This window comes from Idiomarina sp. 29L (genome assembly GCF_004123135.1).
In the GTDB taxonomy this organism is placed as follows: Bacteria; Pseudomonadota; Gammaproteobacteria; order Enterobacterales; family Alteromonadaceae; genus Idiomarina.
In genome coordinates, this window is record NZ_SDJS01000004.1 from 171,616 (window position 1) to 229,286 (window position 57,671).

Annotated in this window: 55 protein-coding genes, 3 tRNA genes and 1 other annotated feature (2 of these 59 only partly in view); of the genes, 25 read left to right on the top strand and 33 right to left on the bottom strand. The window is 47.0% G+C overall.

Going from position 1 to position 57,671, the window contains the following annotated elements; genetic code table 11:
- Positions 1-108, bottom strand: the start of a protein-coding gene (locus tag EST55_RS09825) for a fumarate hydratase (protein ID WP_129497335.1). Its footprint begins 1,416 nt before the window's first position; the window shows 108 of its 1,524 coding nt (coding positions 1-108); it begins with the start codon at positions 106-108; its stop codon lies off the left edge, out of view.
- A gap of 179 nt (positions 109-287) precedes the next feature.
- On the opposite strand from EST55_RS09825, the gene pabB reads away from it, so the two are divergent.
- The 3 genes from pabB to EST55_RS09840 all read left to right on the top strand — a co-directional run bounded on the left by pabB (position 288) and on the right by EST55_RS09840 (position 3,748).
- On the top strand, positions 288-1,670 hold the full coding sequence (gene pabB, locus EST55_RS09830; protein WP_129497336.1) for an aminodeoxychorismate synthase component I: 1,383 nt from the start codon (positions 288-290) through the stop codon (positions 1,668-1,670).
- Positions 1,667-2,281 (top strand): CoA pyrophosphatase, encoded by a 615-nt coding sequence (locus EST55_RS09835; RefSeq protein WP_129497337.1) that lies wholly within the window; start codon positions 1,667-1,669, stop codon positions 2,279-2,281. Before pabB ends, EST55_RS09835 begins: the two co-directional genes overlap by 4 nt.
- 93 nt (positions 2,282-2,374) lie before the next feature.
- Positions 2,375-3,748, top strand: a complete 1,374-nt coding sequence (locus EST55_RS09840; protein WP_129497338.1) for an L-serine ammonia-lyase — start codon at positions 2,375-2,377, stop codon at positions 3,746-3,748.
- Between the two features lie 16 nt (positions 3,749-3,764).
- On the opposite strand, the gene cysB is transcribed toward EST55_RS09840, so the two are convergent.
- Positions 3,765-4,739 (bottom strand): HTH-type transcriptional regulator CysB, encoded by a 975-nt coding sequence (gene cysB, locus EST55_RS09845; protein WP_100691798.1) that lies wholly within the window; start codon positions 4,737-4,739, stop codon positions 3,765-3,767.
- 118 nt (positions 4,740-4,857) lie between these two features.
- Here cysB and EST55_RS09850 point away from each other — a divergent pair, with 118 nt between their 5' ends.
- The 3 genes from EST55_RS09850 to yciH are packed head-to-tail and all read left to right on the top strand — an operon-like array spanning position 4,858 to position 6,666.
- Positions 4,858-5,541, top strand: coding sequence for a HAMP domain-containing sensor histidine kinase (locus tag EST55_RS09850; protein WP_129497339.1), 684 nt, complete (start codon positions 4,858-4,860; stop codon positions 5,539-5,541).
- 27 nt (positions 5,542-5,568) lie between these two features.
- A complete protein-coding gene (locus EST55_RS09855) occupies positions 5,569-6,327 on the top strand; it encodes a hypothetical protein (protein WP_088767846.1) in 759 nt (252 codons plus the stop codon).
- A gap of 3 nt (positions 6,328-6,330) precedes the next feature.
- Complete coding sequence (yciH, locus tag EST55_RS09860; RefSeq protein ID WP_088767845.1) at positions 6,331-6,666, top strand: stress response translation initiation inhibitor YciH; 336 nt, start codon at positions 6,331-6,333, stop codon at positions 6,664-6,666.
- Here yciH and EST55_RS09865 read toward each other — a convergent pair.
- Together EST55_RS09865 and EST55_RS09870 are read right to left on the bottom strand one after the other, a co-directional pair.
- Entirely contained in the window at positions 6,647-8,317 is a 1,671-nt protein-coding gene (locus EST55_RS09865; RefSeq protein WP_129497340.1) for a fused response regulator/phosphatase, read from the bottom strand. The genes yciH and EST55_RS09865 overlap by 20 nt on opposite strands.
- Complete coding sequence (locus EST55_RS09870) at positions 8,317-8,622, bottom strand: STAS domain-containing protein (RefSeq protein WP_100691794.1); 306 nt, start codon at positions 8,620-8,622, stop codon at positions 8,317-8,319. Before EST55_RS09870 ends, EST55_RS09865 begins: the two co-directional genes overlap by 1 nt.
- A 101-nt stretch (positions 8,623-8,723) precedes the next feature.
- Between EST55_RS09870 and EST55_RS09875 the strand changes: the two genes are divergently transcribed.
- Positions 8,724-9,521 (top strand): response regulator, encoded by a 798-nt coding sequence (locus EST55_RS09875; protein WP_088767842.1) that lies wholly within the window; start codon positions 8,724-8,726, stop codon positions 9,519-9,521.
- A gap of 69 nt (positions 9,522-9,590) precedes the next feature.
- On the opposite strand, the gene EST55_RS09880 is transcribed toward EST55_RS09875, so the two are convergent.
- Together EST55_RS09880 and EST55_RS09885 are read right to left on the bottom strand one after the other, a co-directional pair.
- Entirely contained in the window at positions 9,591-10,892 is a 1,302-nt protein-coding gene (locus EST55_RS09880) for an amidohydrolase family protein (protein WP_129497341.1), read from the bottom strand.
- Complete coding sequence (locus EST55_RS09885; protein ID WP_129497342.1) at positions 10,892-13,978, bottom strand: amidohydrolase family protein; 3,087 nt, start codon at positions 13,976-13,978, stop codon at positions 10,892-10,894. The genes EST55_RS09880 and EST55_RS09885 overlap by 1 nt, the downstream gene beginning before the upstream one ends.
- A 139-nt stretch (positions 13,979-14,117) precedes the next feature.
- On the opposite strand from EST55_RS09885, the gene EST55_RS09890 reads away from it, so the two are divergent.
- On the top strand, positions 14,118-14,582 hold the full coding sequence (locus EST55_RS09890; RefSeq protein ID WP_088767840.1) for a cytochrome c: 465 nt from the start codon (positions 14,118-14,120) through the stop codon (positions 14,580-14,582).
- Between the two features lies 1 nt (position 14,583).
- Here the strand turns inward: EST55_RS09890 and EST55_RS09895 are convergent, their stop codons facing one another.
- Positions 14,584-15,228, bottom strand: a complete 645-nt coding sequence (locus EST55_RS09895; RefSeq protein ID WP_100691790.1) for a cytochrome b/b6 domain-containing protein — start codon at positions 15,226-15,228, stop codon at positions 14,584-14,586.
- Positions 15,229-15,306: 78 nt separating this feature from the next.
- Between EST55_RS09895 and EST55_RS09900 the strand changes: the two genes are divergently transcribed.
- Complete coding sequence (locus EST55_RS09900) at positions 15,307-15,669, top strand: response regulator (protein WP_100691789.1); 363 nt, start codon at positions 15,307-15,309, stop codon at positions 15,667-15,669.
- Between the two features lie 2 nt (positions 15,670-15,671).
- On the opposite strand, the gene tyrA is transcribed toward EST55_RS09900, so the two are convergent.
- The 7 genes from tyrA to ffh all read right to left on the bottom strand — a co-directional run bounded on the left by tyrA (position 15,672) and on the right by ffh (position 20,918).
- Positions 15,672-16,808: a bifunctional chorismate mutase/prephenate dehydrogenase gene (tyrA, locus tag EST55_RS09905; protein WP_129497343.1), complete on the bottom strand. Its 1,137-nt coding sequence runs from the start codon at positions 16,806-16,808 to the stop codon at positions 15,672-15,674.
- 10 nt (positions 16,809-16,818) lie between these two features.
- Positions 16,819-17,412, bottom strand: a complete 594-nt coding sequence (locus EST55_RS09910) for a DNA-J related domain-containing protein (protein WP_129497344.1) — start codon at positions 17,410-17,412, stop codon at positions 16,819-16,821.
- A 72-nt stretch (positions 17,413-17,484) separates the two neighbouring features.
- A complete protein-coding gene (gene rplS, locus EST55_RS09915; protein ID WP_088767835.1) occupies positions 17,485-17,844 on the bottom strand; it encodes a 50S ribosomal protein L19 in 360 nt (119 codons plus the stop codon).
- A 35-nt stretch (positions 17,845-17,879) separates the two neighbouring features.
- Positions 17,880-18,623 carry a tRNA (guanosine(37)-N1)-methyltransferase TrmD gene (gene trmD, locus EST55_RS09920; RefSeq protein WP_088769355.1) on the bottom strand — a complete coding sequence of 248 codons (744 nt, stop codon included), beginning with the start codon at positions 18,621-18,623 and terminating at the stop codon, positions 17,880-17,882.
- An 11-nt stretch (positions 18,624-18,634) separates the two neighbouring features.
- Positions 18,635-19,159, bottom strand: coding sequence for a ribosome maturation factor RimM (gene rimM, locus EST55_RS09925; protein WP_129497449.1), 525 nt, complete (start codon positions 19,157-19,159; stop codon positions 18,635-18,637).
- Positions 19,160-19,185: 26 nt separating this feature from the next.
- Positions 19,186-19,434 (bottom strand): 30S ribosomal protein S16, encoded by a 249-nt coding sequence (gene rpsP / locus EST55_RS09930; RefSeq protein ID WP_126751656.1) that lies wholly within the window; start codon positions 19,432-19,434, stop codon positions 19,186-19,188.
- 119 nt (positions 19,435-19,553) lie between these two features.
- Positions 19,554-20,918 (bottom strand): signal recognition particle protein, encoded by a 1,365-nt coding sequence (ffh, locus tag EST55_RS09935; protein ID WP_088767833.1) that lies wholly within the window; start codon positions 20,916-20,918, stop codon positions 19,554-19,556.
- 162 nt (positions 20,919-21,080) lie between these two features.
- On the opposite strand from ffh, the gene ccsA reads away from it, so the two are divergent.
- Positions 21,081-21,875, top strand: a complete 795-nt coding sequence (gene ccsA / locus EST55_RS09940) for a cytochrome c biogenesis protein CcsA (RefSeq protein WP_129497450.1) — start codon at positions 21,081-21,083, stop codon at positions 21,873-21,875.
- A gap of 68 nt (positions 21,876-21,943) precedes the next feature.
- Positions 21,944-23,242 carry an HlyC/CorC family transporter gene (locus EST55_RS09945; RefSeq protein ID WP_100691784.1) on the top strand — a complete coding sequence of 433 codons (1,299 nt, stop codon included), beginning with the start codon at positions 21,944-21,946 and terminating at the stop codon, positions 23,240-23,242.
- Here the strand turns inward: EST55_RS09945 and EST55_RS09950 are convergent.
- Positions 23,239-23,877: a hypothetical protein gene (locus EST55_RS09950; RefSeq protein ID WP_100691783.1), complete on the bottom strand. Its 639-nt coding sequence runs from the start codon at positions 23,875-23,877 to the stop codon at positions 23,239-23,241. The two genes, EST55_RS09945 and EST55_RS09950, sit on opposite strands and share 4 nt — an antisense overlap.
- A gap of 130 nt (positions 23,878-24,007) precedes the next feature.
- A complete protein-coding gene (gene gshA, locus EST55_RS09955; protein WP_100691782.1) occupies positions 24,008-25,612 on the bottom strand; it encodes a glutamate--cysteine ligase in 1,605 nt (534 codons plus the stop codon).
- A gap of 168 nt (positions 25,613-25,780) precedes the next feature.
- Here gshA and EST55_RS09960 point away from each other — a divergent pair, with 168 nt between their 5' ends.
- Entirely contained in the window at positions 25,781-28,384 is a 2,604-nt protein-coding gene (locus EST55_RS09960; protein WP_129497345.1) for a response regulator, read from the top strand.
- 202 nt (positions 28,385-28,586) lie between these two features.
- Here EST55_RS09960 and EST55_RS09965 read toward each other — a convergent pair whose 3' ends face one another.
- From EST55_RS09965 to EST55_RS10005, 9 genes are all read right to left on the bottom strand, one after another.
- Positions 28,587-29,714: a sodium ion-translocating decarboxylase subunit beta gene (locus tag EST55_RS09965; protein ID WP_088767828.1), complete on the bottom strand. Its 1,128-nt coding sequence runs from the start codon at positions 29,712-29,714 to the stop codon at positions 28,587-28,589.
- A 1-nt stretch (position 29,715) separates the two neighbouring features.
- The gene (gene oadA, locus EST55_RS09970; protein ID WP_129497346.1) at positions 29,716-31,527 is read right to left on the bottom strand and encodes a sodium-extruding oxaloacetate decarboxylase subunit alpha; all 1,812 of its coding nucleotides are present in this window, start codon (positions 31,525-31,527) and stop codon (positions 29,716-29,718) included.
- The gene (locus tag EST55_RS09975; RefSeq protein ID WP_100691779.1) at positions 31,524-31,787 is read right to left on the bottom strand and encodes an OadG family transporter subunit; all 264 of its coding nucleotides are present in this window, start codon (positions 31,785-31,787) and stop codon (positions 31,524-31,526) included. The genes oadA and EST55_RS09975 overlap by 4 nt, the downstream gene beginning before the upstream one ends.
- Positions 31,788-31,947: 160 nt before the next feature.
- Positions 31,948-32,024, bottom strand: a tRNA-Arg gene (locus EST55_RS09980).
- 26 nt (positions 32,025-32,050) lie between these two features.
- Positions 32,051-32,127, bottom strand: a tRNA-Arg gene (locus EST55_RS09985).
- An 18-nt stretch (positions 32,128-32,145) separates the two neighbouring features.
- Positions 32,146-32,238, bottom strand: a tRNA-Ser gene (locus EST55_RS09990).
- A 157-nt stretch (positions 32,239-32,395) separates the two neighbouring features.
- A complete protein-coding gene (gene csrA, locus EST55_RS09995) occupies positions 32,396-32,587 on the bottom strand; it encodes a carbon storage regulator CsrA (RefSeq protein WP_053952511.1) in 192 nt (63 codons plus the stop codon).
- A 119-nt stretch (positions 32,588-32,706) separates the two neighbouring features.
- Positions 32,707-35,307, bottom strand: coding sequence for an alanine--tRNA ligase (gene alaS, locus EST55_RS10000; protein WP_129497347.1), 2,601 nt, complete (start codon positions 35,305-35,307; stop codon positions 32,707-32,709).
- Between the two features lie 82 nt (positions 35,308-35,389).
- Positions 35,390-35,860, bottom strand: a complete 471-nt coding sequence (locus EST55_RS10005; RefSeq protein ID WP_100691777.1) for a regulatory protein RecX — start codon at positions 35,858-35,860, stop codon at positions 35,390-35,392.
- A gap of 53 nt (positions 35,861-35,913) precedes the next feature.
- Here EST55_RS10005 and EST55_RS10010 point away from each other — a divergent pair, with 53 nt between their 5' ends.
- On the top strand, positions 35,914-36,633 hold the full coding sequence (locus tag EST55_RS10010; RefSeq protein WP_129497348.1) for an SIMPL domain-containing protein: 720 nt from the start codon (positions 35,914-35,916) through the stop codon (positions 36,631-36,633).
- 77 nt (positions 36,634-36,710) lie between these two features.
- Positions 36,711-38,537: a GGDEF domain-containing protein gene (locus tag EST55_RS10015; protein ID WP_100692323.1), complete on the top strand. Its 1,827-nt coding sequence runs from the start codon at positions 36,711-36,713 to the stop codon at positions 38,535-38,537.
- Here the strand turns inward: EST55_RS10015 and EST55_RS10020 are convergent.
- From EST55_RS10020 to EST55_RS10055, 8 genes are all read right to left on the bottom strand, one after another.
- Entirely contained in the window at positions 38,508-39,569 is a 1,062-nt protein-coding gene (locus EST55_RS10020) for an agmatine deiminase family protein (protein WP_129497349.1), read from the bottom strand. The genes EST55_RS10015 and EST55_RS10020 overlap by 30 nt on opposite strands.
- Positions 39,569-40,426: a 23S rRNA pseudouridine(2605) synthase RluB gene (gene rluB, locus EST55_RS10025; protein WP_088767821.1), complete on the bottom strand. Its 858-nt coding sequence runs from the start codon at positions 40,424-40,426 to the stop codon at positions 39,569-39,571. The genes EST55_RS10020 and rluB overlap by 1 nt, the downstream gene beginning before the upstream one ends.
- 5 nt (positions 40,427-40,431) lie before the next feature.
- Positions 40,432-40,998 carry an SMC-Scp complex subunit ScpB gene (scpB, locus tag EST55_RS10030; protein ID WP_129497350.1) on the bottom strand — a complete coding sequence of 189 codons (567 nt, stop codon included), beginning with the start codon at positions 40,996-40,998 and terminating at the stop codon, positions 40,432-40,434.
- Positions 40,979-41,794 (bottom strand): segregation/condensation protein A, encoded by an 816-nt coding sequence (locus EST55_RS10035; RefSeq protein ID WP_129497351.1) that lies wholly within the window; start codon positions 41,792-41,794, stop codon positions 40,979-40,981. Before EST55_RS10035 ends, scpB begins: the two co-directional genes overlap by 20 nt.
- A gap of 12 nt (positions 41,795-41,806) precedes the next feature.
- The gene (locus tag EST55_RS10040) at positions 41,807-42,430 is read right to left on the bottom strand and encodes an L-threonylcarbamoyladenylate synthase (RefSeq protein ID WP_058578797.1); all 624 of its coding nucleotides are present in this window, start codon (positions 42,428-42,430) and stop codon (positions 41,807-41,809) included.
- Between the two features lie 18 nt (positions 42,431-42,448).
- Positions 42,449-43,276, bottom strand: a complete 828-nt coding sequence (locus EST55_RS10045) for a PHP domain-containing protein (RefSeq protein ID WP_100691771.1) — start codon at positions 43,274-43,276, stop codon at positions 42,449-42,451.
- Positions 43,276-45,297, bottom strand: coding sequence for an NADPH-dependent 2,4-dienoyl-CoA reductase (locus tag EST55_RS10050; protein ID WP_129497352.1), 2,022 nt, complete (start codon positions 45,295-45,297; stop codon positions 43,276-43,278). The genes EST55_RS10045 and EST55_RS10050 overlap by 1 nt, the downstream gene beginning before the upstream one ends.
- A gap of 70 nt (positions 45,298-45,367) precedes the next feature.
- A complete protein-coding gene (locus EST55_RS10055) occupies positions 45,368-46,066 on the bottom strand; it encodes a hypothetical protein (RefSeq protein ID WP_240665295.1) in 699 nt (232 codons plus the stop codon).
- Between the two features lie 148 nt (positions 46,067-46,214).
- On the opposite strand from EST55_RS10055, the gene EST55_RS10060 reads away from it, so the two are divergent.
- The 11 genes from EST55_RS10060 to EST55_RS10110 all read left to right on the top strand — a co-directional run.
- Positions 46,215-47,750 carry a carboxypeptidase gene (locus EST55_RS10060; protein ID WP_129497353.1) on the top strand — a complete coding sequence of 512 codons (1,536 nt, stop codon included), beginning with the start codon at positions 46,215-46,217 and terminating at the stop codon, positions 47,748-47,750.
- 116 nt (positions 47,751-47,866) lie between these two features.
- Positions 47,867-47,971 (top strand) — a sequence feature (Trp leader region).
- A gap of 53 nt (positions 47,972-48,024) precedes the next feature.
- A complete protein-coding gene (locus tag EST55_RS10065; protein WP_129497354.1) occupies positions 48,025-49,653 on the top strand; it encodes an anthranilate synthase component 1 in 1,629 nt (542 codons plus the stop codon).
- Positions 49,650-50,282 carry a gamma-glutamyl-gamma-aminobutyrate hydrolase family protein gene (locus EST55_RS10070; protein ID WP_129497355.1) on the top strand — a complete coding sequence of 211 codons (633 nt, stop codon included), beginning with the start codon at positions 49,650-49,652 and terminating at the stop codon, positions 50,280-50,282. The genes EST55_RS10065 and EST55_RS10070 overlap by 4 nt, the downstream gene beginning before the upstream one ends.
- Entirely contained in the window at positions 50,279-51,292 is a 1,014-nt protein-coding gene (trpD, locus tag EST55_RS10075) for an anthranilate phosphoribosyltransferase (RefSeq protein ID WP_129497356.1), read from the top strand. Before EST55_RS10070 ends, trpD begins: the two co-directional genes overlap by 4 nt.
- Positions 51,285-52,736: a bifunctional indole-3-glycerol-phosphate synthase TrpC/phosphoribosylanthranilate isomerase TrpF gene (gene trpCF / locus EST55_RS10080; protein WP_129497357.1), complete on the top strand. Its 1,452-nt coding sequence runs from the start codon at positions 51,285-51,287 to the stop codon at positions 52,734-52,736. The genes trpD and trpCF overlap by 8 nt, the downstream gene beginning before the upstream one ends.
- Positions 52,733-53,944 carry a tryptophan synthase subunit beta gene (gene trpB, locus EST55_RS10085; protein WP_129497358.1) on the top strand — a complete coding sequence of 404 codons (1,212 nt, stop codon included), beginning with the start codon at positions 52,733-52,735 and terminating at the stop codon, positions 53,942-53,944. Before trpCF ends, trpB begins: the two co-directional genes overlap by 4 nt.
- Positions 53,941-54,750, top strand: coding sequence for a tryptophan synthase subunit alpha (gene trpA / locus EST55_RS10090; protein ID WP_129497359.1), 810 nt, complete (start codon positions 53,941-53,943; stop codon positions 54,748-54,750). The genes trpB and trpA overlap by 4 nt, the downstream gene beginning before the upstream one ends.
- A 19-nt stretch (positions 54,751-54,769) precedes the next feature.
- Positions 54,770-55,312: a septation protein IspZ gene (gene ispZ, locus EST55_RS10095; RefSeq protein ID WP_129497360.1), complete on the top strand. Its 543-nt coding sequence runs from the start codon at positions 54,770-54,772 to the stop codon at positions 55,310-55,312.
- Positions 55,312-55,614, top strand: a complete 303-nt coding sequence (locus EST55_RS10100; protein ID WP_129497361.1) for a YciI family protein — start codon at positions 55,312-55,314, stop codon at positions 55,612-55,614. The genes ispZ and EST55_RS10100 overlap by 1 nt, the downstream gene beginning before the upstream one ends.
- A gap of 15 nt (positions 55,615-55,629) precedes the next feature.
- Positions 55,630-56,490 (top strand): alpha/beta fold hydrolase, encoded by an 861-nt coding sequence (locus EST55_RS10105; protein ID WP_240665296.1) that lies wholly within the window; start codon positions 55,630-55,632, stop codon positions 56,488-56,490.
- Positions 56,491-56,529: 39 nt separating this feature from the next.
- Positions 56,530-57,671, top strand: partial view of an MgtC/SapB family protein gene (locus EST55_RS10110; RefSeq protein ID WP_129497362.1) — the 5' portion only. Its footprint extends 124 nt past the window's final position; only the first 1,142 of its 1,266 coding nucleotides appear in the window; it begins with the start codon at positions 56,530-56,532; its stop codon lies off the right edge, out of view.

The following is a 57,671-nucleotide window of genomic DNA, read 5'->3' on the forward strand; positions in this document are numbered from 1 at the left end:
GTACGCCTCGTCCAGTGCTTTAATAAAGTCCAATGGGTGATAATAAGAAATGTACTGCAGCGCATCGGCAATACTGTCAATAAAATCCGCCTGACGAATGGTGGTCATGGCCTTACCTCTTTGCTTTTTATATCGAACGGTGCCGATATTGGTTCTGATAAACGTGGCGCTATAATAGCGTTTTCACCGACAACTGACCAGTGTAACTAACCGAGTCAGTGCCACTGTGATAGAATGGTTTTTATCGGTAAATTCGAAATCTCATTAAGTAACTCAAGGGGCTGAGTGTGAGCATTTTTCCTGACGTGTGTGCCGTAAAATTGGAAACATCCCTGACCGCACTAGAGCTGTTTGAACGCTGCCAGGATGAGCCTTATGCACTGTTTCTGGACTCAGCCTCAAAGACTCACGAAGACGCCCGTTATGACGTTATCTTTCGAGCCCCCGAATGTGTCATCAGCAGTAAAAAAAATAAGCTAACCGTTTCGGGTAATAACCAGTCAGACCTTCCTAAGGCACCAACTCACGCTGCCGATATGTTCGATTATGCTGAACAACTAATGGCGCTGGCGGGTCGTTATGAGGGGCCTGACCACCTACCTTTCCAGGGGGGCTTCGCCGGTGCGGTAGGATACGATTTTGGTCGTTGCCTGGAGGTAATACCTGAGTTTAACACCAATGAATACAAATCCAGCGATGCGGCACTGGGTTATTACTCGGAAGCGGTCATTTTTGACAAGAGGCGTAATGAGGTTTGGCTGGTTGCGCCTGAACAGGGGGTAAATAAACAGAAAGCCTATTGGGAGCAGTCACTAACACCTACCTCAAAGAACCCGTTAAAACTGACCAGTGCCTGGCAAAGCAATATGTCAGAGGCTGAGTACCATACTAAATTTAACGCGGTGCAAGCCTATTTGCTCAGCGGTGACGCCTATCAGATAAACTTAGCCCAACGCTATCAAGCGAGTTATCAAGGTTGTGAATGGGCAGCCTACAAGCAGTTACGGGCGTCGAATAACGCGCCGTTTTCGGCTTTTATGCGCACGCCTCAAAGCGCTATTATCAGCGTTTCTCCTGAGCGTTTTCTCAGCACCAGTGCCGCGGGGGAAGTACAAACTAAGCCGATAAAAGGCACCCGCCCACGTTATGAAGACAGCAACAAAGACACCGCCAGCCGCCAGTCGTTGTTGAGTTCAGAAAAAGACCGTGCGGAAAACCTCATGATTGTGGATTTACTGCGTAATGACTTAAGTAAAAACTGCGAGCCCGGGTCGGTAAAAACGCCGAAGCTGTTTACCATAGAAAGCTTTCCGGCGGTACACCATTTGGTATCAACCATCACCGGTAAACTGAAGCCGGATTGTTCTGCATTAAGTCTGTTTAAAGGCGCATTCCCCGGCGGATCAATCACTGGCGCCCCCAAAATTAGAGCCATGCAAATTATTGAAGAGCTCGAGCCGAACCGCCGCGGCATTTATTGTGGTAGCATCGGTTACTTCTCACAGCATGGACAAAGTGACACCAGTATTACGATTCGTACGCTACTCGCCGAAGAAGGTCAGCTATACTGCTGGGCGGGCGGCGGTCTGGTTTCAGACTCTCAAGCAGCAGACGAGTATCAGGAAACCAAGGACAAGGTGTCTCGTATTCTGCCGGTGTTAACGTCATGACCATCAAAAACCGCGCCGAGTTTGTCAGACGCTTTAGCCTCACGCCCTCGCCGTCCGTCAACCGACAGCTTGACGAGCCTTTGCGCAAACGTTTGCGACCAGCAGCCGTACTTATTCCTATTGTAGAGCGCCCGCATGGCTTGTCATTGATACTGACTCGACGCTCTGCGTCATTAAGAAAACACGCCGGACAAATCAGTTTCCCGGGAGGCCGCTACGACAAAACAGACGGCGACTTATTAGAAACCGCACTAAGAGAAACAGAAGAAGAAATCGGTCTTCCCCGCTCGCAAGTCGACGTTATTGGACGTTTGCACGACTACCCCGTGTTGTCTTACTTTATGATTCGTCCATACGTGGCATTTGTGTCTCCCCAACAAGCACTGGTGGCGCAGGAAAGTGAAGTGGCCGAGATATTTGAGGTGCCCTTAGCCGATATTATCAATCCCAGTAACCATTACGTTTACCGTATCCGGAAATTCATTTATGACCGGGTTTACTTTATTCCCTGGCAGCATCGAAATATCTGGGGAGCAACGGCGGGCATTCTGCGTGAGTTAGCTGAGCAGCTTCAACCTGACCAGAAAAGCCACTTTAAACCACTCAACTGACCAGTTATTTCGCTATAAAGCTTGCCAGCCCCCACACAATTCATGCGACAATACTAGAATTAATACAAACAAACGCGACAGGTAAGGATAAGTATGATCAGCGTTTTTGATATTTACAAAATTGGTATCGGCCCTTCAAGCTCGCACACGGTGGGCCCGATGAAGGCTGCATTTGATTTTCTGCAGGCCGCTAAAGAGGCGGGCCACTTAACTCAGGCAGACGGCGTTAAAGTTGAGCTGTTTGGCTCTTTGGGGCAAACCGGCAAAGGTCACGGCACCGGCAAAGCGGTTATTTTAGGTTTAGCGGGCGAATTACCGGAGACCGTAGACACGGACAACGTTGACAACTTCCTTGAGCAAACTCGCAAAACAGAGAAACTGGCTTTATTAGGTGAGCACGAAGTCGCATTTCCGGCTGAGGGCGCTATTACGTTCCACCGTCGTAAAACCATGCCAAAGCATGCCAACGCTATGGAGCTTAAGCTCCTCAAAGGTGAGGACATTATTTATAGCGACCTCTACTACTCTATTGGCGGTGGCTTTATTGTTCGTGACGAAGACTTTGATGAAACCTTAGAAGAGGCTATTGAGCAGTCGTCTAAGCCTATTCCCTATCCGTTCGACAGTGCCGCTGAACTATTAGGTCATTGTAAGGAGCACGGACTGCGCATTAGCTCATTAATGATGGCGAATGAAAAGGTCTTCCGTAGCGAAGATGAGATTCGCGACGGCTTAATGAAAATTTGGCGCACCATGCAGCAAAGTATCACCAACGGTATTACCACCGAAGGTATTTTACCCGGTGGCTTGAAAGTGCGTCGCAGAGCGTCTTCGTTGTATCAGCGTCTGAAAAAAGAAAAGTCGAGCGATGCCATGCAAGTTATGGATTGGGTCGATTTATTCGCTTTGGCAGTAAACGAAGAAAACGCTGCGGGCGGCCGTATTGTCACTGCGCCGACTAACGGTGCAGCAGGCATCGTTCCGGCGGTCATGAGTTATGCCGATAAGTTCATTGAAACACTGGACGAAGACTCCGCCGTTCGCTTCTTATTAACCTCGGCTGCTATCGGTATTTTGTATAAGAAAAACGCTTCTATTTCCGGCGCTGAAGTGGGTTGTCAGGGTGAAGTGGGCGTTGCCTGCTCTATGGCTGCCGGCGCGCTGGCCGAATTTATGGGCGGCGGTCCAGAAACCGTAGAGAACGCTGCTGAGATTGGTATGGAGCATAATCTTGGTCTGACGTGTGACCCGGTTGGTGGTTTAGTTCAGGTGCCGTGCATTGAGCGAAATGCCATGGGCTCTGTTAAAGCCATTAATGCCGCTCGTTTAGCCATGCGTGGTAACGGAGACCATAAAGTATCTCTGGACAAGGTCATTAAGACCATGTGGGATACCGGTAACGATATGAAAACCAAGTACAAAGAAACCGCCCGGGGCGGCTTGGCAGTTAATATCATCGAATGCTAGAAGTTTAAGCCGGTGCTTAGCGCACCGGCAGTTCACACCCCTCAAATAAGGCGTCAATCTCTTCCTGAGTTTTCAACTGAGCCGCTTGTTGAACTTTCTCCCGAGTCAAATGTGGCGCAAAGCTTTCAATAAAGTCATACATATAAGTTCTTAAAAACGTTCCGCGACGGAAACCAATTTTCGTCGTGCTGGCTTCAAACAAGTGGCTAGCCGGAATCGCGACTAAATCAGGATCTTCCTCTGAGTTATAGGCCATAGATGCCAACACACCAATGCCTAGTTCCATTCGGACGTACGTTTTTATGACGTCAGCATCGGTTGCGGTAAACACAATTTGCGGTTCTTTACCTGCTTGAGCAAAGGCCTTGTCCAGCTCTGAACGACCGGTAAAGCCATGAACGTAGGTCACAATTGGATATTTAGCCACGTCTTCAATGCTAATGCTCTGCATTTTCGCCAATGGGTGTGACTTAGGCACGACAATTGACCGGTTCCAATGGTAACAAGGCAGCATAATCAAATCCTGATATAGATGCAGTGCCTCTGTCGCTATCGCAAAATCGGTGCGCCCTTTTGCCGCCGCTTCGCTAATTTGCTGAGGTGAACCCTGGTGCATATGCAAAGAAACACGTGGATACTGACCGATAAACTGTTTAATAACCTGAGGTAACGCATAACGTGCCTGAGTATGAGTTGTGGCAATCGTTAACTTCCCCTGATCAGGCTGAGTATGTTCGGTTGCAACCGTCTTTATCGACTGCACATTATCGAGCACTTGTTTCGCAACTCGAATAATATCCTGCCCGGCGGGCGTGATATGCGTCAGGTGCTTTCCCGTACGCCCAAAAATTTGAACCCCTAACTCGTCCTCCAGCATTCTTATTTGTTTACTAATGCCAGGTTGCGACGTAAATAAGCTTTCAGCCGTGGCCGAAACATTTAAGTTATGATTCATCACTTCAACAATATATTTTAATTGCTGTAATTTCATAGCAGGACATGCCACTCGGTTTGCGAATTGTGATATAAAAAAATAGTATAATAATCTTAATAACTATGACAAATAGAAAAGCTGGCAGGTATTAGCAGCTGAAACCGGAACATCAACGATGACACAGCCTACATTCGACTTTTCTGCGGTACTCGCCTCTTCCGCCCACGACATGAAGAATTCGCTATGCTTGCTGATTCAATTGATTGAACAGGTTTCAGAGCAAGTACCAGAAGGCAGTGCAACAGAAAACATGGCAAAAGTCCATTACGAAGCGCAACGCATTAACTCAGGGCTTATACAACTGCTGACATTATACCGCGAACAGCACGGCTCCCTCCCTCTCAATATTGAAGAGCATCACTGGGATGACGTATTTGAAGAGCTATTGCTTAATAATGAAATGTATCTGGAGCAGCGCGGTATCGATGTTACCACTGACATTGACGATTCGGCTGTTGGCTATTTTGACAAAGACCTCATTAGCCACTTACTGAACGACGTTATTATTAATGCTATGCGCTATACCGCCGATAAACTCTTTATTACGGTGACAGTCGACGAAGATAAGGGATGTCAGATTTCAGTGCATGATAATGGCGAAGGTTTTCCAAACGGCATGCTAAAACAAGCACAAGCACCCATGCAGAAGCTGGATATGAATAAAGGCCGTACAGGTTTAGGGCTCTATTTCGCCCACCTAATAGCACAAGCCCACCAAAGAAACGATAAAAAAGGTTTTATCGAACTGAAAAATAATGGACACTTAGGTGGTGGTGTTTTTTCTCTGACATTACCTTAAAAATAATAACAACCTAATGAGCGTTATATGATTTACACCATTGTTATAGCACTGATTATTCTTCTGATAATACTGGCGATTGTCGTCGGTTCAGTGCAACAACATAAGCAGCGTCAGGAACTTGAGCGACGCAAAAAACTTGCCCGTTACAGAAACGCTCTGGAACAAATTGAAGATCTTATTCATATGTCCAGTTTCTTCCCTATTGGTAAGTCGATGCTGGCTGTGCTGAATATGCGCGCATATGAAGTATTGCAAAACATGTACGCTGTATCGCCAACCAAAGACTTTAAATCACGCCTTGAAGATTACAAAGAAAGAATGGAAGGCATTGATCCTAAAGACACATCGCTGATCAGCGAAGAGTTTGAAATTCCGCAAAACAATAAACAAATTATTGCGATGATTAACGCGCTGAAACGTTTAAAAGCAACGCTAAGAAGTGAGCACGCTCGTGGTCGGGTTGACAGTAACGTCTTTAGTGTCGAGGATCAGCGTTTAAGCAAGTTGCAGTTAAAAATCAGTATTGAAACACTCATTCGTCGTGGTCGTCACGCTTATGAAAGCCATATGCTAGGTTCAGCACGTCAGTATTATGAAAAAGCGTTGCGCACCATTGAAGAGCAAAGCTTTTCTGACGACTACACGACATCTCGTCAAGAGTCGATCAAAAACGCGTTAGAGCAAATTGCGCAAGAACTGAAAGACGCACACGCAAGAGACAAAGCCAAACACAAAAAAGAAGACGATTTGGAAGAACTCTTTCAACCGAAAAAGAAGTGGTAGTCTATGTCTGACTGGAAAGATCAACTCAGCCAAATGGTATATTCGACAGACTCAGGTCGTATTGAGCCTGACGAGGAGCCTGAACAGATACCAGAAGGCGACGGTATCGTAAGACTAAAAAGGGAAACCAAAGGCCGCAAAGGTAAGGGAGTGACTATTGTGACCGGCCTTGCGCTACCAAAAGATGAATTGAAAAAGTTTGCGAAGAAGCTCAAACAGCAATGTGGTGTTGGTGGCTCAGTAAAAGACTATGACATTGAATTGCAGGGTGATCAGCGAGACAGTATTGAGGCCTATCTAAAAGCAGAAGGTTATAAAGTTAAGCGATCGGGAGGTTAAGGTCGTACTCAATGTATAAGCATTGGCCTTCGTCTTTCCATTCATAATAGCGGGAAAAGTTTTTAATCAGCTGCATACCTCGACCGTGCATTTTTTCTTCATCCAATACCGGAGAAAACTCATCAGCCGGATACCCGTTTTCTCCGTTAGACCGAATGCCAAAACAAATCAGGCTATCAACGGGTTGGTAGTTAACATCAATCGATACTTCAATGTCTTCAAGGCTACCAAGACGTCGTTCTCGTTCTGCATAATAGCGTTCAAACCCTTCATTTTCTTCCTTTACATCGGAATTCAACCGTAAAAGATTGTGCTCCAAAATATTATTAAACGCTTCCGCTAATAATAAGTACAGCGTTGTTTTATGGGCTTTTATCCCTTCCAGGTGCGACAATGAATCGACAAGCCGGGTCACAGGATCTTCCCCTACAATATTTTTTTCGCTGAGTCGTACTTTCAACTCAAAAGGAAGGTGAGTGATAGAATGGTCGTCTTTTTTTACGGGCAGTTGAGTCGGTTCACAACTGACAACAATCAATGAAATATCGTCACTTTGCTCAGTGCCCTTCTGAAAGCTTTCAAGCGAGTTCACCAACTGGTCAAACTGTTTTTTACTGCCAAACTGTTTTAGCTTTTTTTCAAAACCACTCTCGTTAAGGCGCTGCCCCTGGGTGTTCGTCATCTCAATAACGCCGTCAGTATACGCAACCAACCGTTGCCCGGGTTCGATAAAACAGTGACTCAACGAGCTATTAAATTCTTCTGGCGGCAAAATACCTAACGCCAGGTGCTCTGACGGCAAGCGGTAAGTGACTCGTCCATTGTTATCAATAAAAAGTGCGTCCGGAATACCGCCGTTCCAATAACTGAGTCGGTCACCGCCGGCTGACAATTCGGCAACAAATGCAGCGCAGAACATGTCGTCAGGCAACAACTTTACCAACCGACGATTAAACTCTTTTACCATGGTAGCCACCGACAAGCCTCTCTCCGCTAAATCAAAAAACGTTTGTGCAACGGGTAACGCTCCTGTCGCAGGAGCCAGTCCGTGACCAGTAAAGTCCCCGACAAAAATGTAGTAGTTTCCCAGAGGCCCGCCTTTCGACAAAACCAAATCGCCATTAAACTCAGTCGCGGGAGACAAATAAGTGTGCAGGAAATCAAAGGTTAATTCATTTTCTAAAAGCGCATTACTCAACATGTGGCTGACCACGTTTTGCTCGCGCTCCATACGGTTAGAATGGTAAGCCAGTACTTCGTTTTTCTCTTTTAATTTAAAGCTGAGCTCCCGAACACGCGCATGCGCGTCGAGCTTTGCTTGCAGAACAATAGGTTCCGGAGGTGTGCTGATAAAATCGTCGCCGCCAGCATCAAGACATTCTAGCAGTGTCTTTTGGTCATCCAGTGCCGTAATGAACAATATTGGAAGGTGAATATCGCCACTGAGTTGCTTTAGTCGTTTAGCCGTTGCCAGACCGTCCATAACCGGCATCATCACATCAAGCAAGACAATGTCAGCGCCCGTGCTACTAAAGAGTTCCAACGCCTGCATACCGCTTGATGCACAGCTTACATTGTGTCCAAAACGCTCAATAAGGCCTTTTAGCATTACCCTATTGGCGGCTTGATCATCAACGACGAGTACGTGCATTAGGCGATAGTAAACATCTTTTCAAAACGGGATATATCCAGAATACGACGAACATCGGGCTTCGCATTTATCAACTGAATGCCTTTGACACTATTACCCAGAGACTTTCGCATATTGAGTAGCATACCTAACGCCGAGCTGTCCAAGTATTCGGTTTCTCTCAAGTCAATAATTACGGTCGGCTGAGAATCGCCAATGTGGCTATAAGCCTGCCGAAACTCCTGCACCAAACTAAAATCAAATTTACCCTGGATGGCAATAATAAGTTGCTTGCCATCATTTGAAAACTCGCGACTGACGCTCATAGGTACCCCTCTTTTTTCATGAGCCTAACACAATTTTATGATTGAGTTTATTGCTTGAATACCCTAATCTTTGCTACATCATAAACTCATTTTGACCGATTATGGCGATAGCCTTCGACGAACTCCGAATTTTGCTCATCGAGCCTTCCGATGTGCAGCGTAAAGTCATTACCCAACACCTTAATCAAGCTGGTATTCAGCATACCAGAGGTGCTTCTACTATAGCGGAAGCTAAAGAAGAAATCCTGCGTTGGCAACCTGATATTGTGACTAGCGCCATGTACTTTGAAGATGGTACGGCACATGAACTCATCCAGTTCATCAACCGCAATGACCTTCACGATACCCTGCACTTTATGTTGGTATCGTCTGAGCACCGCGCCGACCAGCTCGAGCAATTTAAACAGTCCGGCATTATTGCTATTTTACCGAAACCTTTTACCCCAGAGCAATTGCAGCGCGCTATTACGGCTACTATGGACTTAATGGAGCCTGAGCCACTGACTCTTGAGCTCTATGACATAGAAGACTTGCGAGTTCTTATTGTCGATGACAGCCTCACGTCACGCCATGTGTTGCGCCGTGTTTTTGAAAACCTTGGTGTTGAGATATTTGTTGAGGCTGAAAATGGGCAGCAAGCCATTGATATTCTGGAAGAGCATCAGTTCGACTTAATTGTTACTGATTTCAACATGCCTGAAATGAATGGCAGAGAATTGACTCAGTACATTCGCAACAGCTCGTCGCATGCGCACACACCGGTACTTATGGTAACGGCGCGGGCGAACGAACCACAGTTGGCAAATATAAAACAAAGCGGTGTCGATGCTTTGACCGACAAGCCGTTTGAGCCTGCGACCATAAAAGGCTTAATTTCACGTCTGCTTGACCAACAGTAACCAATAAAAGAAAGCCCCTGGCGCGTTGTGTGCCGTCAGGGGCTTTTTTGTACCGTAAACTAGCTGAAATTAATTCGCCGGTTTTTCCTGATACTTATTGTAGAGTTCAGTATGACGGCTTTCTAAACTGACATTGCGACCGTCAATAAACATATGTGTTAAGCTTTGGCCAATAGGATCCAGTAAGTCACCCTCTGACACAATCAGCGACGCACTTTTGCCGACCTCTAACGAGCCCAGCTTATCAGCTACGCCCATAAACTTAGCCGGCTGAAGTGTGATAGCCTCCAGTGCCTTTTGCTGATCTAACCCAAAAGCAACCGAGTGTCCGGCCGCAAAAGGCAGGTTACGAACATCCCAGTAGCCCGGATACGAAATAGCAAAGTTAACACCAGCGTCGGCTAATTTCGCAGGGGTAGAGAAGTCTTGATCATAGCCTTCGTCGTCACGCCCCGGTAACCCGAAAGGTGAACCGAAAACGACTGGCACTTCAAGCTCTGCCAGTTTGTCAGCAATACGCCAGGCATCTCTCGCTCCCATTAGAACAAGCTCAAAGCCATACTCACGACTCACATCAATAGCTTGCTCCAATTGACGTTTGTCGTTGGCATGCACATACAGTGTTTTGCTGCCATCGAATAATCCCATCATCGCTTCCCAGCGCTGATCCACGTCAATGTCTCTGTCTGCTTTCTTCGCATCAAAATAAGCTTTGGCGTCGGCAAACACGTTCATCAACTCTTTACGAGCTTCCTCATTGGCTTTGCGTTGCTCTTCCGGAGAGCGGCGCTCCCACCACGTGTTAATCACATACGTTCTCGGCCAATTCACATGCACACCCATTTCGCCGGAAACCAATGCGTCTTGGTAATTCCAGCCATCCAGGTGCAGCAATGACGACTGCCCCATAACCAGTGAACCTTCTGGTACCACTTGCGCATGAGTAATGCCGTTATAGCGTACGGTTGGGATAATTTCCGAGTCCGCATTAAAGGCAATATGCCCAGCAACTTCCGGATGCACTTCGCCTACTTCACGAGCGTCACGCGTTGCTCGAACCGCTTCAATTTCATTCAAGCCTAACGTGGTATCCATCGCAATAACACCCGGATAAACATGCTTACCGGACACATCGATGACTCGAGCATTATTGGGAACCTCCAGGTCCTGACCAATAGCGGTAATTTTACCGTCTTCAAAAACCAAGTCTGAGTCGGTTAACACGCCATTGCTTACAGTATGCAAGGTCCCGCCTTGCAGAACGATGGGCTGTTGTTGCGTCTCGCCGGGAACTTCGTCATGAGCAACGGCTGTCGATGCGGTCACTGCAGCAATCAGCGCAGCACTCAATGTGGATAATAAAGTCTTCATTAGTGTTGTCCTCCATGCTGATGCGCTTGCGTGGTGAAGTGATCCAGCCAGAAGTCGTGTTCTGTATCACAATGCCAAGTTGGCTGTGCCTCTTTATAGCCATTAGTGGCGCCTTTAAGCGCTTCATCCCCGGCAGCAAGAACTTTCTGAATCAGTGCGTTTTTCTCTTGTTTTACCGCTTCTTGGCGTTGTTTGTCTTGTTCGCGGTCAAAGAATTTACGTCCATTTATCCAGGTTTGTTCCGCACGGGCATAGGCACTTAACGGATAATGACTCCACAGTACAAAGTCAGCGTGTTTGCCTTCTTCAATAGAGCCGACGTAGTCATCAACTTTCAATTGTTTTGCTGGATTAATCGTCACCATTTTAAAGGCTTCATGCGGATCCATGTCGCAATAGCGAACTGACTTAGCCGCTTCGGTATTCAAACGGCGCTGCAAGTCATTACTATCCGAGTTAATGCTGGTGAGCACACCTCTGTCATGCATTAAGCAGGCGTTTTGAGGAATCGCGTCATATACCTCAAATTTATATGCCCACCAGTCAGCGAATGTCGATCCGCTGGCACCATGCTCAGCCATTTCGTCGGCCACTTTGTAACCTTCCAGAATGTGAGTGAACGTATCCAAAGTAAACCCGTAGTCTTCCGCTACTTCCATCAACATGAGAATTTCAGAAGCGACGTAAGAGTGGGCATGAACAAAGCGCTCACTGTTTAGAATTTCGATCAGCGTCTCCAAACGATAGTCAGGACGTGGTGGCGCTGTCTTCTTCTTTTCTGAGCGACTCATGCGATCATAGGCTTGTTTACGTTGCTGGTACTCTAACGCCGCCTGGAAGCCATCACGAACAATAGTTTCAACGCCTAAACGCGTTTGTGGGTAACGAACCGTCATGTTGTCACCCCAGTTGCTTTGCTTAACGTTTTCACCCAGTGCGAACTTGATAGACTCCGGCGCTGCATCAAACTTCATAATGTTAGCATCTGTTCCCCAACGCAGTTTAATGACCTGCGCCTGACCGCCAACCGGGTTAGCCGATCCGTGCAGTAACTGAGCCATGGTGGTGCCGCCAGCGAGTGAGCGATAAATATGAATGTCGTCCGGGTTGACCACGTCGCCAATACGTACTTCTGATGTAATCGCTTCAGAGCCTTCATTCACACCACCGTCAATCGCAATATGTGAATGCTCATCGATAATGCCCGGCGTCAAGTGCATACCCGCGGCATCAATGACTTTGACACCCGACGATGCGCTCAGGTTTTTACCCACTTCGGCAAATTCACCGTTACGGACAAGCACATCCGTTTCTTCCAGAATGCCTTCATCACTGGCAGTCCAAACCGTTGCGTTACGAATTAATACATCTTGTCGCTCAGGCAAACCATCTAAACCATAAGCAACATTCGGGAAGGTCAACTGACTGACGTATTCCACTTTATTACTGCTGCTACTTTGAGTGTCGTCCGCCTGGCTGTCTTGTGAGGCGACCTGTGCAACAAGCGAATTGGACTCCCCTTGCGGAGAGACCGCTTCCAAAGTGAAGTTTTGCTGAGACGCGGGTGTTAACTGAAAGCGCCACGTCCCTGCTGGCTGAATATCCATATCAGCAACAAATGACACGGTATCATCGGTGCGCTCAACATTACGAAGGGGCTGAGTGCTCTCACCGATCGTGAGTTCGCCGCTTAAAACCGCACCGGGCTTCAATGTCAGCGAGACATTCTGACCATTCCAGTCAATGGTATAGTGACCGGCAAAGTCGACCAGCTCACGAGAAACCAACTCGTTTTCTTCACCTTGTAACCAGACCGACTGTATTTCGCCGTCTTCAAAAATATCACCTTTCACCATCACAAAGTCGGCCATGTAACCACTGGCTAATTTACCCACTTTGTCATCAACACCGGCAATTTTGGCTGCAGTAGTCGTTAAAGCTGCCAGCGCTTGTTCTTTACTCAGGCCATGCTCAACCGCTTTACGCAGGTTCGGCCAAAAGTCTTCCGATTTTTCCAGTTCGCTTAAGGTTAACGCAAAGTTGACACCTGCGTTTGCCAGCATCGCCGGATTTGAAGGCGCGCGTTCCCAGTGGCGTAATTTCGCCAAGTCGACATCAAGATGGGCATCGACGCCACTGACATTTGGCGCTGCCGGGAAGTTCAGCGGTAAAATCAAATCACTTTCAGTATTCTTAACCGAGTTCAGACGAGCGTATTCATAACCCGAGCCAACATAAACGCTTGGCACGTTAAACTGATCAAATACATCGTCCGCTCGCAGCAAAGTTTTCTCATCTGAGACTTTGAACACAATGCCTTCAGATTCAATATCTTTCAGTGAATCCAGCGCCGCATTAAACTCAACCGGTTGATTATGTGATTGCTTGCCGTAGGCATTTTCATACCAGTTTGCGTCAGACAGAGTCTGTCTCACCAGCGCAATACTGCCCATTAAAGAAGACGGATACTGTTGCTGGGAGCTCCCTTTGTCAAACGAGCCAAAATGCTTTGACTCACTTCGGTAAATCACATCGTTAGCAATTTTATCGGCAAGCGAAACGGTCGCTGCCTGACCTTGAAAAATACCATCGAGCTTAGCGGTTTGTACGCTGGTAAAACCTTCAGACACCCACTTCTTGGCATCCTCAGAGTTGGTTTTGAACGCTGCATACCAATCTTTCTCCGCACGAATAGCATCGTTTGCGGCATTACCGCCTTCACGTTCATTGTTATAAATAGGTGTGTCGCTATCCGTTTTTGCGTAAGTAACGTCAATACCGTAACTGCTGTATGGGTCAATAAAGCCTGGGTAGATTGTATAGCCCGTACCATCAATGACCCGTGCGCCAGCCGGCGCACGATTACCGCTTTCTACACTTTTAACTTTACCGTTTTCAATAATGAGCGTTGCGTTACTGACAACCTCACCGGGCTCCGTCACAACCGTTGCATTTTGAATAGCCGTTAGGCTCGGCGTGTTGTCCCGCATACCATTCGTCCGGGACGTTTGATCAGCACTCGTTGGCAACGCTAACACGGATGTCACCGCTAACGCTGCCGCACTAAGCTTGTGCATTGTCTTCATGAGTTTGTTCCCCATTCTAATGAGATTTTCTTTTATTATTTCGTCTACCAGTTAAAGCCTTAATTATGTTAGAAACAAGCACGAACCGATAAATCGTGTATTATTAACGGTAAGTGCACGATAATAAGGAGAATATCCAATGAAAAAATCACTGTCCGTACTTTTTGCGAGCGTTGCTCTTAGTTTATCTGCCAGTACTATCGCTAACGAGCACGCATTTAACGACGGCGAAAAGGCTGTTGAGTATCGCCAAAAAGCCTTGTCTATTATGCAGCAGAACTTCGCGGCTATGGCTGAAATGGTGAAAGGCGAAGTGAACTACGACGCACAGGTTTTTACGAACCGTGCAAAAGACTTCGAAAGTTTAGCAGGTATTCCATGGAGCGGCTTTGCCGTCGAAGGCGCTATGCCAGGCGACAATACCGATGCGCTAACGGCTATCTGGGATAACTGGGAAGATTTCCAGCAACGGTCGAATGACTTACAGCAATATGCATCAGAGCTCGCCGTTGCAGCTGAAACAGGCTCAATGGATAACATCAAGCCTGTATTTATGAACGCAGCACAAACCTGTAAAGGCTGTCACGACGAATATAAAGACTGAATTACAGCAATAACATAAAGAGCAACCACACAGCTATTGCCAGCAGTAAACCTTGCCATCCTGGCTTTAATTGCGGCGCCGGCTGTGTGGTATTTTTATAGCCGTGAACCATCGCACCAACCAATTTAATGCCCTTCAGGCGATACATAGCAACCGCTAAAATATGCAATGCGATAACAACTAATATCGCGTCAAACTGAGTTTTATGCCAGTCAGTCAGCAATTCTTGTGTGTCAGACGACACCCAGCTCGCTAACGGTCCTGAAAATAAAATGCCATCACTAGAGAAAAGCCCGGTCACAGCCTGAGCAATAAGCAAAGCTAACATTAGCAGCACGGCCCAACCACCGGCGGTACTATGAGTGGTTTCCGGCTGGTATTGACCATTAAAAAGCGTTTTCAAATGAGAGGGAATGCGTAAAGGAGAACGCACAAAGGCGTTAAAACGGGCGTTATTACTACCAAAGATCCCCCACGCAACTCGCATGACTAACAGCGACAAAATGGCGACACCAAAGTCTTTATGCAAGTCCATACGACCGTTATCAGCGGTCCACCATAAACCAATCACCAATAAAATGATCATCAGATGAAAAAGGCGTACAAAGCTGTCCCAAACCTTTACAGAATTCTCTTTCTGAATCATCGTGTTAACTCCAAAACACTAGGAAAACTCGATACCAGGTGCTAGGGTATAGTTAATTCAATGAAAAAGGTAGTAGGCATGACGAAAGTTTTAATTGCTGACGATGACTTTATTAGTCTGGAAGTCCTAAAAGCGATGCTCGGCCAATACAATGTCGAGATTCTTACCGCAACCACTGGTGAAGAAGCACTGACTCAAGCCAAAACAATGCCCAACCTCATTTTCCTTGATTACGAAATGCCTGATATGTCGGGTGCTGAGGTTTGCAAAACCCTACGTGGTCAGCCTGAATTTGAAAATACGCCCATTATCGCCATAACCAGCCACCAAAGCGCCAGTGAAATGACAGCGTGCCGTGAGGCTGGCATGGACGCGACGTTGCACAAACCGGTTTCTCCCGAAGCATTGGAGGAGCTGTTCAACGAGTATGTGAAGCCTTAATACTATTTAAAGCGCTGGTCATCAGCCAACTGAACCAGTGCTTCACTCTCTTTTAAGAACTGCTGTGAAAAATCACCAAAATACGTTTGTGCTTCGCTGTATAAGTGTATTAATTCGTCCTTATTGCCTTCTTTAAGCACTTCCAGCAACTCTGAAAACAGGTTCAGATAACGGCTAATGGACTCGGTCCGCTCTCCGTGAGACAACATAATATCGGCGTACAGCTCCGGGTTCTGGGCGAAGAGTCGACCGACCATCATGAGTTCCATTCGGTAAATGGGCGAGCTAACATTAAGCAGATTCTCTATATCGACATTTTCTTTTGCCATGTGCAGACCATACACGAAGGTGCTTAAATGTCTAAACGCTTGTACCCAGCCCATGGCTTCATCATGCGCCTCAGCGTCGGTTTGGTATAAATGAGCTCCCCAATTAGACAGCTGTTCCATGAGCCATTGGTACTCTTCTGCTCTACGTCCCGGTGTAACCACTATTAGCTGTTTTGCGAAGGTCTTTATTGTCGGGCCAAACATTGGGTGAAGACCCACCACTGGGCCTGCATGAACGCTCAGCATAGCTTTTAGCGGGCCTTCTTTGGTACTTGTAATATCAGCCAGAACACAGTCATCGGGTAGCTTAGGTAATGACGCGATAACAGCTTCTGTTTGATTAATGGGAACGCTGATAACAACCAACTGTGTATGACTTAAAGTCTCGCCATCCGGCCAGGCGTCGCCTTTATCGACAATAACGGTTCGGTAACCAGTTTGCTCAAAGAACTCAACAAACTTAGCACCTAAGGCTCCTTTGCCGCCAACCACAATAACCGGCCTTTCCGGAGTGGCTGAAGTTTGGCTAGCCTGTCCGGTTTGGGTTTGGTAGGAGTTGCGAATAATTCGGCGTAAAATGTCTTCAACAAAGTCTTCTGACACGCCAAGTTCAATCGCTTTTTTTTTGCGCGCCTGTATCATTTTGTTTTCCCGCTCAGGAACATAAAGCGGCTGCCGCAAGGCCTTTTTAACATCACCGACTTTGGCGGTTAATGCCTCGCGCTTCGCCAGTAAGCGGATGAGTTCTTCGTCGGTGCTGTCTATCGACTGCCTTAGCTCGTCTAATTTTTCTTGCGGTGTTTTATTCATGGGTATCGCTTTAATTAAGGCTGACTAAAATAGCGCGGTACGCTTTTTGAACATTTTGCATCTTAGCAACACTACCGCCTTTATCGGGGTGGTACTTATGTACCAGGCGACGATACTGCTTTTTTACTTGTTTTTCGGTCAACGGCGGTGTTAATTCCATCACTTCACAAGCTTCGTCGGTCGGCATCAGTTGCTTAGTGGAAAAATCTTGCCCCATTCTTTCCCAAAAGTCATTAAGCATCGACTCTACATCGGTTTCAGAAGTATTGCTCAGTTGACTTAAGTCTAAATAATACTCCGCCAGAGAGTCGTTTTCGGCTAGCGTTTCTTCACCCTGCTGCCACGGCTGACATTCAATATTCAGCGTATGAATGAATAACTCGTATTTCTTTTGCAAACGCCAACGTTCACGCAGCTTATATAAGCTGTGGAACAAAATGAAATGCGTTTGAAACAGGTTTAGGGGATCGCGCAGCGCCGTTTTATCAAAAAACTGGTACGGCTCAGCCTGCAAAGCCTCAATGAGTTGATGCTCTGTCCAGTGATGCTGGGAGTCCAAACATTCAGCCAAAATTTGGATAAGTATTTCAATGTCTTCTTCCATAGCAATTAGGCTAACAAAAAACCCAGCTCAAGGCTGGGTTTTTCTTTGCTATTTCGATTTTTAATCGCGTTCTTATGAAAGCTTCTCACGAATACGTGCAGACTTACCTGAACGCTCACGCAAGTAGTAAAGTTTCGCGCGACGAACTGCACCGCGACGCTTCACTTTAATGCTATCTACCAATGGGCTGTGCGTTTGGAAAGTACGCTCAACACCTTCACCATTCGATACTTTACGTACCGTAAATGCAGAGTGAAGACCACGGTTACGGACACGGATAACAACACCTTCGAACGCCTGCAGACGTTCACGGTTGCCTTCCTTAACTTTTACATTTACAACAACAGTGTCACCTGGTGCAAACTCAGGTAAATCTTTTTTCATTTGCTCTTCTTCAAGAGCTTTAATGATATTTTGGCTAACTTTTGCCATTTTTATATCTCCTATCCTAGATAAACTGTCCGCTGTTAGCTGGATGACCGTTGTTCAATAAATTCACTCAACAAGGCTTCCTGCTCGTCAGTCAGAGCTAGGTCTTTAATTAACTCCGGACGTTGCAGCCATGTTCGCCCTAAGGACTGCTGCAACCGCCAGCGACGTATTTTGTCATGGTTTCCACTCAAAAGTACTGAGGGAACCTGCTGCTCGTTATAAACTTCCGGTCTCGTGTAATGCGGGCAATCCAGTAAACCATTTGCAAAAGAATCTTCCTCTGCAGAGTCCCGATGCCCCAACACGCCGGGCACTAATCTTGAAATAGCATCGATCAGCACCATTGCTGGTAGCTCACCGCCGCTTAACACATAGTCCCCAATTGACCATTGTGCATCGACATACTTTTCAATAACGCGTTCGTCAATGCCTTCATAACGGCCAGCAATTAATATCATTCGATCATTACCGGAGAGCGACTGCACTCCTCTATGATCCAATGTTTGCCCCTGAGGTGACAGATAAATAACCGGCGTATCCTGACCAAGGTCGTTTTTAGCGGCCTCAATAGCATCAACCAAAGGCTGTACCATCATCAGCATGCCAGGTCCCCCACCGTATGGTCTGTCGTCGACCGTGCGATGGCGATCGTGAGTGAAATCACGAGGATTCCAAACACTCACCTGTAATAAACCTTCCTTTATGGCTCTACCAGTAACACCGTAATCGGTAACGGCAGAAAACATGTCAGGAAATAAGCTAATAACACCAATTTTCAATGGGACTTCCATTAGAAGTCAGACGGCCAGTCAACCTGAATACGCTTCTCTTCCCGATTAATCTCAGTGATATATTCACTTTGAATAAACGGAATAAGACGCTCAGACTTTCCAAACGCATCATTGCTATTTGCTTTTACCACCAATACATCATTCGATGCGGTTGGCATTATCTGTTCAACCACCCCCATGTCATAGCCTTGAAGGTTCACCACTTGCAAACCAATTAGGTCGTGCCAGTAGAACTCATCATCAGCTAATTCAGGCAGCTCATCTGCAGTAATGCAGATATCCGCTCCGGTCAGGCGCGCAGCTTGATCACGGTCGGACACACCTTCCAGTCGAGCAATCAGTCCCTTATTGTGGCGACGCCACTCAGCGACTTCGATAGTTTGCTCACCTTTTTGTTTGAGCAGCCAAGGGCTGTATTCAAATATTGATTCAGGATCTTCCGTGAATGATTGCACTTTCAGCCAACCTTTGACGCCATATACCGCACCTAAGCGACCTATAACGATGTGTTCTGACTGAGGCATCATTAACTATCCTGAACAATTAATGCTTACGCCGCAGCGCTTGCATCTTTAACTAATTTAGCAACGCGCTCAGATAATTGTGCGCCTTTGCCTACCCAGTGCTCAATGCGATCAACATCAACACGAAGTTTCTCTTCCTGACCACGAGCCAGTGGGTTAAAAAATCCTACTTTCTCGATGAAACGACCGTCGCGTGAACGGCGACTGTCAGCAACTACCATTTGGTAGAAGGGGCGCTTTTTCGCACCGCCACGTTGTAAACGAATGGTTACCATTGCGTTCCTCAATATAACTGTTGTTTAAATGTAAAAAATAGCAAAGCCCTCCGACTGAGTCGGAAGGCTCGGCAATTCTACTGATTTTTCGTTGAAATGCAAGCTTGACGCGCTTTTTCCTAACGGCCTGGAAACATTCCCGGAGGGAGTTTACCGCCCATACCACGCATCATTTTTTGAAGGCCGCCGCCTTTCATTTTTTTCATCATTTTTTGCATCTGCATAAACTGCTTCAGCAACTTGTTCACGTCCTGCACCTGTGTGCCTGAACCCGTTGCTATGCGGCGTTTACGAGAGCCTTTTATGACATCGGGGTGACGTCTTTCCTGTGGGGTCATTGAATTAATAATCGCTTCCATACGAAGCGTCATTTTATCATCCATTTGACCTTTAATTTGATCGGTCATTTTACCCATGCCGGGCATTTTATCCATGAGCCCCATCATGCCGCCCATCTCACGCATTTGCACAAGCTGGTCCCGAAAGTCTTCCAGTGAAAACTGGCCTTTTTTCATAACTTTCTTGGCGACTTTCTCAGCTTTCTCCTTGTCGACCTTCTGTTCGACTTCTTCGATGAGCGACAGCACATCGCCCATACCAAGAATACGTGACGCAACCCGATCGGGATGGAAAGCCTCCAGGGCATCCGTTTTTTCACCGACACCAAGAAACTTAATAGGCTTGCCAGTAATATGGCGAATCGATAATGCAGCACCACCACGGGCGTCACCATCGGTTTTCGTTAAAATAACACCGGTTAACGGCAATGCATCACTAAACGCCTTTGCCGTGTTCGCCGCGTCCTGACCGGTCATCGCATCAACGACAAACAGCGTTTCAATAGGCTTAATGCTTGAGTGAAGCTGCTGAATCTCCGCCATCATGTCTTCATCGACCGCTAAACGACCTGCCGTATCGACTAGAACCACATCGACAAACTGTTTACGCGCAGCCGCTATGGCCGCATTGGCGATATCAACCGGCTTTTGTTCGGTAGACGACGGGAAAAAATCGACTCCCACCTGTTCTGCAATGGTTTCCAACTGTTTAATGGCCGCCGGACGATACACGTCGGCACTAACCACCATGACTTTCTTTTTCTCGCGCTCGGTCAAAAACTTGGCGAGCTTACCCACACTGGTCGTTTTACCCGCACCCTGCAAGCCTGCCATTAGTATCACAGCCGGTGGTTGTGTATTCAGTTGCAAAGGAGCGTTGCCTTCGCCCATCGCCGCTTCTAATTCTGACTGGACGATTTTGACGAACACCTGACCCGGTGTCAGGCTTTTATTGACCTCAGTACCAACCGCTCGTTCTTTAACCTTTGCGATAAAATCTTTTACAACCGGTAACGCAACGTCAGCCTCAAGCAGCGCCATACGCACTTCGCGTAACGTTTCCTTTATATTATCTTCTGTCAGCCGACCTCGGCCACCGATAGAACGCATCGTCTGCGATAGGCGTTCTGATAAATTTTCAAACATATCGGTCGTCTCTTTTAATTTCGGAATTCTGGCGTACAAAGTGAATGGGGGCAGTATATCCGAATTGCAAGAAAGTTTCGCCCCCCAAAGTATTGGGTTTAACCGTTTGACAACGTATACTCAACATCAAGAACAACAAACATCAGGGAAACTGAGCGCGTGATGCTCTTTATATTGCTGCTAATCAGTGTCGTCGGCTATTCGGCTAGTGCTTTCATCATTTTGCAAACCGTATTTAACGGTAAAGAGCATAAGCCAGCGTCACAGATTATTCCCGCAGGGATCGCTATCATTGCGCATGGCTGGCTTATTGTTCAGCAGCTTGCTGTTGATGACTTTGACCATATTAACCTATCGTCCAGCCTGAGCATGGTCGCCCTGTTTGTCACCGTAACCTCGTTCATTCGCTTCCAGCGTTTTAGTAACCTGTTTCTTAAGCCCATTATTTATCTGTTTTCAGCGTTAACCTGTGTGTTACTGGTATTTACTCCCGTTCATCTGGGGGCAGACATTAGCTCAAAACATGCGTTATTTATTCATATTGCACTGTCGCTAATTGCTTACGGCATTCTTGCGCTGGCCACGCTATACGCAATACAAACCAGCTACTTAAGCCGTATTTTAAAACAGCGTAAGAGTCACTCGCTACTCAATAAGCTTCCGCCACTAATGACCATAGAAAGAAACTTTTTTAATTTATTGGCACTTGGCACCGTTGCGCTGTTTGTTGCCTTGGGCAGTGGTTTTTTATTTTTAGAAGATATGTTTGCCCAGAATCAAGCACATAAGACCATATTAACCAGCCTGGCAGCCGTCATTTACTTAATTGCGCTTGTTTTACATAGAGTTTCCGGCCTACGTGGGCGGCTCATTGTTCTATTGACGTTGACGGCTAGCACGTTACTCACGCTTGGGTATTTTGGAAGTCGTTTTGTGAAAGACTTCTTAATAGGCTAAACAACCCTTGACTTCATCGCTCAGCACTCTAAATTGTCACATTCTAAGTTAACGTAAGGAAATAACCGTTGGACGAGATATCGACGAGCCTGTTGCTCGTTATTTTAGCCGTACTGATATTTTTATCCGCTTACTTTTCAGGCTCTGAAACCGGGATGATGTCGATAAACCGGTATCGCCTAAGACATCTGGTGCAAAGTAATCACCGCGGAGCCAAGCGCGTCCAGCATTTATTAGACCGTCCCGACAGGCTCATTGGTCTTATTCTTATTGGCAACAATTTGGTCAACATTGGTGCCTCAGCGATAGCTACTATTATCTGTTTGCGCTGGTTTGGTGACGCCGGTATTGTCGTCGCTACTTTCGGCCTGACTCTTATCATCCTCATATTCTCAGAAGTAACCCCTAAAACGATTGCCGCGCTGCACCCAGAAGAGATCTCTTTTCCAAGTTCATTAATTTTGCTGCCCTTGCTTAAGGTCATGTACCCGGTGGTCATTGGCGTTAATGCAATAACCAACTCATTCATGAGGCTCCTGGGAGTCAACCCAAAACAGTCTGGTATGGCTGATGCACTGAGTACCGAAGAGCTTCGGACAGTGGTTAATGAAGCGGGAAATTTAATACCCACCTCTCACCAGGAGATGTTGGTCAGCATACTTGACTTAGAAAAGGTAACCGTAGAAGACGTGATGGTGCCACGTAATGAAATTATCGGCATAGACATTAATGATGAGTGGAAGTCTATCGTCAAGCAATTGTCCAATGGGCAACACACCAGGGTATTGCTTTACCGTAACGAAATAGACGACGCCGTAGGTTTCCTGCACGCTCGCGATGTCATGCGGCTAATGACGAAAAACCAGTTTAATGCAGACAAGTCTATATTAGTGCGCGCCGCACGGGATATTTACTTTATTCCAGAAGGCACGCCACTCAATGTCCAGCTATTAAAATTTCAGCGCAGTAAAGAGCGCATAGGGCTAGTCGTTGATGAATACGGCGATATTCAAGGCTTAGTAACACTGGAAGATATCCTGGAAGAAATTGTCGGTGACTTCACTACTACGATGGCACCGGCCCCAAGCGAGTCGGTGACTCAAGAAAGCGATGGTGTTTACGTAGTAGACGGGTCAGCAAACCTTCGCGAACTGAATAAAGAAATGGAGTGGGACTTCCCGACGGATGGTCCGAAAACACTCAGTGGTCTTATCATCGAACAGTTTGGTGATATACCAGACTCACGCTTATGCCTGCGCCTTGGCGGCTATCCGGTAGAGCTGGTTGAAGTCGGTGACACCATGATTAAACAAGCTCGGGTTTTGCCTGAACTCTACAAGGCACCGACAGAAACCCAAAATGACTAACCAAAGAAAAGGCGCCACAACCAACCTTTTTGCAAGTCTTCTTCGCAAGTCTTGAGCTGCGTCGCATACGTTAATGAGCGGCGCTTAACAATTTTTGATACGCGAACCAACCAAGGCTTTTTCAAATAACTTTTGCGTTGATAGCCGCCCCACCCCTCATGATAATTCAGGTATTGTCCGTAAGCGTCCCACTTTGAAACACCATTGACTTGGTACGTTTTATAGATAAACCAACCCATAAAGTCGATAGCATCTTCAAATGAAGAGCGACTTGCCCAACTGTTGCCTGTTTCACGCTGATAGTCTTCCCAAGTCATAGTTTTTGCTTGCGAATACCCGTAAGCGGAACTGACCCGCCCCCACGGAATAAAACCTAATAAATAATCTCTAGGCGGCAGCGCATCATGCTTAAAAGAGCTTTCCTGATACATCATAGCCATAGGAACATGAATAGGAACGCCCCAACGTTCACGTGCATCTTCGGCAGCGTCATACCAATCGCGATGCTCTTCAAAAATAGCACAAATGTTCTCTGGGTTTTCAGGGGGTGGGGTTGCACAACCACTTAACAGAACAGCAAAAGCCGCAGCTGAAAAGGTGATTCGGTTAACTGGCTTAAAAAAATGTATTTTCATTGAACTTTCTTCAAATAGGTTACTCTGAATATATGAACACATTGAGAGTTAACGTATTTGTTCATCCCCTGAACGTTTTATTTGACGCAGCCAACATTGGCTGCGTTTTTTTATGTGTCATATAAAAAAGCTAACGCCCCGGCTGCTTCGCACTTTCAAAATAATTCATTAAAAAGGTGTCAAAGTCGACCTTATTGTCTTGTTCATACCGATCATTGAATGCTTTTTCTGAACTCTGGGCCCATTCACTAAAATCAGCCTGACTGTATAACTCAAGACCCGAACTTATCATTTGCTGACGATATCGCTTCGCTAAAAGCATTCCTATGCGGCTGTTGTCCCAGTTTTCAGACTGTAGCTGATGCATAATTTGCCCGGAAAGTGTTCGCTCCGGGTTCAAAACCCATTCGTACAAGTCCGCCAAATCATTCTGATAGTCCTTCGAATGACTCGAGTTGTCCAGCGTTTTTGCCAACAGCGAAAAATCGGCAAACAGCTCTTCAAGCCAGTCAGCCATTAGTCTGTCGATACCGTTATGCGCCAGACTTAAGCGTGGGTTACGGCCTTGCATAACCACTTTGGTAAAATTCTTATCCGCTTGTTGTTGCTGCTCCCAAGTCATCTCGTCACTTGGCTGCAACAAACAGTGCAACAATAACAAATCGAGGAAGCGCATTTGTTGAGCGGTAATCCCCACGTCGCTAAATGGATTCACATCCAGCGCTCTTATTTCAATGTACTCAACCCCACCGCGTTCTAAAGCTTGACTTGGCGTTTCGCCATCCCGGGCAATCTGCTTAGGCCGAATTGGCGAGTAAAACTCATTTTCTATCTGCAAAATATTGTCGTTTAATTGACGGTATTCGTCGTCAACTTTTACACCTATTTTCGAAAACTGCTGAGACTGAGTAGTTATTGCTTTACGCAAACCTTCTACGTACTCCCCCAAAGAGTTATAGGTAATTTTTAACGTCGCCTGCTCTTTATTGGTATAGCCCAAATCACTCATGCGCAAAGACGTACCATAAGGCAAAAACACCGTTCCTTTACCAACAGTGTCAAAGTCCCACTTTTTCAACAGCTCTTCATTATTGGTCTGGGTGAAAAACGACTTACACAATGCCGGTGATGCGCCAAACAAATAGGGAATAACCCAGGCAATTCGTTTGAAGTTACGAATTAAACCGAAATATCTTTTACTGCGATAATCACTGTCATTCACCTCGCCGTCAATTTGCGCGAGCTGCTCCCACATCTCATCGGATACTGAGAAGTTATAATGAACCCCCGCAATGACTTGCATGGTCGCTCCGTAGCGGTAAGTTAATCCTCGACGATATAAACTTTTCATTCGCCCGGAGTGAGAGTCTCCATATTTAGCAATACGGATGTCTTTGTCGGAGCCCAGATAGCACGGCATACTCATTGGCCATAACAACTCTTCTCCGATAGCATTATAAGTAACCCGATGAATATCACGTAATTGCTTTAACGTAGTATCAATATTCGTTGCTACTGGCGTAATAAATTCCAGAAGGTTCTCAGAATAGTCTGTTGTGATGGTTGGGTGAGTCAAGGTACGACCTAACTTACCAGGGTGATCGGTTGTTGCGAGTGTGCCATTTTCATTAATACGCAAGGCTTCGCGCTCGATACCACGTTTTATTCCCTGCCAAACATTCGGCTTATCACTTTGCTTAAGCGTTTCTACAACTGATTGAAATGTGGCTTGCAAGAGACTACTCCACTGACAAAAACGGATTATTTTCTGCTGCTAAGCTTACTGGTAAATACTTTAAACGTCCATGATAGAGGTCGTAATTTTCCTGATATTGCTTGGCGATTCACCATCAACATGGCAGACTAACGCACGTATACAACCCTCTTTCGGTTATGGATTACCATGAGCTCATTCTGGACGTTTTTACAGCTGATTTTCGTTGTTCTGCAAGTATCAAGCCTTGTGCTTTACGCGCTGCTGCCTTCCCCCTGGAGCGACACCGTTCTGGTCGCAATGATAACGTTCAGCTTAATTATTGGCATTGCTATTTGGTGGTGGTCACGCCGTAACGCGTTAACCGCTCCTTTCCGGCAGCCGTTTTTGTCATCTGACTCAATGCAGCTTTTTGAACAAGTTTTTAATGACTTGCCGACTCGGGTTTACTGGCGCGATTCTGAGCTAAATTTACTCGGCGGCAACGAGGCTTTTGCTAAGGACTTAGGTCTTGCGCCAGAGGCTATTACCGGGAAGTCCGATAGTGATATTCCAATACTCGCCAATAACTTAATTCTCCGGAAGAAAGACCAGACGACATTTGAAGAACAACAACCCTCAACCAACGAAGAGTTGGAGTTAACCCTCGCTCAGGGGAGTCGCTGGGTTGAGCACTCCAGTGTACCGCTGCACGATGACGACGGTAACATCATTGGTATTTTAGGCAGCTACTACGACATCTCCGGCATTAAATCAGTTGCCGAGGAAATGGAAAAGGCCAAAGAAACCGCAGAAAATGCTAACCGCTCTAAAGGCGAGTTTCTTGCTAACATGAGTCATGAAATTCGCACACCGATTAATGCCATTGTCGGTATGGCTAACTTGTGCCTTAAAACGGAGTTGAATCAGAAGCAGAAACGCTACATCAAAGTCATCGACTCGTCCTCGCAAGCGTTGTTAGGTGTGATTAATGACATCCTCGACTTTTCAAAAATTGATGCCGGTAAACTGACCGTTGAAGAAATACCGTTTGATTTGCAAGACGTACTGACGTCGTTAGCCGACATGTTTGCCTATCGCGCCTACGACAAAGATCTCGAGTTCATTATTAATTTACCGGCCAATATTCCCACCAAACTCATTGGTGACCCGCTGCGCTTAAACCAGGTACTTGTGAATCTCATTAGCAACGCCATAAAGTTCACCGAAGACGGTGAGATCAATGTTGCGGTTAACTTGCTCGACAGCTCAGACAGCGACGTTCTGCTGCGTATTTCAGTCACCGATACCGGTATTGGCATGGACGAAGAACAACGAGCCAATTTATTTAAAGAGTTTACTCAGGCCGATACCTCAACCACACGCAAGTATGGTGGCACCGGGCTTGGTCTTGCGATATCCCGTAGACTCATTCTCTTGATGGGAGGTGATATCGGTGTGACGAGTGCAGTTGAACAAGGATCGACTTTCTATATCGAGATACAACTGCCGGTGCAGCGCGAGCAAGACAACAGCCACCACGAATATCTGCTGAAGCACTTAACTGATAAACGAATTTTGGCGGTTGATGACAATTTAAGTACTCGCGAAATGCTTTATGAAATGCTGCGCAGTTATAAAGTTGACGTCAAGGTGTGCCGTACTGCCGAGCAAGCGCTTAAAGTCTTCGAAGAATCCGTTCAGGAAGGCAACCCATACGAGTTACTACTCGTTGACTGGCGATTGCCGGGTATGGACGGTTTGCAATTGTGCGAGAAAATAACTCAAACTTACGATGCCGATATACGTCCTAAGCTAACGTTAGCTACCGGCTATTACGCTGAAGAATTGTCGGAAAAAGCCAAACGTGCTGGTGTAAACGATATTTTATCGAAGCCATTTACTGCATCGACACTTGGACGCAGTTTAACCTCGACACTGCTGCACCGAGATATTGACGAAGAAATCAGTCCGGAATCATCAAGTAGTATTCCTGATAATCTGATTGGCGCGCCCGTATTGGTTGTGGAAGACAACGAAATTAACCAACAGGTAGCACGTGAGATACTCAACAGTCATAAGTTTCAGGTTGATATCGCAGAGAACGGTCAGCTTGCTGTAGAGGCGGTGCGCAAAAAAAATTACGCCATCGTACTTATGGATATTCAGATGCCAGTGATGGATGGACTTAAAGCTGCACAACAGATTCGAACTGAGTTCACATACAAACAACTGCCCATTCTGGCCATGACAGCCAATGCAATGAGCGGCGATGAAGAGCGTTCGCTGGCGGCGGGTATGCAAGGCCATATACCTAAACCCATTGACGAAAAAGTGCTACTGAAAGCAATTTCAAAATGGGCAGTTCCCGGTGACTATTCGGATGAGAACGCCAACAATACTGGAGCTGTAGATGAGCAGCCGGAACCCACCGCAAATACACCAATAAAAATACCACAAGTCAAAGGGATTGATTTTGAGTCTGCCCTCGCTCGACTACAATACAATGTTGAATTGTATTTAAAACTGGTAGAGCAGCTTTACGAGAGCTATCAAGGTAGTGCGACCAAGGTGTCAGACTTTATCACGCGCGGCCAACATGACAGCGCCAAACGTTATTTTCACTCATTGAAAGGTGCAGCAGCTAACTTAGGCTTTACGCAGCTTAAAAATAAAGCCGCTGATTTAGAGTCTTTTATGGCGGAAGGTGAAATTGATAAAGTCGCTGACCAAATAACCGAGCTTGAAAAACGCTTGCGTTTCGCACACCAGGCAGCACAAGATCTGGAAACTATTCAGCAGCATCAATCTTAAGGTTAATTATGATACGTTACTTTTTTCTAATACCCCTGCTGCTAAGTCTGCTTTGGTTGCTATACCTTAAAACCAATGGCTGGACTATTAAGCAAGGCTACAAAGGATTTGTCTATATTGCCGTTATAAGCGCAGTCATCGCCGCTTTTTACACGGCGATGATGTTTATTACAGGGCGTTAGTCATTAGAGGAGTAGCCGGACTAAACCAGCGCAAGCAGTATACCGGCAGCCACAGCTGACCCCAGCACACCGGCCACATTAGGCCCCATAGCGTGCATTAACAGGAAGTTCTGTTGATTCGAATCCAGCCCCACCTTATTCACAACACGCGCTGCCATGGGAACCGCAGAAACACCTGCCGCCCCAATAAGCGGATTGATAGGATCTTTACTAAACTTCGCCATTAACTTCGCCATAAGCACTCCACTTGCCGTACCTATCGCAAAAGCAATTGCACCAAGTAATAAAATACCCAATGTCTGGAAGCTTAGAAACTGATCCGCCTGAAGCTTTGAGCCTACCGCTAAACCTAAGAAGATAGTCACGATGTTAATCAGCTCATTCTGGGTTGTCTTGGTCAGCCGTTCAACAACTCCAGATTCACGCATTAAGTTACCTAAACAGAACATGCCAACCAACGGCGTTGCCGACGGTAGAAATAATAATGTTAAGGTTATTGCTATAAGCGGGAAAAACAGCTTTTCACGGCGTGCGACGGGTCGTAACTGCTCCATTTTAACCTGGCGCTCTTCTTCAGTAGTAAGCAGCTTCATAATTGGTGGCTGAATAATCGGCACCAACGCCATGTAAGAGTATGCTGCGACCGCAATGGCACCTAATAAATCCGGAGCTAATTTTGACGCCAGAAATATTGCAGTGGGTCCATCAGCACCACCGATAATTGAAATAGCAGCCGCATCTGACATTGAAAACTCAATGCCCGGAACAATGTTCAAAGCAATGGCTCCAAATAATGTTGCGAAAATACCAAACTGAGCAGCGCCGCCCAGAAACAGCATCTTAGGGTTTGCCAACAACGGACCAAAATCTGTTAATGCTCCGACCCCCATAAAAATCAGCAATGGAAACACGCCAGTGTCGATACCAACCGAATAGACGTAATACAACACTCCGCCCGGCTCGGTGAACCCAGCCAGCGGAATGTTGGCCAGTATTGCGCCAAAGCCGATTGGCAATAGCAGTAACGGCTCAAATTTTTTCGATATCGCTAAGTACAACAATAACCCGCCGACCAATATCATGCTGAACTGGCCCAGCGTCATTGCGGAAATACCGGTGGTTTCCCACAAAGTCATTAACTTATCCATGTTAACCCACCGTTACTAAGCTATCGCCAACTGTTACCGCATCGCCTTCTTTTACATGAATCGCGTTCACGGTACCGTCATTTTCCGCTTTAATATCGGTTTCCATTTTCATTGCTTCCATGACCAGAACGACATCTCCGGCTTTAACCTGACTGCCTTCCTTTGCGACGACTTTGAAAATATTCCCCGCTAATGGGGCTTTAATCGTTGTTCCTTCACCACCGCTTGCACCACCATTTTGGGATGTCGGTGCTGACTGTTTGTTACCTGAACTTTGCGCTTCTACTGAGTCAACCTGACCAGAAGGACCCACTTTTACACTGAACTTCTGACCGTCGACTTCCACATCATAAAGCTCGACACTGCCACTTGATTGTGCCGGAGCGGGCTGTGCCTGATCTCCTTCAGACGAACCTTCACCTGGCTCTTCCGGGGCTGGCTCAAAAGCATCCGGGTTATCGCGGTCTTTCAGGAATTTAAGACCGATTTGTGGGAACAGCGCGTAGGTCAATACGTCGTCTTCAACATTATCGGCCAAACGAATGTCCTGCTCTTTTGCTGTTTTCTTCAGCTCTTCAGTCAGTGCGTCCATTTCATCATCAATTAAGTCAGCCGGACGACAGGTAATAGGGTTATCACCATCTAACACACGTTTTTGCAGCTCTTTATTCACCTCTGCCGCTGTAGCACCGTACTCACCTTTGAGAACCGCTGCAGTTTCTTTTGAAATGTTGGCATAACGCTCACCGCTTAATACGTTAAGTACCGCTTGCGTTCCCACAATTTGAGAAGTTGGTGTCACCAGTGGAATAAAACCAAGATCTTCACGGACTTTAGGTATCTCTTCTAATACCTCATCAAACTTATCAATCGCACCCTGTTCTTTCAGCTGGTTTTCCATATTAGTCAGCATGCCGCCAGGCACCTGGGCCAGCAGAATTCTAGCATCCACGCCTTTCAGTGAACCTTCAAACTTAGCGTATTTTTTTCGCACATCGCGGAAGTAAGACGCAATCTCCGCTAAATCGGGTAGTGACAAGCCTGTATCTCTATCCGTGCCTTCCGTCATCGCCACCAATGTTTCCGTTGGTGAGTGACCATAGGTCATGCTCATCGACGAAATAGCGGTATCGAGCATATCAATACCCGCATCAATGGCCTTCTGGTAAGTCGCCACACTCAAACCAGTCGTGGCATGACATTGCATAGAAATCGGTAAGTCAGTCTTTTCTTTCAACGCACTGACTAAATCGTAAGCATCGTTCGGTCGCAACAAGCCGGCCATGTCTTTAATGAATAACGAGTCACAGCCCAAGTCTTCAAGCTCTTGTGCCATCTCAACCCACTTATCCAGAGTATGCACAGGACTTACGGTGTAAGCCAAGGTACCCTGAGCATGTCCTTCAACATCCTTCGCTGCTTTTATCGCCGTTTTTAAGTTCCGAACGTCGTTCATTGCATCAAAAATACGGAATACATCCACACCATTATCTTTCGCCCGCTCGACAAAGCGACGCACGACGTCATCCGCATAGTGGCGGTAGCCTAATAAATTCTGCCCTCGTAGCAGCATTTGTTGGCGTGTGTTTGGCATTGCCTTACTGAGCTCTCTAATACGTTCCCACGGATCTTCGCCTAAGTACCGAATACAAGAGTCAAAGGTTGCTCCGCCCCAAGACTCCATTGACCAATAACCGACTTTATCCAGCTTTTCCGCTATCGGTAACATGTCGTCTAAGCGCATTCTGGTCGCTAATAAAGACTGGTGAGCATCTCTTAAAACAAGCTCAGTTAACAGCAAAGGCTTACTCATTTAGACATCTCCTTGTTTTCTGCGGCCGAATGGCGCTGACGATATTGATGTACGGCAGCTGATACTGCTGCAACCAATGTCGGTGACTTCCCTGCGGAAGCGTCAGAGCGAGGTTGATTCGGTGTCTGTGGTGCTAACGAAGGCGTCGGTATCAACCATTTCATGACGGCCATACAGACAACTAATATGCATAAAAAGACAATGACAGCACCCATACCAACGAGCATGAGCTGAGCTGCTTGGGTAAGTAGTTCTTGCAAAAGACACCTCGAAACGACTGCAAATTGTTATAAATTTATTAAATACTATGGTAGCAAGTCGCGCAAGAATTTGCAGTGCGAAATAATCGGTATTCAAGAGCTAAATAAGCGAAATAGCAAAAGAAATAAGAAAGTAGACTATAAGGGAAAGTAAAGGAAATGGCGCGCCCGAGAGGAGTCGAACCTCTAACCGCCTGGTTCGTAGCCAGGTACTCTATCCAGTTGAGCTACGGGCGCATTGCCTGAAGTGTTTTTTGTGAAAATGGCGCGCCCGAGAGGAGTCGAACCTCTAACCGCCTGGTTCGTAGCCAGGTACTCTATCCAGTTGAGCTACGGGCGCTAATTTTCACTTAACGAATGGCGGAGAGGGAGGGATTCGAACCCTCGATAGGGCTACAAACCCTATACTCCCTTAGCAGGGGAGCGCCTTCAGCCACTCGGCCACCTCTCCAAATCGTTGTGGCGTGAATTCTAGCGATGTTGGCAATAATGTCAATTGGTTTTTTAAAAACAATGGTTCAAGTGTGGGATAATTGACCATCTCGTTGGATTTTTCCACAAATTAGGAAGAAAGTATAAAAAAACCGGCAAAAGCCGGTTTTTTCTAATTATTCTTTCTCGTCATGTTCATCGTCTTTTTCAGACTGAATGCGCATGTAAATTTCTTCTCGATGGACGGAAACATCCTTCGGGGCATTTACACCAATACGTACTTGGTTCCCTTTTACGCCAAGGACAGTGACCGAAACATCATCACCTATCATTAGTGTCTCACCTACACGGCGTGTCAAAATTAGCATAATTGCTCCTTCAATACTGTCCCGATGTTACCGCAACAATCGAACGTTTCCCTAAATTGATGTAAGCAGTCTACCAATAATGATAGCGATTACACTATAACGAAACTCATAACTCCAAGTTACGATAAATGCTGCTCTAACCAAGTTGTTGCCGTAGCTAAGGCTTCATTTAAATGTTCAGGCAGTGATCCTCCAGCTTGCGCCATATCGGGTCGACCACCACCCTTGCCACCAACCACATTAGCGGCTTGATTGACTAAATCCCCTGCTTTGACTTTAGCCGTTAAATCACCAGTTACCCCAGCAATCAAACTCACTTTTGAGCCATTCGCAGTTCCTAGTAATACGACACCAGAACCAATTTGGTTCTTCAGGTCATCAACTAATTCACGCAGTGATTTAGGGTCTGCTTGATCAAGTTCAGCAATAATCGCTTTGACACCACCAACTTCAACGGCTTGCGAAACCAAACCGCCTCCAGCCTGCGAGGCGAGCTTCTTCTGCAATTGATCATTCTGACGCTCTAATTCACGTTGTTTTTGCAGTAACTGCTGAACTTTCTCAATTAAATTGTCTGGTTTGGCTTTAACTTCTCCAGCAACTTGGTTCAGTAACGCCTGCTGTCCTTGAGTATAACGCACCGCAGCTTCGCCGGTTACCACTTCAATACGACGAACGCCGGACGCTATGCCGCTTTCTGAAATAATACGGAACAGACCGATATCACCAGTAGAACGGACGTGCGTACCGCCACACAACTCCATTGAGAAGTCGCCCATACGCACTACACGAACCTGCTCATCGTATTTTTCACCAAACAAAGCCATTGCGCCAGCGGCTTTTGCTTCTTCAATGTCCATTAACTGAGTTTCAAGCGACAAGTTAGCGCGGATTTGCGCATTCACCTCACGCTCAATTTGAGCAATTTGCTCTGCTGAAACCGGCTCAAAGTGCGAAAAGTCAAAGCGCATTTTATCCGCTTCAACCAGAGAACCCTTTTGAGTAACATGATCCCCTAACAAGTTTCGCAGTGCGGCATGCACTAAGTGTGTCGCCGAGTGATTCCGCTTAATATTTTCACGGCGCTCAGCATCAATTTCAGCTTTTACCGAATCATTGAGTTGAATGGTCGATAACGCTTTACCATGGTGCCCAATCGCTTTGCCAATATACTGCGTATCAGTCACTTCAAACACACCACCATTCGCAACCAATTTACCGGTATCGCCTGTTTGGCCGCCGCTTTCTGCATAAAACGGTGTTTCTGACAGCACAATAATACCGCTTTCTCCTGCTTCTAAGCTCTTAACAGGTTTTCCTTCTTTGAACAATTCAACGACCTTAGAATCGCCATCTATTTGTTCGTAGCCTGTGAACGCTGTTTTATGCTCGGACTTAATTTGCTCATTATAGTCCATGCCGAACTGAGAAGCTTGCTGTGCTCTTTGTCTTTGTTCTGCCATGGCGTTTTCAAAACCTGCTTCATCAACGGTTAGCTCTTGCTCACGCGCAATGTCAGCGGTTAAGTCAACCGGGAAGCCATAAGTGTCGTAAAGCTTAAAGACCACGTCACCCGGAATAACTCTGCCATCAAGCTGTCTGATCTCATCAGACAGTATTGCCAGACCACGCTCAAGCGTGCGGGCAAACTGCTGCTCTTCACGCTCCAATGCATCTTTAATAACTGCCTGCTTTTCTACCAGTTCCGGATACGCGTCACCCATCTGGTTAACAAGCTCATCAACCAGCTGGAAGAAAAACGTTGCTTTCGCACCAAGTAAGTGACCGTGTCGCACTGCACGGCGAATAATACGGCGCAAGACATAGCCTCGTCCTTCATTTGAAGGCATCACGCCGTCAGCGATTAAGAACGAACATGAACGAATATGGTCCGCAATAACACGCAGTGATTTATTATCTAAATCGTCCGTACCAATAATTTTCGCTGCTGATTGAATAAGGGCCTGAAACAGATCAATTTCGTAGTTACTATGAACATTCTGCATAATGGCAGAAATACGCTCCAACCCCATTCCTGTATCGATTGATGGGTTTGGCAAAGACTCAAGCGTGCCATCTGCCTGACGGTTATATTGCATGAAAACCAGGTTCCAAATTTCAATGTAGCGGTCACCGTCTTCTTCCGGCGTACCCGGAGGACCGCCCCAAACATCCGGGCCATGGTCGTAAAATACTTCCGAGCATGGTCCACAAGGGCCAGTGTCACCCATCGACCAGAAATTATCTTCCTCACCAATGCGAGAGATGCGATCTTCCGGTACACCAATATCTTTTGCCCAGATATCGTAAGCTTCATCGTCTTCTGTAAAAACAGTCACCCACAGCTTTTCAGCCGGTAGTTTCAACTCACTGGTGAGAAAGTCCCACGCGTACTCAATCGCTTGCTTTTTAAAGTAGTCGCCAAAGCTAAAGTTACCCATCATCTCAAAAAAAGTGTGATGACGTGCGGTATAACCGACGTTTTCCAGGTCATTATGTTTACCGCCGGCACGCAGACAACGTTGTGCCGAAGTTGCTTTGTCGTAACGACGCTTATCGGTTCCCAAAAATACATCTTTAAACGGCACCATACCCGCATTAGTAAATAATAACGTTGGGTCATTGCCCGGTATCATTGATGCCGAAGGCACTCTTTCGTGTCCTCGCTTCGCAAAATAACTGAGAAATGTTTCACGAATTTGGGCACTGTTCATGCTCATAGTTTGTCCTACTCGCTTTTTCAAAAGACTGTGGGTTTAATTACTAATATACTGTTAGATTATCACGAAGTCATTGCTCAGCCTAGCTCTCTGGTCGATTGACACAAGCGAATATTTGCTCTGAGTTAAAGCCTCGTTGCTGCAAAAAGCGCACTTGTTTCATCCATTGTTTTTGATCTTTCGGTGGTTCATCGCCAAAACGACGCTCCTTCAATTCAGAGCACAAACTAAACCAGTCTATTTCCATTTCTTCCAATAGCCGCTCGACAAGCTCTATCGACAACCCTTTTTGCTGGGTAGCTTGCGCCAGAATTTTAAGCCGCCCTTGCTTTTGAGACACCTTTTCACGTATAAAGATTTCGGCAAACCGCTCGTCGCTTTGCCAGCCCTTTTCTTTAAAGTCCGCCAATATCTCGTCCACCATTTTAGTGGGCCAGCGCTTTTGAATTAGCTTTCGTTGTAGCTCCTGATAGCTATGTTCACGGCGACCTAACAGGCGAAACACCGAGTCTCGCAGTGCGTTTTCATCATATTCTTCTGAACTTTCACCCATGACCTATACTCCATAGCTAAGCGTTATGGGAATTCTAAACAGGGACACTAATCATGACCAAGAGTTACTTAAAATCAAGCGTTCTTTCGGTTTGTCTGTTAGTTCTTACAGCCGGATTCCACCAAGTCACTCAAGCAGCAGAGCAGCGTATCACGGCAACTGGCAATGGCAGCGTCAACGCGGTGCCAGATTTAATGCGAGTGACGTTTTGGGTTGAGGAGCGTGGCAATAAGCTCAGCTCACAAAAGACGGTGGTCGACAATACCACTGAACGCCTATTAAACGATTTATTAAAAAAAGACGTAGCCGAAAAAGACATCCAGTCTTATCAGCTGCAAATATACCCTCAGTACGAACAGGACTCTGACGGTAAAACCAAACAAAGTGGCTTTATCGTGCGACGAGAAATAAAGGTCACTCTCCGTAACCCTGAAAACTATGACAACGTGATTGATTTAGCATTGTCTCGGGGCGTCACCCGGGTTGGACAAATTCAGTTTGAAATTAGTAACCAACAGGCGCTTTATCAGCAAGCACTCATTCAGGCCTATAAACAGGCACAAATGAAATCGGAGCAGTTGGCTGAAACCGCTGGTCTTGCTCTCACCGGAACGTTAAGCATTACCGAGCGCTCAATTTCACGCCCTTTCATGATGCAAATGGCAGAAACTAGCGTTCGCTCGGACAAAGTGTCGCTGCCGGGTCAACAAACAATAGAGGCATCCGTTGAGGTCGTTTTTTCTGTCAAAAACGTACAAAATAAAAGCAACTAACCAATTGCGTCGATCACTCAGTCGGGTAGAATGCTTAAAACATTCTATTAACAGAAAAATATCTATTGGTTTCTAAGTTGCGGTTCACCTACGTCGTATTGTTGTTACTGTCGTTGCCACTCTTTGCACAAGAGTGGCAACAGCAGCGCATTGACGCAAGCAGTAATCCAAATGAGTGGATAACGAAAACAAGCCAGTGGATAAACCAATATGATCAGAATCGTCAATTTGACAAGCTTGCACTAGCCTATGCACTGCAATCAGAGGCTTATCGTTATTCAGGTAATGAAACCAAGCTCATTGAGACAGTAAAAGAAGGCTTGCGCTTCGCCAAACTGGCAGACTCCAACATTGCATCCGCTCTCCTTCGTATTAACCAAACTTGGTATCACCTCCAACGAGGTCAATTGCAGCAAGCTAACGCTAGCGTGATTTATGCCATTGAGCATGCAAAAGCGTCTGGGAATGAAGACTTATTCATTGAAGCAGAAATTCTCCACGCTCAGGTCATGCAAAATGCAGGGGACATTGCTCAGGCTCTAGAAATTCTCGAAGAGCTCAACCGAGACGCCAATAGCTCAATTCCCAAGCTACAAGTCGAGTTCCACTCGCTTATTGGTATTATTTACACCGATGTGGGCGCTTATGATATTGCTATCGAGCACACAAAAGATGCGCTTGAAATAAGCAAAAAACATTTAGGCCAATGGGATGTTTCTGTTCTTCAATACAATCTTGCCCGAATTTATCAGCAAGCAGGTATATTTCCAAAAGCAAAAGAGCACTTTGAGAAAGCACTCGCCATAAGTCATGAAATTAACGATGAGCTAGGGGTGGCTTACGCCATGTTCAGGCTCGGTACACTGGAATTAGAAGAGCAGCACTACGAACGTGCTATTGAAAACTTTGAACAAGCATTACCCCAATTCAAAGCAGCTGGTGCTCACCCGATGGAAGCAGAGACCCGTCTCAGTAAAATTTCAGTCTATTTAGCAACTAAGCAGTTGAAAAGCGCCAAACAAGAATTACAAGCAGCAACATCACTTATCAATACACTTGATAGCCAAGAACTCAGCCAACGTATTGAAAGTCAATGGTCTCTTTACTATGAGCAAACCGAGCAGTTTCAGCAAGCTCTCGAGCACTACAAGCGCTCCGTTGATGAAATGAAAGCGGTGCAAAAAAGTCGTCAGGACAAGCAAGTACAGGAGATTTTAGTTCGTCTCGAAATTAAAGAGCAGGAAACAACGAATCAACTACTCCAAAAAGAGAACCAATTGCAGCAACTCGCATTGCAGGAGCAAAAAACCTCTTATTATTTACTTGTTTGGATAATTATTTCCGCAATATTGTTAGTTGTTGTAATTTCAGCGTTCCTAATACAACAGTGGCGAGCGCATAAAAATTTCGCCGCACTTGCGCTCAAAGATGACTTAACCCAAGCCCCGAACCGAAGAGCCATTGTACAGCGCTGCAAAAATGAACTGGAGCAGTCTCATACTCAAAATCGCAGCCTTGCTCTAGCCGTTATTGATTTTGACTACTTTAAAAGTATCAACGATAAATTTGGCCACGATGCGGGGGACCATGTTCTTCAGCGCTTTGCTGAAGTTGCAGAAGACAGTCTTCGTGAACAAGATGGTTTTGGTCGCTTAGGCGGTGAGGAGTGGTTACTGCTCTTCCTTGATGCCTCCAAAGAAGACGCCGAACGAATCTTCAACCGGCTCCAGGATGGGCTGAATAGCGAGCCGATTGAAGGAATCCCAGAGGACTATCAAATCACCTTTAGCATGGGCTTTACTGAGGCTCAGCCCGGTGACTCCTTTGATGATCTATACAAACGTGCTGATGATGTGCTTTATGAGGCGAAAAAATCAGGGCGCCAACGTTTGGTCATTGCGTAAGCCCGCAAGATTGTGACTAATGCAGTGCAATCCACCACCGCCAAGCACCAATTCCCGAGCCGGTGCACTCAGTACCGTTTTATCACCAACCGCTTTTCGTATTACCGACAATGCTTCAGCGTCTGAAGGTAAGTCAAATTCGGGCACGATTACAACAGATTCTGTCTGAAGCACATTAATATAACTGCATAGTAAAGGAACCTCTTCGGTTCTATTTAAACTGGTTTGGAGCTGCTCCAGATCGCCGCGCTCGCCAGTAGTAGGTCGTTGTGGTTTAGGTAACGGAACCGGCACTTTCCGAATAGAATCCGGCAGCTGTTTGACAAACTCCGCTATTCGCATACAAGTCTTATAGTCAGGGTGCCTACTGTCGCTGGTTGCGGCATAGATAAGGGTGTTTTCATTAAGAAACAACGCCATATTATCCATATGGCCATGGGTTTCATCGGCTACCAGCGCTCCTTCAAAGAAATACAGGGATTCGCCCGAAAAGTAGTCCGTTAACTTACTCTTAATAGCTTCTTTCGAGAAGCTAGCATTACGCTGCATGATGCTGGACAAGCTAACCAACCAAGTACCCTCACCATTATGCGTAAAAGCCCCACCTTCGCTAATCAGCGCTTGTGTCGATAACGGACGCCTTAGTTTTGAGGAAACTTGCGACGCTAAGCTTTTATCAAACTGCACCGCTGACTGCACACCGCCCCAGCCATCAAATTGAAAGACACAACCAGACGTTTCTTCATTCTGATAAAGCCATAGCGGCAACGTATCACGTAGCCAAATATCATCGTATCGCTCGATGGTAATAGAACAATATTCATTCAGCCCGGTTGGTATAGAGTCCAGGTAGTCCGGGTGAACCAGCAATGTGACAGGGGTATAGTGACTGACCAGACGCACTAACTCAGCAATAACTTCGCGAGCAGGCACCGCATTACCTCGCCAAACGTCTTTACGATAAGGCCACGCTATGAGTAAACGTTGATTACCAGAGAAGTCTGCTAACCAACGCTTTGCAGAGCCCTTCATTATTTGCGACGCTTATCAGTCTTCTTATGTTGACGATGTTTTGCTGTTGCCCGGCGTATTTTGGCAAATTTTCGCTGTCTGGACTCCTGGTGCCGCGGATCGATAAATGAACGCTCTTCAGGCGGCAATTTCACTTGCTTCCTCAACACATTCACCTGCTCCAGCGGCATTTCCGACCAGCCACCTTGCGGTAATCCCTGCTCAAGCGGAATATCACCGTAGCGAACACGGATAAGGCGACTCACCTGCACTTCCTGTGATTCCCACAAACGGCGCACTTCACGGTTACGACCTTCGCTAATGGTTACGTGGAACCAACGGTTCATGCCATCACCACCGGCAGGCTTTATCGAATTAAAGTGCGCTGGGCCGTCTTCTAACTGCACGCCCTTTTTAAGACGGCTCATCATTTTATCGTCGACTTCACCGAAAATACGTACAGCGTATTCACGCTCAACCTGCTGGCTAGGATGCATTAACCGATTAGCTAATTCACCATCGGTAGTAAATAACAGTAAGCCCGAAGTATTAACATCCAACCTGCCAACGGCAACCCAACGTGCGCCGCTCATGCGCGGTAAACGATCATATACCGTAGGGCGCCCTTCTGGATCTTTGCGCGTACACAATTCGCCTTCGGGCTTGTGGTACATCAAAACCCGGCAGATAACCTCTTCTTCAGGCTTTATTTCAACTTCATGACCATCGATACGAACTTTTGCGTCTGCATCAACTCGCTCGCCCAGCTGTGCGACCATTCCGTTGACACGAATGCGTCCAGCCGCAATTTTGGCTTCAATTTCTCGTCTGGAACCATGTCCTGAGCGGGCTAATACCTTTTGTAACTTTTCGGTCATTCTTACTATTCTCTCTCGTTAATCGCTGTCTCAGCGGTACGTTCATCGTCTTCATCAAGCGTATCGATATCCGGTAATTCGGATAAATCGCTTAAATTAAAATCATCTAAAAACTCTTTTGTACTGGCATACAGTTGTGGACGTCCCGGCACTTCTTTGTGGCCCACCACTTTTATCCAGTTTCGTTCCTGTAGTGTCTTAATAATATTACTACTGACACTAACCCCACGAATTTGTTCGATTTCCCCACGCGTAATGGGCTGCCTGTAGACAATCAGTGCCAGCGTTTCCAACAAGGCCTGAGAATACTTTTGTGGTTTTTCCTGCCATAACGACGCTAAGCGTTGCCCCAATTCTGCACGCGTCTGAAATCGATAACCAGAGGCGACTTTGACTAACTCAATACCGCGCTCCTGATAATCCGCTTGCAAGTCTTTCAACAACGCTTTAACCGTAGCCAATGAGGCTTCACCTTCACTCAACAACAGTTGATAAAGCTGCTCCGCCGATAATGGCTGTGGATGGGCAAACAACGCCGCTTCTATTAGTTGCTTAAGCTGTAACTGATTCATCCTGCTGACGATTTCTCAAGCTGATACGAATATCACTCATGGGTTCAACTTGTGACAATTCTACCATTGATTCCTTCACAAGTTCTAAAATTGCTAAAAAACTGACCACTGCGCCCGCACGTCCCTCTGAACGTTTGAACAACTGACTGAAGGCAACGTACTTTTTTTCTGACAACAGCTCAATAACCTGACTCATTCGTTGACGGGTCGACAGCTGCTCACGTTGAATATGATGATGGGCATTGAGTTCAACCTGCTGCAACACCCGGCTAAACGCAAGCGTTAAGTCTTCGATGGTTACTTCGGGTGGTGGTGTTGTCACATGCTCGCGCGCATCAGTTGCCACTTCGCTTAATAAAATATCCCGACCAACCTGCGGTTGTCCGTCAATATACTCCGCCCCTTCGCGTATCGCCTCATACTCCTTTAAGCGCCGCACCAGCTCTGCTCGCGGGTCTTCCTCTTCATCATCTTCCTGCGGTGGCTTCGGCAACAGCAATCGGCTTTTAATTTCCGCCAATATCGCCGCCATCACCAAATAGTCCGCCGCCAACTCCAGCTTCAGCTCTTTCATCATTTCCACGTACTCAACGTACTGTCGGGTAATGGTCAAAATGGGCATATCGACAATATCGAGCTTTTGCTTTCGAATTAAGTACAACAGCAAGTCCATAGGGCCACTGAAAGAGTCCAAAATCACTTCCAGTGCGTCGGGAGGAATGTAGAGATCTTCCGGTTTTTCAATAACCGGCTCACCACGAACAAAACCTAAGGGAAGTGACTGCTGTTCAGCCATGGTTAGTTACCTTTAAAAGTCAAAAGGTTCCGTCTCACCAGAGCCCTCCCGGCGTATCACCGGCGCCCCCTCTGACAAATCAACCACAGTGGTTGGCTGCTCACCTAAATGACCACCATCGACAATCAAGTCAACTAGCTTTTCGAGCTTATCCCGAATCTCTTCAGGATCCGACTCGGCCAGTTCGCCATCTCCGAGAATAAGGCTGGTCGACATTAACGGCTCATTCAGCTCTTCTAAAAGCGCCATTGCAATACGGTTGGTTGGTACACGAATACCGATAGTTTTCCGTTTTGGGTTCAACAGACGTTTGGGCACCTCTTTCGTGCCTTTTAATATAAAAGTATAAGGTCCCGGCGTGTTGTTTTTCAGTAAGCGGAACGCATCGTTGTCAACGCGGGCATAAGTTGATAATTCCGAGAGATCACGGCACATCAACGTAAAATTGTGTTCTTTATCAATATCGCGAATTCGACAAATACGGTCGGCAGCGGCCTTATCACCAATTTGGCAACCAATGGCGTAGCCTGAGTCGGTTGGGTAAACCACGACCCCGCTCTGGCGAATAATTTGTACGGCTTGCTGAATTAGACGCGCCTGAGGATTTTCCGGATGAATTTCAAAAAATTGACTCATAACCTACCCCAACCTTTTCTAGTGTGACCAATGCTCCCATATTGGCACACAGTCGGCTGGCAGACAAAGGTTTTTACCGAGCTCACGCCAATTGCCCGGGTAATGAAAATCAGAGCCCTGAGACGCTTTTAAACCATATTCCTGACTCATTTTAGCAAGCGTATCACGGTGTCCGGGCGATTGCTGACTCAAGCTGACTTCCATGCCATCAAGCCCCCATTCTTTGCCTTCTATCAGCAAACGACGCAGCCATTTATTCGACATTTTGTACGCATGAGGATGCGCCAGCACTGCCTGACCACCCGCCTTATGAATGGCTTCAATAGCCTCCGGAATGTCGCACCACTGCGGGGTAACATAGGCGCTGTTGCCTTTGCCAATATAATGATCAAAGGCCTTTTGTGGATGGCTGACAATGCCTTTTGCAACCATTGTATCAGCGATATGTTTGCGAGTTGGCATACCATCGGCGTTGCATTCTTCGGCCGACAACATAACACCGCGTTTTTCCAATTTTTCTAAAATCGCAGTGAAGCGTTCCTGACGGCGTTGCTGTTGTTGCGCCAGCAAACCTTTTAAATGTTCGTCGTCAGGGTCAAAATTCAAACCAACAATATGAATTTCAAAACTTTCCCAGCGGCAGCTAATTTCCACGCCGTTAATAAACTGAAGCGGCAACTGTTCTTTTTCGATCAGTGCTTTCGCCTCAGCTATCCCTTCAATGCAGTCATGATCGGTTAACGCCAGTACATCAACGTTGTACTCACAGGCACGGTGCAGTAGCTCTTTGACCGATAAAGAGCCGTCTGAGTGAGTACTATGACAATGCAGGTCATATAAAGTCATTAAAGCCTTGCCGCTAGTTCTGTTCCCTGGCGAATGGCTCGCTTAGCATCAAGCTCAGCTGCAACATCAGCACCACCAATTAAATGTACTGACTGACCGGCCGCTTCCAGGGCGTCGTGAAGTTCACGCTGAGACACCTGACCGGCACAAATAACAATGTTATCGACTTCCAGTAACTGCTTCTCGCCATCGCGCTCTATTTCAATGCCTTCCGGCACAATGCGATGATAAGTGACGCCGTTCCACATATTCACGGACTTGCTCTTCAATTCGTTACGATGCACCCAACCAGAGGTTTTACCTAAGCCTTTACCAACTTTGCTTTCTTTACGTTGCAACAGCCAGACTTGGCGCGGACTTGGTTCAGGCTGCTGAGGCTTTAAGCCGCCCCGGTTACTGTAGTCTTTGTCTATACCCCAACGCTCGGACCATTCTTTTTCGTCCAGCGTCAGCGACTTGTCCGTCGTTAAATATTCGGACACATCAAAACCAATACCGCCGGCACCAATAACCGCTACTTTTTTACCGACGGTTTTGTGATCACGCAGCACATCTAAGTAACCCAGTACATGCGGCAAATCAACACCCGGAATATCAACCTGACGCGGGCTGACGCCGGTTGCCAGAACCACATCATCATATTTTTCTGCCAGCAGGCCTTCACAAGTCTGCTCTTTTCCAAGCTTCAAATTAACACCGGTATCTTCAATACGGTGTTTGAAGTAACGCAGCGTTTCATAAAACTCTTCTTTGCCCGGAATTTGTTTCGCGTAATTAAATTGACCGCCAATTTCCGCAGCTTTGTCATATAAGTCAACTTGGTGCCCCCGCTCTGCCGCATTGCAAGCAAAGGCTAAGCCTGCGGGTCCTGCGCCAATAACGGCAAGGCGCTTTTTCTTCTCTGCTGGCTTCATCACCAACTCCTGCTCATAGCAGGCCCTTGGATTTACCAGGCAGGACGCTCGTTTATTTTCAAACACATGATCCAGACACGCCTGATTACAGGCAATGCAGGTATTAATGCGCTCGGACTGGCCTTGCTCTGCTTTATTCACAAACTCCGGATCAGCCAGTAAAGGTCGTGCCATCGACACCATGTCGGCCTGATTGCTTTCCAGAATATGCTCAGCAATTTCTGGGGTATTAATACGGTTAACGGCAACAACAGGTACAGACAATTCTCGGCGCACGCGCTCGGTTATCCAGCTGAAAGCGCCCCGTGGCACTGAGGTGACAATGGTCGGGACACGAGCTTCGTGCCAGCCAATACCGGTATTAATAATGGTCACCCCCGCCTGTTCTAGCAGCTTACCCAGCTTTAATACTTCGTCCAGCTGATGCCCGTCTTCCACCAAGTCCAGCATCGACAAACGGAAAATAATAATCGACTTTTCGCCCACTGCCGCGCGCACGGCTTTAACAATTTCTAATGGGAAACGCATGCGGTTTTCAAAACTACCGCCCCAACCGTCCGTGCGTTTATTCGTTCTTGGACACAAAAACTGGTTAATCAGATAACCTTCTGACCCCATAATCTCAACACCATCATAACCGGCTTTCTGAGCTAACTTAGCACCACGGGCATAGTGTTTAATGGTTTTGAGAATTTGCCGTTCAGACATGGCTTTCGGTTTGAACGGATTGATAGGTGCTTTTATCGCGCTCGGCGCTAGCGAAAACGGATGGTAGCTGTAACGACCCGCGTGTAGAAGTTGCAGACAGATTTTACTGCCGTATTTATGCACCGCATCGGTCACCTGACGGTGTTTTCCCACGTGCCAGGGCTTGGACATTTCACTGCCAAAAGGCGCCAGCCGACCGCGGAAGTTTGGACTAATCCCGCCGGTGACAATCAGCCCGACACCACCTTTAGCGCGCTCTTCATAAAAGCTGGCTAATTTACTAAAGCCATTTTTTTCTTCTTCCAGGCCAGTATGCATTGACCCCATCAAGACTCGATTCTTTAACGTTGTAAAGCCAAGATCCAGGGGTTTTAGTAAATTTGGGTATGAATTTGCCACGCCAACCTCTTATTTTAAACGGGTGTTTAATTTTTCTTAACTGTACTTCGTAAACCCGTTTAACTCAAGTCTAGAACGCCATAGCTTCACGCAATAAAAACCTCGAAAGCGCCATACTGTCTACCTGCAAGCTTGAGTTGCCCCTACGCACTTGTTCAATCACTTGATCGAGAATTGGCCAGAGAAGCTCTTTCACCTGGGCATCAGGGTCTTGCATTGACTGTAAGTCGGTTAACGCCAATTCATCCACGTGAACACTGAGAATCGGCTCACCTTTATCAAACAAATTAATAGTGACATTGTCCATCATCCATTCATCGACTTGCCAGCGAAGCGGCACTGAGTTGATTTTTTGCACCTTCATACCACTCATTTGCTTTAAAAACTCATGCAAATTTGAGCGCCCGGTACCATAATAAGAAACCGTTAGCTGCGCGTCGGACACTGCGATTTTAGAAATATCGACACGACTACTGCCTAAAGCCTGCCAGTCTCCTGTTAAAACAAGCTGTTTTGCTAGTAATAGCTGATTCTCCGGCTCTGACAATTCGTCAACACGAGTCGCCAGGCGTACTTTGTTCGCCGTCAGACCATCCGTCAATGAATTGACCTGTAATTCACCGACGTCTAAATCAGCGTTTAACTGCTCTGACGCCATCGTTTGTAAGCCATCTTTCATTGCGTCGGACAGGCTTTGGGCAGACGCTGCTATACTGGTCATTGACAATAAAAGGCCAAAAGTCGCAGTCACTAACGTGTTGTTCATCATAGTTAACCTCTGAAATCCAATCTTTTAAAACCAGACTAAAAACGAGAGTCCAGTCGCAGGAATAAACCCAATAATCGCATAACCTTTGACTCTTTAAAGTAATTATTTGTTAATCTGAAGCGACATTATAAAAATGGAGAACAATCTCATGCGAAAGAGTCTTGCTCTTATTGCCACTTTGTCACTGATGGGCTGCTCAGTAATATCAGCACCTGTTGTTGCCGAAGAAAGCTCAACCAATCATAAACGCATGCTGCCGGTCGACACCGAGGTCGTTACCGAACATAGCGTTGAAATTAATGGCGAAACTGTTGACTACACTGCCACTGCAGGCACTCAGCCTGTATGGGACGAGGAAGGTAACCCAACGGCGTCATTATTCTATACCTATTATGAGCGCCAGGACGTCGACAACCGTGAATCACGCCCAATTGTTTACTCGTTCAATGGTGGCCCCGGATCTGCGTCAGTCTGGATGCACATCGCCTACACGGGACCCAAAGTCTTAAACCTAAGCGACGAAGGTTATCCAGTGCAGCCTTACGGCGTACAAGATAACCCCCACTCCATTCTCGACGTAGCTGACATTGTTTTCATTAACCCGGTCAATACCGGTTACTCGCGCGTTCTGCCCAATGAAAAAGGCGAAATGCCGTCACGCGAGAAGCAAAAGGACATGTTCTATGGCGTTAATGCCGACATTAAGTATTTAGCCGAATGGATGAACACTTTTACGTCTCGTATGGATCGCTGGCGCTCACCAAAGTATTTGATCGGTGAAAGTTACGGCACAACACGCGTTTCTGGTCTTGCACTGGAGCTGCAAAACAGCCAGTGGATGTACCTCAACGGCGTTATTCTTGTATCGCCAACCGATATCGGTATTGACCGCGATGGCCCGGTAAAACAAGCCAACCAACTGCCATACTTTGCAGCCGCAGCCTGGTATCACGATGCACTGCCAGATGCTTTACAAAATAAAGACCTGGAAGAAATGCTTCCGGAAGTGGAGCGCTTTGCACTTGAACAGTATCTGCCTGCACTAGCGAAAGGCGCTATGCTAACCGGTGAAGCCCGCGAGCAAATGGCTGAGCGTGTAGCCTATTACTCAGGTTTGTCGAAACAAGCGGTACTGGATAATAACCTAGCGCCAAGCACTTGGTACTTCTGGAAAGAGCTACTGCGTGACCGCGACCGCACTATTGGCCGCCTAGATTCGCGTTATTTGGGCTTAGATGAAAAACGTGCTGGCGACCGCCCTGACTACAATGCTGAACTCACGTCATGGTTGCACTCTTTCACCCCAGCCATTAATTACTATCTGAGTGAAGAGCTCAACTTTGAGACCGACATCAAATACAACATGTTTGGTCCGGTTCATCCGTGGGATCGCTCAAACAACAACACCGGTAAACAGTTACGTCAAGCCATGGCGCAAAACCCTTATCTGAATGTTTTAATTCAGTCAGGCTACTTTGATGGTGCGACTAACTACTTCGATGCGAAGTACAACATGTGGCATTTAGACCCAAGTGCGCAAATGAGTGACCGTATTGACTTTAAAGGCTACCGCAGCGGCCACATGATGTACTTGCGTCGTGCCGACTTAGAAAAAGCCAATAACGACTTGCGCGAATTTATTCGTCAGTCTGATTCTAATGGTCAGCCTGCTGAATATAAGTAATTATTTGCATACACAAGTCAAAACAACTGTTGACAGACTTTCGCTCAAGCGTTAGTTTGTCAGCATTAACGCAAATTAAGAGAGCTATACAACTTATGTTTTTACGTACAACAACCCAACATTGGTGGTGGCACTTCCCGAACGAGCGGGTGGTGTAGTTGTGCGTGTAACGTAAATAGCTTCACTTTGAAAAACCCGCTCCTTTGAGCGGGTTTTTTTATTGCCGTTTCACTGGAGCAGGTTTAAAAATCAACAAGAAAAAACGAGGTCTGAGGTGAACAACCTGACAACTGAACAAGACGGCAATTTAGAGACGCTGAGAGTGTCACTGCCTTATCAAGCGGAACCGCTACAGGTTTACCAAAATACCTGCCATGCCAATGGTGCCCATTTATTGCTTGATTCGGCTGACATTGGTACCAAACAACAAGTCAAAAGCTTATTGCTGATTGATGCCGCGTTGCAGCTTACCTGTAACGAGCAACAAGTGACTATTCAGGCGCTGACAGACAATGGTAACGCCCTGCTTCCATGGATTCAGAAAAAACTGGAGGACTGCGCGGCAATCACCACTATTAAGGATGGTTTAGTCGCAGATTTTACTGCTGCTGGAAACACGACGAGGGACGTGCCAATCGATGAAGATTCACGGCTTCGCCAAATCAGCAATATGGAGCCACTACGCACTCTGCAGCAGCAATTAATCAAAGCAAACGATACAGCGCAGCAGCATCCATTTTCAGTGTTTCTCGGTGGTGCGTTTGCCTACGACTTTGTCGCCAGCTACGAGCCGTTACCACAGGTTGAAGAAGGTGAAAACGACTGCCCTGATTACGTTTTTTACTTAGCTGAAACCCTGCTCATTATTGATCATCAAGCGCAAACCACCGAGCTACTTGGCAGTGTTTTTGGGGGCACAGGCCGTGATAAGCGTTACCAGGCCATGAGTCAGCGTGTTGGTGAACTAGCGGCTCGCTGCCAGTTGCCGGCAATAACACCCAAACCACTGCCGATTGACGTTGAAGTAACCGCAACACCCTCGGCTGACGAGTTTGCTTACATTGTTACTCAACTGAAAAAGAACATTGTCGCTGGGGATATTTTCCAGGTAGTGCCATCGCGCCGATTTAAAATGCCCTGCCCGGAACCTCTGGCTGCCTATAATCAGCTAAAGAAAAACAACCCGTCACCTTATATGTTCTTCATGAGCCACCCGGACTTCTCTCTGTTCGGCGCCTCACCAGAGTCAGCTCTAAAATACCAAAAAGAAGCAAACGAGGTTGAACTCTACCCTATCGCCGGTACGCGCCCACGGGGAAAAAATGCCGATGGCAGCATTAACCCAGATCTAGACAGCCGTATGGAGTTAGAATTAAGACTTGACCAAAAAGAGCTGGCTGAACATTTGATGTTGGTGGACTTAGCTCGTAACGACCTGGCGCGTATTAGTGAAACCGGCAGCCGTTATGTCGCCGACTTACTGCAAGTGGACCGTTACTCACAGGTCATGCATTTAGTGTCACGCGTTGTGGCGAAGTTAAGAGACGACTGCGACGCTTTGCACGCTTACCGGGCTTGCATGAATATGGGCACGTTAGTTGGAGCTCCCAAAGTCAGCGCCGCGACGTTAATTCGTCAGGTTGAAAAGCAGCGTCGCGGGAGTTATGGCGGTGCGGTTGGCTATTTGGCAGGAAATGGCGACATGGACACTTGCATTGTGATTCGCTCAGCCTTCGTTAAAAACGGTGAAGCGATAGTTCAAGCTGGCGCTGGTGTCGTGCATGACTCAAATCCTGACAGCGAAGTTGCTGAAACGGAAGGCAAAGCCAAAGCGGTAATTTTGGCGATTCAGCAGGCGCATTCAGTTCAGCAAGATAAAGCTCAACAAGGAGTGCAATCATGACGCAACCGATTCGTATTGTACTCATTGATAACGTCGACTCATTTTCTTACAACCTGGTTGATGAGCTTCGTCAGCTAGGTTACCCGCTGGTGGTCTACCGTAATCAGCTGGCCGCTGCAAACGTCATTAAACAACTGGAGAGTTATCAAGGCCAACAACTGGTCTGTCTGTCTCCGGGACCGGGTCACCCTGCCAACGCGGGAAACTTAATGGATATTGTTCGCTTTTGCAGCGGTCGTATTCCTATGTTGGGAATTTGCTTAGGGTTTCAGGCCTTGGTTGAGCTCTATGGAGGCCGAGTAGATACCTGTGGCGAAATTGTTCACGGCAAAACTGCGGTCATCGATACCATCGAACATGCTGTATTTACCAACGCAACCGACAACAACCAATGTGTTGTCGCTCGTTATCATTCGTTAAGTGGTTACGATCTGCCAGAAAGCGTAAAAATCATTGCGCAAATTAACGGGCCCGAAGGCACCATTCCTATGGCTGCAGAGTTTATCGATGGACAAGACCACAGCGACGCTGTTGGTTTTCAATTTCACCCCGAGTCGTTATTAACGCCAAAGGGAAAGCAATTACTCAGTAACAGCATTCACTATTTATTGGAAGGAGCAAAGCCATGAAGGCCCTACAAACTCTGATGTCCGGTGCGTCTCTGACGCAAGATCAAACCCGTGAGTTTTTTCAGCGCCTGATTAAAGGCGAGCTCAACGACACTCAAGTCACTGCTGCTTTGATAGCCATGAAAATGCGTGGGGAAACACCTGCAGAACTAGCCGGGGCTGCGGAGGCCATACTATCCGCTGCTAAGCCTTTTATACGACCGGACACAACGGTTATTGACAGTTGCGGTACCGGTGGCGATGGCAGTAACACCATTAATATCTCGACTACCGCCGCTTTGGTGGCAGCCAGTATGGGACTGGCGGTTGCCAAACACGGTAATCGTAGCGTTTCCTCGCGTTCAGGGTCTGCTGACGTTTTAGAGTCGTTAAAACTGCGCGTCAATTTAGATCCGTCTGACGCTTCTTCGCAACTGGCAGATAACGGTTTTTGCTTTCTGTTTGCGCCGCACTACCACCCGGGTATTAAACACGCGATGCCGGTAAGGCAAACCTTAAAAACACGCACGCTGTTTAATTTAATCGGGCCGCTGGTGAATCCGGCACGCCCTGACGCACAGCTTCTGGGGGTTTACAGTGACGAATGGGTACAACCTATGGCTGAAACCCTGCAAAGACTGGGCGTAAAGCGGGCTATGGTTGTCCACGGTAGTGGTCTGGACGAATTGGCTCTGCACGGACCGACCCGAGTTGTTGAATTGCGCGACGGTGAACTTAATGAATATCAGGTCGAGCCCACTGACTTTGGTGTTCCTTCTGCGCCGTTGAGCGAATTAAGAGGCGGTGATGCAGACTTTAATGCACGCATACTCGAAGATATTTTGGCCGGCGGCGGCAGTCCGGCTCAGCGCCACTCAGTTGCCATGAATGTTGCCGCCTTGCTGTATTTAAGCGGACAATATAACGATATGAAAGCAGCCACTGCGGCGACGCTTGAACATTTGGACACAGGACAGGCGCTATTGCACTTACGCCGCGTTCAGGACGCTCAGGAGACGTATCATGTCTAATGCGATATCACTGCAAAAAAACGTATTGAAAACCATTGTGGAACGCAAAGTTGAGCAAAACAAAGTTCAGTCTGAACTTATGCCTTTGAGTGACTTAAAAACGCAATTAACGCCCAGCGACAGAAGCTTATATGAAGCTTTGTGCGGTAAGCAGGCGGGCTTTATTCTGGAGTGCAAAAAGGCGTCGCCGTCGAAAGGTCTCATTCGTGCCGATTTTGATGCCCCTGAGCTGGCAAAAGCTTATGCACCCTATGCAGCGGCCATTTCAGTTCTGACTGAGCCCGAGTTTTTTCAGGGGCGTTTGGATTACCTGACCGCCGTACGTCAGCAGGTAAAACAGCCAGTGCTGTGCAAAGACTTCTTTATTGATGAAGAACAGGTTTACCGTGCTCGCTACTTTGGCGCTGACGCTATTTTGTTAATGCTATCAGTACTTAATGACGAGCAATACAGTGGCCTCCGCAACGTTGCGGAGGCACTTAACATGGATGTACTGACTGAGGTCGCTAACGAGGATGAAATGCAGCGCGCCGCGCGATTGGACGCCAAGATTATTGGCATTAACCACCGCGACTTAACCGATTTAAGCATTGACCCGAATCGCAGCGCTAAATTGGCATCGTTAGCTCCGCAGAAAGCGTTATTAGTCGCTGAGTCAGGCTTTTCAACACATGCAGACATTCGCCGGGTTGCCCCTTTCGTTAATGGCTTTTTAGTCGGCAGTGCGTTGAGTGCGCAACCCAATGTCGATTTAGCCTGTCGGGAACTGCTTTTTGGGCAAAACAAAGTCTGTGGTTTAACTCGTGCAGAAGATGCCATTAATGCGCGTTCACAAGGCGCAGCCTACGGCGGCTTGATCTTTGTCGAACATTCTCCTCGTTATATTAACGTCGAGCAGGCTCAGCAAATCACTTCTGAAGTCAACGGCCTGAATTACGTTGGCGTATTTGCTGACACCGCCTTGCAGAAAGTTATTGACGTTGTTTCTAAGGTCGGTTTGTCAGTGATTCAATTGCATGGGCACGAAGACATCGATTACGTCGTGCAACTACGTCAGCAACTTCGTGAGCAAGGACTTAGCGCTGTAAGAATATGGAAGGCGCTGGCTATTGAGACACCCGCTCAGTTACCCGATTTACCCATCGATGGCTTTTTACTGGATAATCGCAGAGGCGGTAGTGGCCAGACATTTGATTGGTCATTATTAGAAGGCTTAACGCCTGCGGAACGTCAACGTTGCTTGCTCGCTGGCGGCATCGGCCCTGAAAGTATTGACGAAGCTGTCACCCTTGGCTTTGTCGGCGTCGATATGAATTCACGCGTGGAATGGGCTCCGGGCATTAAAAATGCCTCAAAAGTATCGCAAACATTCATGAAGATTCGCCAATATGGGCGATTTTCAGATCAACAAGTTTCTAAACGCATTCAACAGGAGGCTGTATGAGTCAGTCATTACCCGCTTATTTTGGCGATTTCGGCGGCCAGTTCGTTCCTGAAATCTTATTACCGGCGCTTGAGCAGCTCGAGCAAGCTTTTATTGACGCGCAGCAAGACGAAGAGTTTCAGGTTGAGTTTCGGGGGTTACTGAAAAACTATCTTGGCAGACCAACCCCGTTAAGTTTATGCCGTAATTTGCCGCTTGAGAGCCCAAACAACACCAAAATTTATTTAAAACGTGAAGACTTACTTCACGGTGGAGCCCACAAAACCAACCAAGTGCTGGGGCAGGCACTGCTTGCAAAACGTATGGGCAAAACACGTATTATTGCGGAAACCGGTGCCGGTCAGCACGGTACTGCCACAGCACTTGCCTGCGCCCTGCTCGATTTAGAGTGCATTATTTACATGGGCAAGAAGGACGCTGAGCGCCAGCAACCCAATGTATTTCGCATGGAGCTAATGGGCGCAAAAGTAGTGTCCGTCGATACCGGCAGCGGCACCTTAAAAGACGCGGTTAACGAAGCTTTGCGCGATTGGACGGCTAGCTACCCTAATACTCATTATTTATTGGGAACCGCGGCCGGTGCACACCCCTTCCCAACTATTGTGCGCGAATTCCATCGCATGATAGGTGAAGAAGCAAAAGCTCAAATTAAAGAGCAGGCCGGGCGCTTACCGGACGAGGTTATTGCCTGCGTTGGCGGCGGTTCTAATGCAATCGGCATGTTTGCGGACTTTATTGACGAAGAAGGTGTTGACTTGGTCGGCGTTGAGCCTGCGGGTAAAGGCGTCGAAACCTCGCATCACGGTGCGACGCTTACTGCGGGCAAACCCGGTATCTTACACGGATGCCTCTCATTCCTAATGCAGGACACCGAAGGGCAAATTGAAGAATCCTATTCCGTTTCTGCCGGCCTGGACTACCCGGGTGTTGGCCCGCAGCACGCACACTTGAAAGCTATTGGTCGCGCTCGCTATGAGTCGGTGACTGATGAAGAAGCCTTAGAGGCTTTTAAACTATTGTCGCGTCATGAAGGTATTATTCCGGCTCTGGAGTCAGCTCATGCATTAGCTTATGCATTAAAACGCGCCGCCGAGCCTGACGCTCCTGAAATTCTGCTTATTAATTTATCGGGGCGTGGTGACAAAGATATTGATCATGTTCGTCGTATTTTTAGTGCCCAGGAACACGCTACGGAGAGACAACAATGAGCCGGTATGAAACTTGTTTTGCACGATTAAAAGCCGATAACCAAGGCGCTTTTGTTCCTTTCGTTACAATTGGCGATCCGAACCCCGATCAAAGTCTTGAAGTCATAAAGGCGCTTATCGACGGTGGAGCTGATGCTTTGGAGCTGGGTTTGCCGTTTTCCGACCCCGTCGCCGACGGACCTGTGATTCAGCGTGCTAACTTACGTGCGCTGAATGCAGGGACTAACTTTAGTGACATTTTAAAGCTTTTAAAAGCTGTTCGCGACTACTCACCGCAAATACCCATAGGTTTACTGGTTTATGCGAATTTGATATACGCTAAAGGTGTTCGCGAGTTTTACCAACAAATGAAAGATGTTGGAGTCGATTCAGTACTTATTGCTGACGTTCCAACCAAAGAAGCGAAACGCTTCGCTGAAATAGCACGGGAAATTGGTATTGAGGCTGTCTTTATCGCCCCACCCGATGCCAGCGACACATTACTGCAAACCATTGCAAAGCAGTGCTCAGGCTATGTGTATTTACTGAGCCGCTCTGGGGTTACCGGTGCTGAGACACAAATGCAGGCCCCCGCTTCAGAACTTATCGACAAGTTAAAAAACGCCGGAGCGCCTCCTATTTTGCTCGGCTTCGGAATATCACAACCGGAGCACGTCGAAAAAGCTCTGGCTGCGGGAGCCGATGGTGCCATTAGCGGCTCGGCTGTGGTTGCGCTTATTGAGAAAAACCTCGACAATAACGCGCAACAGATAGCGGACTTAAAAGCGTTTATCCGAAGCATGAAAGCCGCCACATCGCTGAAGTAAAGACAAACCGGAGTAGTAAATGGCCCTGTTATTAGAATATATACCGATAATCGCCTTTTTTGTGTTCTACAAAATGGCGGACATTTATGTCGCAACCGGTGTTTTAATGGCAGGGACAGTGGTTCAGTTACTTGGACTGAAACTTCTCCGGCAGCCACTAACCACCCGACACTGGGTTTTGTTGGCTGTTGTTATGGTGTTCGGCGCAGTCACTCTACTTCTGCGTGATGACTGGTTCATTAAAGTGAAAGTGTCGGTTGTCTATGTCGCCATCGCACTATTGCTTTTGGGCGGCTTGTTTTGGAAAAAACGCAGTCCGATACAATCGATGATGGGTAAAGACATTAAATTACCGGATGCCGCCTGGTTAAAATTAACTTACGCCTGGATTGTGTTCTGCCTGGCATTAGCTGCGCTCAACCTTTACATTGCAGAGTTTTGGAGTCAGGAGGCTTGGGTAAACTTTAAGGTTTTCGGTATTTTAGGCATCACTTTAGTATTTACCATCGGTACCGGCCTTTATATGTATCGTCATGCCAGTGAAGAGGAGAACTCGCACTAATGTGGTTCGTTATTTTTGCAGAAGATCACCCGGACTCACTGGAGGCGCGTAAGCGAGCGCGCCCCGCTCATCTTGAGCGACTCAAAGCATTGCAAAACGATGGTCGTTTGTTAGTTGCAGGTCCATGTCCAGCGATAGCCGAACTTGACCCGGGCGTACTCGGTTATACCGGTTCTGTCGTCATTGCGGAGTTCGACACATTACAAGACGCTGAACAATGGGCAAATGACGACCCATACTGGGAAGCAGGTGTCTATAAACAAGCTTCGGTAAAGCCCTTTATCGCTGCACTTCCAAACTAACCCGCTATTGTCGTTATGTCGAAAAACATGAAGAGTATCGAGCTCACGAACAATAATCGCTACTTACACTGTGTAAGGTTCGAGCCACAAACCAAAATTAAAGCCACTGTCGTCATAGCTGCGGCTCTTGGTGTAAAACAACGCTTCTACCAACCCATTGCGCGTTGGCTGAGTGAGCAGGGCTATCAAGTTATTACTTTCGACTACTACGGCATTGGTCAGTCCGTTGATAAACCATTAAAACAGATAAAGTCTGATATTATTGAATGGGCTGAACTGGATATTAAGTCAGTGCTCGACTACGCCCAGTCCTGCCAGCAAGGTGAGCCGTTAATATGGCTGGCGCATAGCCTGGGCGGTCAAATTGTTGGTCTAGCTCCAAACAGTGACTGTATCAACAAAATGGTCACAGTTGCCAGTGGCACCGGTTACTGGTTAAAGGCTAGCAAACAAGTTCGCTGGACATCCTGGTTGTTGTGGTATTTTGCCGCTCCTATCAGTACGCCCATAGCCGGCTACTTCCCCGGTAAACGCTTGAACATGGTGGGTGATATGCCTGCGCCAGCCATGATGCAATGGAGCCGTTGGTGCCGCAGCAAAGATTATCTATTTGACAACATCTCCGCCGAACAACAAGAGCGTTACAACCGCTTTTCAGCACCTATTCGCGCATTCCATATTACCGACGACGAGCTACTCCAGCGCTCAAATATTGAGAGTTTACTGAGTCACTACCCAAATGCCGAAAAGTCGTTAACGGACTTAACCCCCGAGATGACTAACAGCAAAGGCATTGGTCACTTCAACTTCTTCCGTAGTCAATTTAAAGAGTCACTTTGGCGTAAAAGCTTGCTAGACGCCCTAGAGGTCAATTAAAGTCTTTGTATTGACGAAGTAATCAGGGACTCTTAGACCGTGCATTATCAAATGGAAATGGCACTTTCATTACTGGCAGCGCTTGCTTTAGGTTTGATGATAGGCATTGAGCGAGGTTGGTCGGGTCGTGACAGCGAAGAAGGAGCTCGCGTTGCCGGGGTGCGCACGTTTAGCCTTATTGGTTTAAGTGGGGGTGTTTTCGCCATACTCGCCCAACAATGGGGTGTATGGCTCATTATTACCGGTTTTGTTGTTGTCGCCATTCTTATTGCGGCTTCATACATCAGCCACAGTAAGCTTTCAGACGACGCTGGCATCACCACTGAGTTTTCTATGTTGCTGACCTTCGCGTTAGCCATTTGGGGCGCCTCTGGCGATCCACTACCGGCTCTAAGCTGCGGAGCTGTCGTCGTTGCGCTTTTGGGCCATAAGAAAAACTTACATAAATTACTCAAACGTATTTCTCCTAAGGCCTTTTATTCTGGCATTACCTTACTGCTTATTTCCGTGGTGGTGCTCCCGCTGCTGCCCGACGAAGGGTACGGTCCATGGCAAGCGCTAAACCCTTACTGGCTATGGTGGATGGTGGTGTTAATCTCCGGGCTGTCATTTATTGGTTACTTATTTACCCAACTGCTCGGCGAAAAGAGAGGCACGCTCATTACCGCAATAGCCGGAGGCTTTGCGTCATCCACCGCCGTCACTCTGACCATGGCCCGCTTTGCTAAAAGAAACTCTCACACCGCTATTTATGTGAGCGGCATGTTACTGGCTTGCAGCATTATGTTTCCGCGAGTGCTGATAGAAGTCTTTGTTGTCAATCATCAACTTCTGGGAATACTCTGGCCCTCGATTACGCTCATGTTTTTAGGGGCGCTGGTCGTGATGGTGATGATATACCGCCAGCAAAAACAGAGAGCCCCCTCAAATGCCTCTGATATCACTATTAATAATCCATTACAGTTAGGTACCGCCATACAGTTTGGCGTGCTTTTGGCCGTTATCTTGTTATTGTCAGAGGCCATGAAGCAGTGGTTTGGCGACGCGGGTATCTACAGCCTGGCTATTATTTCAGGCTTAATGGACGTCGACGCTATTACGTTATCGCTTTCCCGATCGGCTCAGAATGAACTGTCTCCGGAAGTGGCTGTTATGGGCATCATCCTGGCCTGCGCCAGTAA

Bases quoted from the DNA above. Each gene is read 5' to 3' on its own strand.
- ffh (WP_088767833.1), bottom strand. From the start codon at position 20,918: ATGTTTGAAAATTTATCAGAACGCCTATCGCAGACGATGCGTTCTATC.
- EST55_RS09950 (WP_100691783.1), bottom strand. From the start codon at position 23,877: ATGAAAATACATTTTTTTAAGCCAGTTAACCGAATCACCTTTTCAGCT.
- EST55_RS09885 (WP_129497342.1), bottom strand. From the start codon at position 13,978: ATGAAGACAATGCACAAGCTTAGTGCGGCAGCGTTAGCGGTGACATCC.
- rplS (WP_088767835.1), bottom strand. From the start codon at position 17,844: ATGGCAAAAGTTAGCCAAAATATCATTAAAGCTCTTGAAGAAGAGCAA.
- EST55_RS10045 (WP_100691771.1), bottom strand. From the start codon at position 43,276: ATGACTTTATATGACCTGCATTGTCATAGTACTCACTCAGACGGCTCT.
- EST55_RS09875 (WP_088767842.1), top strand. From the start codon at position 8,724: ATGGCGATAGCCTTCGACGAACTCCGAATTTTGCTCATCGAGCCTTCC.
- rimM (WP_129497449.1), bottom strand. From the start codon at position 19,159: ATGCCTCAGTCAGAACACATCGTTATAGGTCGCTTAGGTGCGGTATAT.
- EST55_RS10020 (WP_129497349.1), bottom strand. From the start codon at position 39,569: ATGAAGGGCTCTGCAAAGCGTTGGTTAGCAGACTTCTCTGGTAATCAA.
- EST55_RS10005 (WP_100691777.1), bottom strand. From the start codon at position 35,860: ATGGGTGAAAGTTCAGAAGAATATGATGAAAACGCACTGCGAGACTCG.
- EST55_RS10105 (WP_240665296.1), top strand. From the start codon at position 55,630: ATGTCGAAAAACATGAAGAGTATCGAGCTCACGAACAATAATCGCTAC.
- EST55_RS09835 (WP_129497337.1), top strand. From the start codon at position 1,667: ATGACCATCAAAAACCGCGCCGAGTTTGTCAGACGCTTTAGCCTCACG.
- EST55_RS10060 (WP_129497353.1), top strand. From the start codon at position 46,215: ATGCGAAAGAGTCTTGCTCTTATTGCCACTTTGTCACTGATGGGCTGC.
- yciH (WP_088767845.1), top strand. From the start codon at position 6,331: ATGTCTGACTGGAAAGATCAACTCAGCCAAATGGTATATTCGACAGAC.
- rluB (WP_088767821.1), bottom strand. From the start codon at position 40,426: ATGACCGAAAAGTTACAAAAGGTATTAGCCCGCTCAGGACATGGTTCC.
- EST55_RS10010 (WP_129497348.1), top strand. From the start codon at position 35,914: ATGACCAAGAGTTACTTAAAATCAAGCGTTCTTTCGGTTTGTCTGTTA.
- EST55_RS09910 (WP_129497344.1), bottom strand. From the start codon at position 17,412: ATGGAAGAAGACATTGAAATACTTATCCAAATTTTGGCTGAATGTTTG.
- EST55_RS10100 (WP_129497361.1), top strand. From the start codon at position 55,312: ATGTGGTTCGTTATTTTTGCAGAAGATCACCCGGACTCACTGGAGGCG.
- oadA (WP_129497346.1), bottom strand. From the start codon at position 31,527: ATGAGTAAGCCTTTGCTGTTAACTGAGCTTGTTTTAAGAGATGCTCAC.
- trpD (WP_129497356.1), top strand. From the start codon at position 50,279: ATGAAGGCCCTACAAACTCTGATGTCCGGTGCGTCTCTGACGCAAGAT.
- EST55_RS09900 (WP_100691789.1), top strand. From the start codon at position 15,307: ATGACGAAAGTTTTAATTGCTGACGATGACTTTATTAGTCTGGAAGTC.
- EST55_RS09850 (WP_129497339.1), top strand. From the start codon at position 4,858: ATGACACAGCCTACATTCGACTTTTCTGCGGTACTCGCCTCTTCCGCC.
- EST55_RS10035 (WP_129497351.1), bottom strand. From the start codon at position 41,794: ATGGCTGAACAGCAGTCACTTCCCTTAGGTTTTGTTCGTGGTGAGCCG.
- EST55_RS09870 (WP_100691794.1), bottom strand. From the start codon at position 8,622: ATGAGCGTCAGTCGCGAGTTTTCAAATGATGGCAAGCAACTTATTATT.
- EST55_RS09960 (WP_129497345.1), top strand. From the start codon at position 25,781: ATGAGCTCATTCTGGACGTTTTTACAGCTGATTTTCGTTGTTCTGCAA.
- scpB (WP_129497350.1), bottom strand. From the start codon at position 40,998: ATGAATCAGTTACAGCTTAAGCAACTAATAGAAGCGGCGTTGTTTGCC.
- EST55_RS10070 (WP_129497355.1), top strand. From the start codon at position 49,650: ATGACGCAACCGATTCGTATTGTACTCATTGATAACGTCGACTCATTT.
- EST55_RS09895 (WP_100691790.1), bottom strand. From the start codon at position 15,228: ATGATTCAGAAAGAGAATTCTGTAAAGGTTTGGGACAGCTTTGTACGC.
- EST55_RS09865 (WP_129497340.1), bottom strand. From the start codon at position 8,317: ATGCACGTACTCGTCGTTGATGATCAAGCCGCCAATAGGGTAATGCTA.
- EST55_RS09855 (WP_088767846.1), top strand. From the start codon at position 5,569: ATGATTTACACCATTGTTATAGCACTGATTATTCTTCTGATAATACTG.
- EST55_RS10055 (WP_240665295.1), bottom strand. From the start codon at position 46,066: ATGATGAACAACACGTTAGTGACTGCGACTTTTGGCCTTTTATTGTCA.
- csrA (WP_053952511.1), bottom strand. From the start codon at position 32,587: ATGCTAATTTTGACACGCCGTGTAGGTGAGACACTAATGATAGGTGAT.
- cysB (WP_100691798.1), bottom strand. From the start codon at position 4,739: ATGAAATTACAGCAATTAAAATATATTGTTGAAGTGATGAATCATAAC.
- alaS (WP_129497347.1), bottom strand. From the start codon at position 35,307: ATGAGCATGAACAGTGCCCAAATTCGTGAAACATTTCTCAGTTATTTT.
- EST55_RS09965 (WP_088767828.1), bottom strand. From the start codon at position 29,714: ATGGATAAGTTAATGACTTTGTGGGAAACCACCGGTATTTCCGCAATG.
- EST55_RS09840 (WP_129497338.1), top strand. From the start codon at position 2,375: ATGATCAGCGTTTTTGATATTTACAAAATTGGTATCGGCCCTTCAAGC.
- EST55_RS10040 (WP_058578797.1), bottom strand. From the start codon at position 42,430: ATGAGTCAATTTTTTGAAATTCATCCGGAAAATCCTCAGGCGCGTCTA.
- rpsP (WP_126751656.1), bottom strand. From the start codon at position 19,434: ATGGTAACCATTCGTTTACAACGTGGCGGTGCGAAAAAGCGCCCCTTC.
- trpB (WP_129497358.1), top strand. From the start codon at position 52,733: ATGAGTCAGTCATTACCCGCTTATTTTGGCGATTTCGGCGGCCAGTTC.
- EST55_RS09890 (WP_088767840.1), top strand. From the start codon at position 14,118: ATGAAAAAATCACTGTCCGTACTTTTTGCGAGCGTTGCTCTTAGTTTA.
- tyrA (WP_129497343.1), bottom strand. From the start codon at position 16,808: ATGAATAAAACACCGCAAGAAAAATTAGACGAGCTAAGGCAGTCGATA.
- trpCF (WP_129497357.1), top strand. From the start codon at position 51,285: ATGTCTAATGCGATATCACTGCAAAAAAACGTATTGAAAACCATTGTG.
- ccsA (WP_129497450.1), top strand. From the start codon at position 21,081: ATGCTCTTTATATTGCTGCTAATCAGTGTCGTCGGCTATTCGGCTAGT.
- trpA (WP_129497359.1), top strand. From the start codon at position 53,941: ATGAGCCGGTATGAAACTTGTTTTGCACGATTAAAAGCCGATAACCAA.
- ispZ (WP_129497360.1), top strand. From the start codon at position 54,770: ATGGCCCTGTTATTAGAATATATACCGATAATCGCCTTTTTTGTGTTC.
- EST55_RS09880 (WP_129497341.1), bottom strand. From the start codon at position 10,892: ATGAAGACTTTATTATCCACATTGAGTGCTGCGCTGATTGCTGCAGTG.